This window comes from Peptoniphilus senegalensis JC140 (genome assembly GCF_000321025.1).
In the GTDB taxonomy this organism is placed as follows: Bacteria; Bacillota; Clostridia; order Tissierellales; family Peptoniphilaceae; genus Peptoniphilus_A; species Peptoniphilus_A senegalensis.
This window is the reverse complement of record NZ_HE610717.1, coordinates 618,368-668,125: the sequence shown is the minus strand read 5'-3', so window position 1 is coordinate 668,125 and position 49,758 is coordinate 618,368. Positions and strand designations below refer to the sequence as shown.

The window sequence follows — 49,758 nt, the reverse complement described above, 5'->3', positions numbered from 1 at the left end:
TTTTTATTGTAAAATTTTTTAAATAAAGTAAATATTTCACTATAAGTTCACAATTTAGGTTATAATAGATATAAACGAAAAGTTAAGAAATGTTTAATATTTTTATAATAAATATCAAACTTTATTTAAAAAATACTGAATTAAGGCATTGAAAGTGCAATAATTATTTTTCATTAAATTTTAGTGAATAAAAGATCAATAAAATTAAAATGAATTATTTTAAATGAAGTATTAGAAATTATACTCAATTTGCTTTTAATTTGAAAGGAGAAGTAGAAAATGCTAATTCATATGGGATTAGATGTTGGATCTACAACTGTAAAACTTGTAATATTAGATGAAAAATTAAATATTTTATATAAAACTTATAGAAGACATTTTTCTGATGTTAGAAAAACCGTGAAAGATGTAATTAATGAAGTATATAATGATTTTAAATATGATACAGTAACTGTTAATGTAACTGGAAGTGGTGGACTTTCTGTTCACGAATTTTTGGATATAGATTTTATTCAAGAAGTTGTAGCAGGAAGAGAAGCCATATCTTGTTTTATTCCAAAAACTGATGTTGCCATTGAACTTGGTGGAGAGGACTCTAAGATAACTTATTTGAGAGGCTCTGTTGAACAAAGAATGAACAGTATTTGTGCTGGAGGTACAGGTGCCTTCATTGATCAAATGGCATCTCTTCTTCAAACAGATGCATCTGGTTTAAATGAAATGGCAAAAGATTACAAAAAGTTGTATCCTATTGCATCTCGTTGCGGAGTTTTTGCTAAGACTGATGTGCAAGCTTTAATAAATCAAGGGGCAAGCAAGTCTGACATTGCTATATCTGTATTTCAATCAGTTGTAAATCAAACTATTTCAAACCTTGCCTGTGGCAGACCTATTAGAGGTAATGTCGCATTTTTAGGTGGACCTTTACACTTTTTGCCAATGCTAAAGGAAAGATTTGTGGAAACTTTAGATTTGAGTGAAGATGAAATAATTTCTCCAGAAAATTCACAAATATTCGTAGCACTTGGAGCAGCCCTTTCAAGCTTTGATTCTAAGCCTATTTCTTTTGTCGAACTTTTTAATAGGGTTAACAAGAATGCAGATATAAATATTAAAGAAAGCCAAGTAATGTCTCCACTTTTTGAAAGTGAAAAAGAAGTTACTGATTTTAGGGAGAGACACAAGACTAAATCACTAAAAAAAGTTGATTTGAAAAATTATGAAGGGCCAATTTATTTGGGCATAGACTCAGGTTCAACAACATCAAAACTTGTAGCAATATCTGATAAAAATGAACTTTTATATAGTTTTTACGGCTCAAATAATGGGAACCCACTTGACATAGCAATTGAAAATTTAAAAGAAATATATAAGAAAAAAAATGACAAGGCATATTTTGCTGGATGTGGTACAACTGGTTATGGGGAAGAATTTTTGAAGGCTGCACTTAACTTGGACTTTGGAGAAGTTGAGACAATAGCTCACTTTACAGCAGCTAAATATTTTGACCCTGAAGTTGACTTTATTTTAGACATTGGCGGACAAGACATGAAGTCAATGAAAATAAGAAATGGTGTAATAGAGTCAATTTTACTTAATGAAGCTTGTTCTGCAGGATGTGGATCCTTCCTTGAAACTTTTGCACATTCAGTAAATATGAGTGCAGAAGAATTCTCCAATGAAGCTCTAAAATCAAGAGAGCCTGTGGATTTAGGTTCACGCTGTACAGTTTTTATGAACTCAAATGTTAAGCAAGCACAAAAAGAAGGTGCATCAGTTCAAGATATTTCTGCTGGACTAGCCTATTCTGTAATTAGAAATGCAATTCAAAAAGTAATAAAAATTAGAGATCCAAAGGAATTGGGCGAACACATAGTTGTGCAAGGAGGGACATTTTTATCTGATGCAGTTTTAAGAGCTTTTGAAAACTTAACTGGAATTGATGTTACAAGACCTGATATTGCGGGGCTTATGGGTGCACTTGGAATGGCACTTATTTCAAAAGAAAAATCCACAGGAAAATCTAATTTAATTTCTAAAGATGAGTTGGAAAAGTTTGAATATAAATCCATGTCCACAAATTGCAGACAATGTACAAATAATTGTGCTCTTTCTGTAAATATATTTCCAAATGGAAAAAGATATATTACAGGAAATAGGTGTGAAAAGGGAGCTGGTCGCGTAAGAAATAAAGAAGACGAACTTCCAAATATGTACCGTTACAAATATGAGAGAGTTTTCGCTTATAAGTCTCTAACAGAAAATGAAGCAAAGCGTGGTCTAGTTGGTATTCCTAGAGTCTTAAATATGTACGAAAACTATCCTTTCTGGCATACATTTTTTACAGAACTTGGATATTCAGTTGTCCTTTCAAGCAAATCATCTAGAGAAATTTATGAAAAGGGAATAGAAACTATCACAAGTGAAACTGCTTGTTATCCTGCAAAGATTTCTCATGGTCATATTGAAGATTTAATAGAAAAGGGAATAGACTTCATATTTTATCCAGCAGTTTTTTATGAAGAAAAGCAGTTTGAAAATGCAGATAACACTTTAAATTGTCCTGTAGTTGCAGGATATTCTGAAGTTATAAAGAATAATGTAGATGCAATAGTTGATGGAAAAGTAAAATTTATGAATCCTTTTATTTCCTTTGATGACAGAAAGAAACTCGAAAAGAGACTTTCTGATGTATTCAACTTTATTCCTAAAGACGAAGTAAAAAAAGCTGTGCGTGCAGCTTATGAAGAGCAAGACAGGTATAGACTTGATGTTTTAAACGAAGGCAATAGAATCTTAGAAGAAGTGAATAAGAAAGACCAAAGAGCAATAGTTTTATCAGGGAGACCTTATCATATTGATCCAGAAATAAATCATGGAATACCAGAGCTTATTACCAGCCTTGGACTTGCAGTGATTTCTGAAGATGGAATAGCAAGAAATGTTGAAATTGATTCAAGAATTAGGGTTTTAGACCAATGGAATTATCACTCTAGACTATATAGAGCTGCAAAATTTGTTGGAGAACACGAAAACTTAGAGCTAGTTCAACTTAATTCCTTTGGATGTGGAATAGACGCAGTTACAACTGACCAAGTCCAACACATCTTGGAGTCTTACAACAAAATTTATACAGTCCTAAAAATTGACGAAGTTTCAAATTTAGGTGCAGTAAAAATTAGAATAAGGTCTTTAATTGAAGCAGCAGAAAAGAGAGAATTTGAAAAAATTGATGCAGAGCTTGAAGGTCTTCTTGATGACAATCCAGTAATGTTTACGAAAGAAATGAAGGAAAATTACACAATACTAATGCCACAAATGGCGCCACTTCATTTTAGTATCTTCGAACCAATCCTAAGACAAGAAGGCATTAACATAGAAGTCCTTCACGACTCAGGTCATAAGGTTGTAAACGAAGGTTTAAAATATGTAAATAATGATGCTTGTTATCCATCAATTTTTGTAGTTGGACAATTTATAGATGCAGTGAAATCTGGAAAGTATGACACAAATCGCTTGGCACTTCTCATGAGTCAAACTGGAGGAGCTTGCAGGGCATCAAACTATGTGGGCTTCATTAGAAAGGCACTAAAAGATGCAGGATATGGTCATGTGCCAGTCATTGGACTTTCTTTTCAAGGAATTGAAAAGCACACAGGCTTTGAATTTGATAAAAAACAGTTAGTTAGAATTGGAAGAAAATTAATTCAAGGAATGTTATATGCAGATCTCATCATGAGACTTACTCAAGCTACAAGGCCTTATGAAGTAATAAAGGGTTCAGCAAATATTTTGCGTGACAGATGGATTGACATTACGACATCAGAGAACTTAAATTACAGCAAGAAAACTTTTATATCCAATATCAATAGGATGATTGGAGAATTTAATAGACTTGAAATAAGGAATGAAAAGAAAGCAAAAGTTGGAATTGTTGGAGAAATCCTAGTCAAGTATGACCCTGCTGCTAATAATCATGTTGCAGAACTTCTTGAAAAGGAAGGTGCAGAAGTTGTTATACCAGATTTAACAGATTTTATGATGTATTCCTTTAAGAATGCAAGGGCAAAGGCTGATAAACTTTCTAAATCAAGGCTCACTGCCTTTATGTGTGAAATGGGAATTTCATATATTGAATCTTACAGAAAATACATTAGATTAGCTCTCGAGCCAACAAGGTTTATTGTTCCAGAAAAAATTGAAGAGATAATTGACTATGCAGAAAAATATGTTGACCTTGGTAATCAATATGGCGAAGGTTGGCTTCTAACTGGCGAAATGGTTGAACTCATTGAGTCAGGCGTGGAAAATATTGTCTGCGTCCAACCCTTCGGATGTCTTCCAAATCACATCACAGGCAAAGGCGTCATAAAAGCAATAAGAAATTCCTACGAAAAAGCAAATATTATTCCGATTGACTATGACGCGTCAGCATCAGAGGTAAATCAATTTAACAGGATTAAATTAATGCTTTCTCAAGCTAAGAGAAATATGGAGCAAGGCGAAAACAAGTACAACAGAGGTTATCTAAAAAAAGCTGCAAGTTTGAAAAACTAAAAATTTAATCTATGTATTTAAAACTTTTACAATAAAATTAAAAATAGACAAAAAATTTCCCCTCAATGATGAGGGGATTTTTGATTTGAAAATAAATATAATTTGTAGAAGAAATTAAATTTTCTTAAAAATATTTTTTAAAGTTTGATCTTGTAACAAGTTGTCTGTACTATCTTGTTTTTTCTTTTCGTCGTTGTAAACTTGAATGTCCTTTTGAGGCTTGTAAGTTTGACCCTTAAGAGCAGCCTCAAAGGCATCCTTAGCTTCTTGCATCTTAACTTGGAAATCATTTAATTCAATAATAAATTTTTTGGCAGAATCTTCATTTTTAGTAATAATAGATTCCTTAAGGCCAGGCAAAATTTCTAATGCCTTTTCGCTTGCCCTTACAGTGTAATCGTGAGAATTTTTAAATTTATCAGGCACGCTCATATTTTTAATTTTATCGACAATATTTCTAATTTCAGAATTTGCTTTTTCATAGGCAGAGTTTAATTCTGCATCAGAAAGGCTTGCTGCATTTTCGAAAAAACTTGATTTTAAATTTGCAATTGATTTATTTAGATCATTTTGCAAACTTTTAACTTCTTTAACATATAATTCTTCATCAGAAGATAAATTTAAGATTGAAGAATTCGAAGAATCATTTATTATTACTTTAAAATTATCATTGTCCCATTTTACTTCAGCTTTTAAGTTTTCTGCAACAAATCTAAGGGGAACAAAAGTGCGTTCGTTTTTGATTATAGAAGGAGCATCTAGCTCAACTTCTTTACCATTAACTTTTGATTTTTTTGAATCAATTTTTAATTCAAGAGAAGTATCTTTGCCAGTGATGCTGACAATCCTTTCTTCATTGTTCCAGTCAACTTTATAACCTAAAGTTTCAGAGATAAATCTAATTGGTACCATAGTCCTTTCATTTTGTATAAAAGGTTGGACATCTGATTTAATAATTTTTCCATTGTATTCGATTTGTGGAGTTTTTCCAGCAAATACATTTACACATAAAAAGACTAATAAAACTAATGAAAATATAATTGATTTACTTTTTTTCATAATAACCTCCATCTAATTATTTTTTGCTCTTAAGAGAACTTGTGTAAGAATTTGGGTCAAAAACTTTTTCAATGTAAATTAGGTTGCTGTCCTTGTCTCCTTGTATTTCTATAAAGGAGCCATCTCTTTCGGTAGGAGAAACTTCGCCATTCTCATCATCCTTGTAAAAAACAATGTACTCCTTATTTGGTGTAAGTGTCTTTGGCAATTCAATGACAATTTGTGAAAGGTCGCCCTTGTAGTCCTTTAAGAAAGCTGTGTTCATGCCTTCTGCAGTAGAAGTTGAAATTCTAACTCTTGCTATGTAGTCAGAATTTTTGATTAATTCAGTTAATGATTCTTTGTCAAAGTTTGATGTAGTTAACTCTTCTGTTGTAGCTTCTTTTTCCTTAGCCACAGAAGATACTTGTGCGTCTTTACTTACATTTGTAGAATTTTTTTTGCCACAAGCTGATAAACTAATGACAAATAGTAAAGATATTAAAATAATTGATAATTTTTTCATAGCTACCTCCAATTTTCTACATTATACCATAATAGGAACAAAGAAGAATTATATAATTTTAAATTACTTGCAAGAATGATATAATTAAAAGGGTGATACGATGCCAAAAGATGTGCTATTTATTTTAGAGAAACTAAATGAGGAAGGCTTTGACGCCTACATTGTAGGTGGATGTGTGAGAGATAAACTTTTGGGTTTTGAACCTCATGACTATGACATTACTACATCTGCAAAGCCAGATGAAATAAAAAAAGTTTTTAAAGATTTTAAGACAATACTAATTGGTGAAGAATTTGGCACAGTTGGCGTTCTAATAAACAAAATTCTTTACGAAGTTACAACTTTTAGGATTGATGGCAAGTATCTAAATTATAGAAAGCCAGAAAATGTAACCTTCTCAAAAAATCTCACAGAAGATTTAAAGAGACGCGACTTTACAATTAATGCTATGGCAATGGACTTTAAAGGAGAACTTTATGATCCCTTTGGAGGTAAAAAAGATTTAGATGATAAAATTTTGAGGGCAGTGGGAAATCCCGTTGAGAGAATTAGAGAAGACGCCATAAGAATTTTGAGGGCAATTAGGTTTGCCGGAAGATTAGATTTTTACATTGAAGATGAGCTTTTCGATGCTATTGCCTTTGAAAGAAAACTACTTAAAAAAATTTCTCCAGAGAGAATTTTTGATGAGTTTTCAAAAATGATTACTTCAGATAGACCTTCCTACTATCTTCTTTTAATGGAAGAGACGGGAATACTTGATGTGATTTTTCCTGAATTAAAGAGGACTGTTGGTTTTTCACAATTTTCGCCCTATCATGACAAGACTCTTTTTGACCACTTGATTTGTGTAATGGACGAGGTAAAGCCAGACTTAAGTCTTAGACTTGCTGGGCTTTTTCATGATGTATCAAAGGTGGACACACTTTCCATTGGCGAAGATGGCAGGGGACATTTTTACGGTCACGAAGTTTTGGGAGCGGATTTAGTTTCTGAAATTTTAAAGAGATATAGAGTTTCAAACAAGATTATTGATAAGGTAAAAATTCTAATTCTAGACCACATGAAAGTTCACAGCGAAATGAGCGACAAGGCACTCAGAAGGCAAATAAAAAGAGTTGGAAGAGAAAATGTTATGGATCTCTATGACCTCTTAATTGCAGATTGTAAGTGCACGAGAATGGACCGAGATGCAAGCTTTATTATAAATCGGAAAAATAGGGTAAAAGAATTATTAAAGGAAAAAGAAATGAAAACTGAAAAGTTTTTGGAAATAAATGGAAATGACATTAAGGCTTTGGGTTTTAATGAAAGCAAAATTATTGGAAGGGTTTTAAAAGAACTTGAAGATTTAGTATTAGATGACCCAGAAAAGAATAATAGAGATTTCTTAATTAAATATATAGATAAAAATTACAGGTGATAAAATGACAAGATTATTTGGAACTGATGGAGTTCGTGGCATTGCCAATCAAAAGCTAACTCCAAAGTTATGTTATGACATTGGAAGGGCAGCTGCCTTTGTACTTACTAAAAATAAAAAGGGAAAGGTTTTAGTTGGAAGAGATACAAGACTTTCAGGCGACTTAGTTGAGTCTGCACTTATAGCAGGCTTTATGAGTATCGGTCTTGACGTGGATGTAGCAGGTGTTATTCCAACTCCAGGTGTTGCCTATCTCACTAGGACAGGAGACTATCTTTGTGGGGTTTCAATTTCTGCATCACACAATCCCTTTGAATATAATGGTATAAAATTTTTCTCAAGTGATGGACTTAAACTAGATGACAGCGTGGAAGACGAAATAGAAGAAAAAGTTCTTTCGACTACAAAAATTTATAAAGATGTAACTGGAGAAAACATTGGAATTGTAAATAGGTCTTCTGATTTTACACAAAAGTATGTTGATTATTTAAAGGGACTTACGGATGAAAGATTTGATGGATTTGAAGTTGCAGTAGATGCAGGGAATGGAGCTCAATCCTTTATTGCAGAAGAAGTTTTAAAATCCTATGGAGCCAAAGTTAAAATCATAAATAAGGAGCCAAATGGTAAAAATATTAACGATAATTGTGGTTCTACAAATCCAAAGCTAATAGAAGAACTCGTAAAAAGTGAAAAATCTCATATTGGTATGAGTTTTGACGGAGATGCTGATAGGATTATTGCAGTGGATGAAAAGGGAAATGTTGTCGATGGAGATCACATTTTGGCAATCGCAGCAACTTATTTAAAAGAAAATAATAAACTTAATAATAACGCAGCTGTGGGAACTATAATGTCAAATATGGGACTCAAAAAATATCTTGAAAAAATTGGTGTTGATTTTATTGAGACAAAAGTTGGCGATAGATATATTTTGGAGAAGATGTTAAAGGATAATTATGTAATTGGTGCTGAACAATCTGGTCATGTAATATTCCTTCAATACAACACAACTGGCGATGGACTTGCAACGGGGATACATCTTTTGGAAATTATGAAAAAAACTGGAAAGAAATTGTCTGAACTTAACGGACTTATGAGAGACTATCCACAAGTTTTAAAAAATGCAAAAGTTCGCGATGAATTAAAAAATAAGTTTGATGAATTTCCTGAAATAACTAAGGCTATAAAAAAAGTAGAAGAAACTTATCACGGAAGTGGCAGAGTTGTCATTAGACCTTCTGGTACTGAAGCTCTTGTTAGAGTTATGATTGAAGGCGAGGATAAAGATAAGCTTTCACGAGATGCAGATAAATTAGTAAAAATTATTGAAGACAAACTGAATTAGGAGAATATAATGTACAAAATAATTTCAGATACAAGTTGTGACTTAACTAAAGAAGAGATAAAAGAATTGGGGATTGAGTATGTTCCCTTTAAAATTTCAATTGATGGAGTGGAATATGAAGACGATGATAATTTAAAACTTGAAGAATACCTAGATAAAATGGAAAAGACAGAAAATGCAATAAAGACTGCTTGTCCAGCGCCCTATGATTATTTAAAAATTATTGAAGAAAATTCTGACAAGGATATTTATATTCTTACAATTACATCAAAGTTGTCAGGATCTTACAATTCTGCCAAAATTGCAGAACAGGAAGCAAGGGAAAAGTTTAAGGACATAAAAATCCATGTAATTGACACAAAGGCTGCTTCAGCAGGTAATACAAGGATTGTTTTAAAGCTTTTAGATTTAGTAAAAGAAAAAAGCTTCGAAGAAGTTGTGCCTGCCATTGAAAGTGAAGTTAACAATTCTACAACTATGTTTGTTCTTGAAAGTATGAAGAACTTAATTAAAAATGGAAGAATAAAAAAATCAGCAGGATTAGTAGCTAATGTCTTAAATATAAGACCTATTATGATTGCAAAAGATGGAGAAATAGAACTTTATGAAATAAATCGTGGTATAAAAAAATCTCTTGATAAGATGATTAAGGCGATTGGAACAGAATGTAAAGTCGGAACACCAAATCTTATTACAATTTCCTATGTTAGAAATAAAGAACGTGCAGAAAAAATTAAGGAAAAAATCGAAGAATTATATGCAGATGTAAAAGTTCATGTTAGACACACAAATGGGCTTTCCTCTGGATATGCAGACATAGGAGGTATTGTTATAGCTTTTTGAGGTGACTTATGAATAGATTTGATAGAGAAGATAGATTTAAGGAAAAAATAAATAATGCCTTTAGGGAAGAAAATTTTAAGGAAATTGGGGACTTGATTGGCGAAAGTATTGATACAGCAATAGATATGACAAAGTCATCTATTAGTAAATTTGTAAATAAAAATAAGAGAAATTTGCCTTATAGCGTGCAAAATGATGATAGGATTATAAATCAAAATCCCAAAACAGTAAGTCGAGTCAAGACTTGGGGCTTTGTCGCAAAAGCCTCAATAGTGGGACATCTTTTTGCTTTATTTGGTTTTCTCATGGATATGTTTGATACTTACGGGTCTGTAAGAGAAGATCTCCCAGCTTTAATTTTTTGGGTTCTACCTGCCCTTGTAATTTCTTTCTATGTAAATTACAAAGTAAAAAAGGATAAGAATCAAATAATTAGGTTTAGAAAGTACAATCGTGAAATTGGAAATAACACAGTTATACCAACAGCTGACCTTGCTGCAATAACTGCAAAGCCTATAGATTTTACAATAAATGATATCTTAAACATGATTGAAAAGGACTATTACAGACAAGCTCGAATTGTGGAAAATGGCGAACTTTTTATACTAGATTCAAAAACTTATAAGCTCTACAAGGAAGAAATGCTTCGCGATCCCAAAGAAAGGTATGAGGAGCTTGAAGAAAAGGAAAATAATGCTCTTTTAGAAGATTATTTATCTAAGGCCAAAAAAGATGTCACAACTTTAACAGAAATGCTTCCAAAACTTAAAGAGCCAATGAAGGGAAAAATTACTGAATTTTTACAAATAGTTGGAAAAATTTTTGAACTTTTAAAAGAAAATCCAAATACAGCAAAGGATTTAGATAAGGTTATAAATTTTTACTTGCCAACTACAGTAAAGCTCATGGATAATTACATCCAGCTTAGTGAAAAACCAACAGATTCAGTAAAATCATCTTTAAAATCTATGGAGCAAACTATGGATTTAGTAAATGATGGATTTATGAAAATGTTAGATAATATTTACCAAGAAAAAATCATGGACCTTTCAAGTGACATGAGCGTTTTAAAATCAATGCTTAGACAAGAAGGACTTTTAGACCAAGATGACTTTAATTTAGGAGGAAAATAAAATGGATAAAGAAATAAAATTATCCCTAACAGACGATTTCGAGGATCTAAATAAAGATAATGAATTACATGAAATAAAATTAATTGACGAAAAAAATGAAGTGAAATTAAGTCCTGAAGAAGAAAAACAAGTTGAAGAATTTGCCAAGAATATTGATATAACAAATTCAAATATAGTATTACAATATGGTATTGGTGCACAAAGAAAGATTTCTAATTTTTCAGAAAAAACTCTTGAAAGTGTTAAGACTAAAGACCTTGGCGAAGTTGGAAATTTATTATCTGGAGTTGTAAATGAACTTAAAAGCTTTGATATAGATGAAGAGGACAACAAATTAGTTGGATTTTTCAAAAAACAATTAAATGGAATAACTTCTCTTAAAACAAAATACGATTCTGCAGAAAAAAATGTCAACAATATTATAAAAACTCTAGAAGATCATCAAGTAACTTTGATGAAAGACATCGCCATGCTTGACCAAATGTATGAGCTAAATGAAAATTATTACAAGGAACTTAGCATGTACATACTTGCGGGTAGAAAAAAATTGGAAGAAGCTACAAATATTGAACTTCCAAAACTTCAAGCAAAGGCACAAGAGACAAACCTACCTGTAGATGCACAAGTGGCAAATGATTATGTAAATATGATTAGTAGGTTTGAGAAAAAACTTCATGACTTAGATTTAACAAGAATGGTTTCAATTCAAATGGCGCCACAAATTAGAATGGTTCAATCATCAAATACAGTTATGGTTGAAAAAATCCAATCCACAATTGTAAATACCATTCCACTTTGGAAGTCTCAAATGGTAATTGCCCTAGGTGCAAATCACTCAAGGGAAGCAGCCAAGAGCACCAAGGAAGTAACTGATTTAACTAATAAACTTTTGAAGAAAAATGCAGAGACTCTAAAGCAAACTACAGTTGATACTGCAAGACTTTCTGAAAGGGGAATAGTTGATATCGACACAATTAAGCACACAAATGATCAACTTATATCAGCTCTAAATGAAGTTCGTCAAATTCAAATTGAAGGACACAAGAAGCGTGAAGAAGCATCACTTGAACTAAGAAGGATTGAAGAAAACTTAAAGTCTTCACTAATAGAAATTGCAAATAAATAATTTAAAATTTAAAAAACTTAATAAAATGACAAAAGCCGAGAAGATATCTTCTCGGCAATTTTTTTGTTATAAAATATTTTTTATATTCTAAAATTTATCTAAAGCTAATTTTTCCTTCTTCAATTGAATCAATAATGGCAAGGGAAAGTAAATCATAGCCCATATCCCTAATAATTTTTCCACCATCTTGGAAGCCCTTTTCAATGGCAACAGATACTCCGGATATAGTTGCTCCTGCTTGATTTGCAACATCAATTAGTCCCTTTAGGGCATTTCCTTCAGCCAAGAAATCGTCGATTATAAGCAAGTTGTCTTCAGGAGACAAAAATCTTTTGGAAACTGTAATTGTATAATTTTTCTTAGTGGTAAAGGATTCAACTTTTGATTCATAGACATCATCGCCTATGTTTAAGGTCTTTTGCTTTTTACAAAAGACTACCATGGCATCGTCAAAATGTTTTGATGCAACAGTGGCAAGGGCGATGCCGCTTGCTTCAATTGTTAGTATTTTATTTATTTTTTTATCTTTAAAATAGGATGCCATTTCTTCAGCAAGCTTATCTAAAAATTTTATATCTAATTGGTGATTTAAAAATGAATCTACCTTTACAATATTTCCATCTAAAATTCTTCCATCATTTATAATTCTATCTTCTAATAATTTCATTTTACACCTCTCGATTTATTTTAAGGCATTAGGATAAACTAATCAAGACCAGTAATTATTTATAAAAAAAATATTTACTGTGGTATAATAAAGACATGAAGTACATATTTTTATTATTAGTTTTATTGACGGCATGCGCAAAGGATACTCTCATTGATTCAGCTTCTGCAAATAATATAAGTGCAGAAATTATTTCACAGGACAAAAAATTTGGGTATGATTTAAAAATTAAATCTAAGGAGAAGGAATTTGATATTGATGTTGAGGACCTTAAAGCTTGGAAAGTTGATTTTTGTAATGTAGATGGAGGTGAAATTGAACTTGCTCTTGGAGTATATAAAAAGACGCCCTTTGATCCAAAATATGCCAAGAGATGTTTTTTATACAATATTGATTTTAAAAACAAGAAGTTAAAACCAAAGCTAAGAATTTCAAGATTATATAATCCTATTATGGATTTTAATTTGTGTGATATTGATGGAGACTCTTACGACGAAATTATTTCAATCGAAAAAAATATTGATGGCAATTTTTTATTTGGAGTCTATGACTGGACTAATTTTGCCTTTCAAAGAAACCACGGCAGCATAATTTTAAAGGATGAGCCAAAGTTTTTAGATAAGGAGAAAAAAGTTGAAATAGCTGGTAGCGAGAGAGAATTATATTTAGAAGGAGATGAAATAAAATGGAAGTAAGGAAAAAAATACTTATTGCTTCACTTATAGGGCTTTCACTTCTAACTGCTTGTAAAAAAGATAAAGTAGAAGAAAGTCCAAAGGAAGAAGCAAAAATTGAAATGCAGGACACAAAATTTTTAGATGAAATGGAAAATAAAACTACCTATATTGACTACAAGCTTTCTCAGTTTACACCAAGTGTGAAAGATTATAAAGTAGCTGAAGATTTTTCCAATGTAGTAAATTTTTCTGAATTTGGAAATTTTACGCCTAAGCAAAAAGAAATGCTTCTAAAAAATGGTTTTGTAATCACTAAGCCAAAAAATTTAAAAGATAATGCCTATAGTGAAGAACCATGGAATTACGAATTTGACCAAATTCATCAAATTTATGAAGATAACGAGTATAAAAACTTAGCAAGTTTTGTGACAACTGATTCAGTAACTCACATCTTCCACATTTTTTATGATGGATTTTTGAGAAATTTGGAAAAAGATGAGCTTTATCCAAAATCTATTGACTTAAATAAAAGATTGTTAGCAGAAAATATAAATCTTTTTAATGAAATAAAAAATGAAAGGTTAAGGGACATACAAATAAAAAATATTGCCTTTATTGCTACAGGACTTAAGCTTTTGGGAAGCGAGCCAGAAAATTTGCCAGAAGAAGCAAAGAATCTTGTTGATGAAGAAATGAAAAATGTATCACAAGAAGGAGTTTTAAGATCTCCAATAAGTGGAAGGGACATTGACTATTCACAACTTAAACCAAGAGGACACTACACAAGAAGCGAAGAATTAAAAAAATATTTTTCAGGCACAATGTATTTTGGCCAAGTTGGACTATTTATTGATAAGGATGATAAGCCTGATGAAGACAGTATTTTGCAAGGACTACTTTTAACTCACTCAATTTATAAAAATCCTGAAATTCTAAAGACTTGGGAAGATTTAGTTGAGCCAATTGACTTCTTAGTTGAATCTGCTGACGATCTTTCTATTAGAGAGTATGCAAGGACGCTTTATGGAATTTATGGAAAAGATTTTGACATTAATAAGTTAGATGATGATAAAAATTTAAAAAATGTCTATACAGTTTTGAAAAAATATCCAGACCCACAAGTTGCTGGTTTTATGGGCAAGTCTTTTAGATTTATGCCACAAAGAGCTGTTATGGATAGCGTCCTTATGCAAAATGTAGTTGACATAGCAAGGGATGACAAGCCATCTGATAGACCAATTTATTCTGGTCTTGACCTTATGACTTCCTTTGGTAATGAAAAGGCATTGGAAATTCAAAAGGAAGATCCTTATAATTCTCACTGGGATAAGTACCAAGAGAAGACTGATGAAAATATAGCCACTGTGAAAAAAATGGATGATTTAGATTGGCAAAAGAATATGTATCGCGGCTGGCTATGGATGTTAAAGTCCTATGACCAAAAATTTGGCGAAGGCTATCCAATGTTTATGAGAAATGATGCCTGGGAAAGAAAGGACCTAGTATCAGCTCTCGGTTCCTTTGCAGAATTAAAACACGACACAGTCCTTTATGGAAAAGCAGTCATGGCAGAAATGGGTGGCGGAGGAGATATAGAAATTCCAAAATCCTATGTTGAACCAAATGTTGAGCTTTACGAAAAATTAAATTGGCTACTTGAATTTACTAAGGTCAATTTAAAAAATCGTGACATGCTAAATTCTAAGTATGAAGAAAAAATAAACAACTTCCAAGCTATGGTAGTGAAGTTTAGAGACCTTTCTATAAAGGAACTTCAAAATGAGCCACTTACAAAAGATGAAATATTCGACTTGTTATGTATTGGTGGAGAAATGGAAAGAATAATGGTTGACTTCGTTGAGTCATCTGATGAAAATAATATTTCTTATTGGTATGAAATCCAAAATGCAACTGACAGGAGGATGCCAGTAGTTGTAGACTTAATGAGAGTTGTAGAAAATAGCGTAGGCCTTCCTAAGGATGAAATATTTAGTATTGGAACAGGTAAGCCTATGGAAATTTTTGTAATCTATCCTCATGAAGGAAAACTTTACATGGGTAGAGGAGCAACTTTCTCTTACTACGAATTTTTAAATAAAGAAAGATTAACTGACGAAGATTGGCAAAAAATGGTATATGACAATGCTACTGATTTTCCAACTTGGTACAAGGACCTTGTGACAGAAGAAAAGAAAGCAATAGAATATCATAGTTATGGACCAGATTATGAAGAAAGCATGTATAAAGAATAGTTAAAGAGGGCTAGTCCCTCTTTTTTTCTTGCAAAATTTTAAATTTGATTTTAACATGTGTTATAATGTTTTGAGGTGATAATATGCTTTTAGAATTAGTTGAAAAGAGAAGAAGTATAAGAAAATTTACTGATGAAAAAGTTTCTGATGAAGACTTAAAGGAAATTTTAACTATTGCACTTCATGCCCCAACGGCAAAAAATAGAAATCCAGTGAGATACATTGTAATTCGAGATAAAAAAAGGCTAGAAGAACTTTCTAACTTTAAGAAAAATTCGGCTAAGTTTCTTGCAAGTGCAGATCTTGCCATTGCTGTCGTAACAGACACAGAAATTGCACCAAATACCAACCACCAAGATGCATCTATAGCTGCAACTTTTATTTTACTTGCTGCAGCTGACTTAGACCTGGGTGCAACTTGGGCGAATGTAGTTGATGCAAGGCATGAATCTGGCATAACAGCTCAAGAATTTTTGCATAAATTTTTTGATTTAGAAGACAAGTTTGATGTGGAATGTATAATCGGCATAGGTCATCCTGCAGAAGAAAAATCAGAAAAAATTCCCTTTGAATATTCTGAAAATGTATTTGAGGATCTCAATGATAAAGTTAAATAATTTAGAAGAAACGGAAAAATTTGGAAGGTTTTTAGGAGAAAATTTAAGACCAGGAGATGTACTTTGCCTCAACGGAGACTTGGGAGCAGGCAAGACAACTTTAACAAAAAGCATTGCCCTTGGACTTGGCATTGAAGATTATGTTACAAGTCCAACTTTTACCATAGTTAATGAATATTACGGCAAGACAAATTTATATCACATTGACACCTATCGCCTTGACGACAAAGTTGATGTGGATTATCTTGGCTTTGATGAATATTTTTATTCTGATGGAGTGACAATTGTTGAATGGGCAGATAAAATTAAAGAGGCTCTTCCAGAAGAATACATTGAGATAAATATTTCATCAAGGGGAGATAATAGAGAGCTTGAAATTAATTTTATTGGCAATAGATTTGAAAAGCTGAAGGAGAAAATAAATGAAAGTTTTGGGAATTGACACTTCAACAATAACAACAGCTATAGGACTAATTGAAGACGATGAAGTCCTTTGCGATTATAATTTGACAGGACGTGTGGCTCATTCAGAATCTGTTACAGATATGATTCATGAAATTTTTGAAAAATTTGAATTTGGATTAGAAGACATAGATTTAATTGCAGTTGGCATAGGACCAGGCTCTTTTACAGGACTTCGTATTGGTATAACAATTGCAAAGGTTATGGCTTTTGCCCTCGATGTTGATGTTATTGGAGTTTCATCTCTTGTTGCAAATTCTATGTCTGATTATGGTCTTGTTTCTACAATAGTTGATGCAAGACGTGGCAATGTCTATGCTTCAATAATAAAAAATGAGGATGAGCCAGAAGTTTTATTTGAAGATGAAATTTTACCCTTTGAAAAATTCAAGGACGAAGTAAAAAAATATGATGTTATAACTATTGCAGGACTTGATGGCGAAAAATTTATTGGAGAAATTGAAAATGCAAAATTGTCAAAAAATAAAGCAATGATAGGCTCAAATATTGCAAGGCTTGGTCTAATAGATTACAAAAAAAATGGTCCTATGGACGTCTTTAATTTAGTGCCAAATTATTTAAAAATTTCTCAGGCAGAAGCACAATATGAAAAGAATAACGAGACTAGCAAATAAAAAGGATGTAGATGGAATTTATGAAATTGAAGCAGCAAACTTCGAATTTCCTTGGTCAAAAAAATCCATAGAAAATTCCATTGTTAATGATGACTTGCAAGACATAGTAATTACTGAAGTTGATGGAACTCTTGTGGGTTACATTTCTTATATGATAGTTTTTGATGAGATTCACATAGCAAATGTTGCAGTAAAAGGTGAATTTCGTGGACAAAAAATTTCTCTTGATCTTTTTGATTTTTTGACAAAAAAAGCAGATGAGGAAAAATTAAAAATAACTTTAGAAGTTGCTGAGAAAAATAAAATTGCAATTAATTTATATAGAAAATATAATTTTAAAATCTCAGGAAAAAGAAATAATTATTACGGCATTGACAGAGATGCCTATATAATGTGGAGGGAGTGAAAAGATGAAAGTTTTGGCAGTGGAATCATCCTGTGATGAAACTTCAGTTGCTGTTGTTGAAAATGGTCGAGAAGTTTATTCAAATGTAATTGCATCACAAATTGACACTCACAAAAAATTTGGAGGTGTTGTGCCTGAAATTGCATCGAGACAACACGTTGAGGCTATAAATACGGTTTTAAAGGAAGGCCTTGACCAGGCAGGCGTAAAATTAAGTGACATAGATATTATTGCAGCCACAAAGGGACCGGGACTTATTGGGGCACTTTTAGTTGGACTTAGTGCAGGAAAGGCTCTTGCACTTGCTACAGGCAAGCCCTTTGTTGGAGTAAATCACATAGTTGGTCATGTATGTGCAAATTATATTTCCTTTAAGGATTTAGAGCCACCCTTTATTGGACTAATTATTTCTGGTGGTCATACTTATTTAATTGAAGTAAAGGACTATGTCGACTTTACACTTCATGGAAGAACTGTTGACGATGCAGTTGGTGAAGCTTTTGATAAAGTAGCAAGATCACTTGGTCTATCCTATCCAGGTGGACCAGTAGTTGATGCTTTAGCAAAAAAAGGAAAGGAAAGCATAGAATTTCCAAGAGTAATGATAAAGGAAGATAATTATAATTTTTCTTTCAGCGGACTTAAAACTGCAGTTTTAAATTATTTAAATAGCACAAGACTTCGTGGAGAAGAAATTGTCGTTGAAGATGTGTGTAAGTCCTTCCAAGAGGCAGTAGTTGATGTCCTTCTTGAAAAATCCTTTAGACTTGCAAAAGAAAAGAATATGGATAAAATTGTTCTCTGTGGTGGAGTTTCTGCAAATTCAAGAATTAGAGAGGCCTTTGAAGAAAGGGGATCTAAAGAAAATATAAGAATTTTCTATCCTGAACTTAAACTTTGCACAGATAATGCAGCCATGATTGCATCAGCTGCCTATTACGAGTACAGGGCAGGAAAAGTTGACGAAGAAAATTTTGCAAATCCAAATTTAGGCTTAAAGTAAATTTCAAAAAAATAAAAAGTGCATCCCTGCACTCTTTATAAATTATTTATAAATTTTAAAATTTCCATCTTAGAAAGATTATTTTCAAAAACTTCTAAGTGGTCAATGCCCATGATGTCGTGGGCATTTTTTATGCCCTCTTGTACAAGTTTTTCAACAGAATAAAGTTCTCCAAAGTCTGAATTTTTTGAAGAGATGAAGAATAAATTGCAAATGTTATTTACGTTTCTCTTGTAACTTTCTCCAGGGATTTTTTTATAGTTTTCAAAAACTGAAATGCCTACATTTTTTAAATTAAATCTAAGATCTGCATACTTTTCCTCAAGATTAAATAATTTAATTAGCTCAAAGAAAAAGTCCTCGCCATTTAAGGCCTTAAATACATTTCCGACGAAAATAGAATTTTTATTAGGATTTAAAATTTTTAAAATTACTTTATTGTCAACAACTTTTGCAGAAATGCCAGACTTTACTTTAAAAATGAAAAAGTCCTTGTCTTGCAAATTTTCTTTTAGTTTCTTTATAAAGGAGTCATCAGAAAACTCTAAATTGACAAATAAAATTGAGGAGTCTCTAGTTTTTCCTTCAATTTCCTTGTAAATATTTTGAGAATGAAAAATTTTTTGTGAAGAATAAGTAGATAAAATTTTCTCTGGAATATTTGTAGTGTCGCCAAGTGCTAAGTTTGAAAAATATGTTGGAGACTCAATGGAAATAATGTCCTTTAAATCAGTTAAAATTTCTTCAACTTGTTCATTTTTTTCAAAAGTCAATTTATCTACATGATTATCTGTTGCACTGAAGTCAATAAACTTATAGTCGTCATAGAAGTTTACGCCAGCGTCTTTTAAATAATCCTTTAAAAATTTGTAAATTTTATTTGTATCGAGGTCAAAATAGTTTTCTGATCCTATAAAATCTACTAAAGCTTCCTTTAATTCAAGTACAGGAGAAGTAGATTTCAAGTTGTAAATACTAGACAAATAATAAAACAAATTTGAATTTAAAAAGTCAGTGAATAAAAAATATTTTTCAATAGAATTTTTATCATCTAAGTCCATAGGGTATAGCATTAATTTGTATAATTTCTTTTTACTATTTTCATCAACATCAAAAATATTAGAGAATTGATTTAGAGATAAATCCAAAAGGATTGGTCTTTCTTTTTTTGCTATTTTTTCAGAAATTTTATTTAATTCATCTTCATCTAAAATATTTTTTAACATTTCATAGGTATTTTTAAAATTAAATTCTGAAAATCTATTGTCAAAACTTTGGTAGTTGTTTTCGTCTTCCTTTATTTCTACAAATTCGTTAAAGTGTTTTGTGTAAATATTTATATTTAGAGGATCTAAATTTGCGTGGTTTATTAGAGCATAGGCAAGGGCTAAATTTCCAAAACCGTCGCCAAGTAAGTAAGCTTTTGAGTTTTCGTCACGATTTGGCATTAAGATTTTCACTTCATCATCGGAGACTTTTTTTGCAGCAAAAATGGCAGCTGAAATTGTTGCAGCTGCAATAGCTAATTTTTTAATGTCATCTTTTCTTGACATAATCTCACCTCAATTTAGTTTTACCCAATTTATATAAGAGTTAATTCAATTTGTTAAATTGTTTTATTACAAGTATAATAATGATTGGAGGGATTAACTTGAAAAATTATAAATTAATCGAAGAAAAATATATAGACGAAGTTGCATCAAATTGCAAAGTCTATTCTCATATAAAAACTGGAGCAAGAGTCTTAACTTTAGAAAATAATGATGACAACAAAGCCTTTGGCATTGGATTTAGGACGCCACCTGAAAAGGGGAATGGAGTTTGTCACATCGTTGAACACTGTGTACTTTCTGGCTCAAGAAAATTTAAAACTAAGGAGCCTTTTATGGATTTAATTAAGTCATCACTGCAAACTTTTTTAAATGCCATGACTTTTCCAGACAAGACAATTTATCCTGTATCAAGCAGAAATGAAAAAGATTTTTACAATTTAATGGATGTCTATTTAGATGCAGTTTTTTATCCAAGCATATATGAAGAAGAAAAAATATTTCTTCAAGAAGGATGGCATTACGATTTAAAAGATAAAAATGATGAATTAAAATACAATGGAGTTGTCTACAATGAAATGAAAGGAGTGTATTCTTCATCAGAAAATATTGTCTCCGATGCCATGATCTTCTCTCTTCACGAAAATTCATCCTATGGAGTGGACTCTGGCGGAGACCCAAAACTTATTCCAAGCCTATCTTATGAGGAATTTAAAAATTATCACAAAAAATACTATCATCCATCAAATTCTTATATCTACCTCTATGGAAACCAAAATATGGAAGAGGCACTTGATTTCATTGACAAAAATTATTTAGCTGACTTTGATAGGCAAGAAATTAATTCAGAAATAATTTTAAATGAAAAGTTAGAGGAGACTAAGAATGTCCAAATAACTTTTTCTGCTTCAAAGGAAGAGATGAAGGAAAAAATAGATTATCTTTCAAAGGGCTGGACTATTGGTTATGCTGATTCAAAGATGGATGTCTTTATGCGTGATTTATTGGCTGAACTTTTAATAGATGCTCAAGCTGGGCCACTTAAAAAGGCAATTCTTGATGCAGGATTAGCTGAAGACGTATATTCAGAAACTTCATCTTCACTTCCACTAGACCTTTCAATTGTCCTAAAAAATACTGATGCAGATAAAAAAGATGAATTCTTAAAAATTTTAGACGAAACTTTAAGAGACTTGGTAGAAAAAGGAATAGACAGAGATTTACTTGAAGCAACTTTAAATAAATTTGAATTTATTTTTAGAGAAGGCGGCGGCACACAAAAGGCTATAATTTATTATATAAGGGCATTAAATTCATGGTTATATGATGAGTCTCCTCTTGATGCCTTGTATTATAATGATGTGTTAAGTGAAGTTAAGGAAAAACTTGATGACAATTTTGTGGAAAATTATATTAAAGAAAAATTAATTGACAACAAATATTCTGTAAATTTATCTGCAAGACCTGAGCTAAATAAAAATGAGAGAGAAGAGAAAGAATTAAGAGAAACGTTAAAAGCCTTAAAGGAAAAAATGACTGAAGAAGAAAAAGAAGAAATCATTCAAAAGAGTCTTGAACTTGAAAAATATCAAAGTCAGGAAGACTCTCTTGAAGCAAAAAAAACTATACCATCTCTTGAGCTTTCTGACATTGACGAAAAAGTTACAGACTATGAATTGGAAAAAGATAAAATTAAAGATGTAATTTATCTAAAGTCAAATCAAGAGACAAATGGCATAGTCTACACGACAATTTCTCATGACATTTCCTTTATTAAAAAAGAAGAAATTGAGACAATGTCACTTCTCCTTTCTTTGATTGGTCTTCTTGATACAAAAAATTATTCCTACGAAGAATTAAATAACGAAATTTACAAGGCAACTGGTGGAATAACTTTTAATCCAACTGTTTATGTGGACTCAAAGGACAAGGAAAAATATTCACTTAGAATGAATATAAGAATGAAATCAACTGCAGATAATGTAAAAAGAGGACTGGAAATAGTTGATGAAATTATGAATAGGTCAATTCTCGATTCAAAGAAAAGAGTTAAAGAACTTTTAAATATGTTGAAGTCAAGAGTTGAATCAACAATGTTACAAAATGGACATCAATTTATCATTTCGATTTTAAAATCTTATTACTCAAGAGTTGCTGAAGTTCAATCTCACATTGGTGGACTAGATTATTATGATTTCATGAGAGATTTAGTGGAAAATTTCGAAGAGAAATGGGAAGAATTTGAAAAGAAATCAGAAGATATTTATAAAAAGTTATTTGTAAAGGACAATTTAATTATTTCAACTACTGGAAATATTTCTGACTTAAATAAAATTAAAGATGAATTAAATAATTATATTGAAAAATTAGAAGTTAAGGATATAAAGTCTTGTGATTATAAATTCGAAAGCGACAATAAAAACGAAGGCTTTTATACAACTTCAAATGTAGTCTATGTCTCAAAAGGATATGACCTCGAAAAGCTTGGCATAAAATATACTGGGGATCTGACAGTTCTTGCAAATATTTTAAATTCATCTTATCTTCACAATGAAATTAGGGCAAAGGGTGGAGCTTATGGTGCAGGAATTACCATTGGAAGAAATGGGGACATGGCAACATATTCTTACAGAGACCCAAATTTAAAAAATACAGTTAAAGTTTATGACAGCATAGGAAAATTTGTAGAAAATTTAAAAATTTCAGATGAGGATTTAAAGGATTTTATCATTGGCTCAATGAATGCCTTTGACCCACTTTTATCGCCAGAACAAATTGGAGATATAAATTTATCAAGATTTATAACTGGACTTACAGCAGAAGATGTGGAAAAGTCAAAAAAAGAAGCTTTAAATACTAAGGTGGAAAAATTAAATTCTTACGGCAAAATATTAGATGAAGCTATGAAGAAAAATTATCTAGCAGCTTTTGGTAGCGAAAGCATAATCAGGGAAGATGCAAATCTATTTAAGGAAATTAAATCAATTAAATAAGTGGAGGTTCTATGATTGACTACCATGAAATATTAAAAAAAGTTGAAAACTTAATGAGAGAAGCATCTAAAATTTTCTTTGAACTTGACCCAAAAAATAATTTTGAGATGAAGGGAAGAAATGATTTCGTCACAGAAGTTGATTTTGAAGTGCAAGAATTTTTAGAGGAGAATCTTTTAAATTTAATTCCTAATTCAAATCTTTTAGCTGAAGAAAAGGATAAGTCAAAAGAAGACTTAAAGGAATACACATGGGTTTTAGACCCAGTTGATGGCACGACAAACCTTGTCCATGGCTTTGACCATTCAGTGATAAGCCTTGCTCTTTTAGAAAAATCTGAAATTGTACTTGGAGCAATTTATGATCCATTTAGGGAAGAATTTTTCTCAGCGATAAAGGATGAAGGTGCAAAATTAAATGGTCAGGAAATAAAAGTTTCTTGCGACAAAAATTTTTGTGACACCTTGATTGGTGCTGGAACTGGTGGAGGAAGACTTAACCGAGACGATGAAACTTTTGATATTTTGCGATTTATTTTCGACAACACCAATGGCTTTAGGAGAATTGGTTCAGCTGCACTAGAGATGTGCTACGCTGCCTGTGGAAGATATGATGCCTTTATAGATGATGCACTTAATCTTTGGGACTATGCTGCAGGGTCTTTAATAGTTAGAGAAGCAGGCGGTATTGTCATAAATATGCATGGTCAAGAAATCAGTTGTGAAAGATTTAGTGGCATAATTTGTGGAAATAAAAGCGTTGTGGAAGAATTAAAAAGATTTGTATATTAAGAAAAGTGAAACGGAAGTTTTCTTAACATATAATCTTTTTATGAATTAACAAATGGAGAGTGCAGTATTAAAAATTTTTAAAAATGTGTAAAAAATTTTTTAATATACAATTTTTCATTGGATTTAAGGCTATGTTTTGTGAAAAAATACAAAAGTATAAGTTGATTTATAACTTTTGAAAAACTATTGACAATTAAAAATTAAATTGTTAATATCTAATTGTATGAGAGCTCATATTTTGAGTGAAAGTGTGCCTAGGGATCCGGGCTTTGCCAAGGACCGAGCGGTACGGATACTTTTTTTAAGTATCACACCTTAGGGAAAAAAGCCCAGAGGGGTAGGTTTTACAAAAATCTGCCTCTTTGGGCTTTATTTTATTTTACTGGAGGAAATTATGAAGACTATTTACCAAGGAAAAACTAAGAATGTTTTAGAAGAAGATGGAAGATGTTACCTTAAATTTAAGGATGATATGACAGGAACTGACGGAGTTTTTGATACTGGTGGAAACCAAGTAGCTGGTAGTGTTGAAGGTGCAGGAAAAGAGTGCTTAAAAGTTACAAAATACTTCTTCGAAAAAATTAACGAAGCTGGAATTAACACTCACTACATTTCTGCAGATGTTGACAATAATTTAATGGAAGTAAAAAGAGCAAAGGTTTTTGGCAAGGGTCTTGAAGTTATTACAAGATTCAAAGCAGTAGGTTCTTTCTACAGAAGATATGGTCTTTATGTTGAAGAAGGTCAAGAACTTCCTGAATATACTGAATTTACTTTAAAAGATGATGGAAGAGACGATCCTCTAATTACAAGAGAAGGTCTTGCTGTTCTAGGTATTCTAAAAACTGAAGAATATGATAAGATTGTTGAAATGAATAAAAAAATTGCTAATGTTGTTAAAGATATTTTAGCTGAAAGTGGACTTGACCTTTATGATATCAAATTTGAATATGGTAAACTTGAAGGTTCTGACGAAATCGTACTAATTGACGAAGTAAGTGGTGGAAACATGAGAGCTTATAAAGATGGCGAATATGTAAAACCACTTGATGTTTCAAAATATTTAAATATTTAAGGAGAAAAAATGAGAGTATCAATTATAATGGGTTCAATTTCTGACAGAGAAATTGCAGATAAAATTGTTGCAAAATTAATGGAATTTGGAATTGAGTATGACGCCAAAGTAATTTCTGCTCACAGAGCCTTAAATCAATTGCAAGATTATGTAAAAAATACAGAAGATGAAAGCCAAGTTTTCATCTCAATTGCAGGAAAAGCTGCTCACCTTGGTGGTGTAATTGCAGCTCTTACAACTAGACCAGTCATTGGAGTTCCTGTTAAGAGTTCAACTCTTGACGGACTTGATGCACTTCTTTCCACTGTTCAAATGCCAAGCGGAGTACCAGTTGCTACTGTTGCCATAAATGGTGGAGAAAATGCTGCAATTTTAGCAGCAGAAATTTTAGCTGTTTCTGATGATAATTTAAAGAAAAAGTTAAAGAAATTTAGATCTGACATGTCAGAAAAAATTGCAAACACCGATTATGTTTACGAAGGATAAAAGGAGCGGAGATGGCAATTAATTATAAAGACGCAGGCGTAGATGTTGATGCCGGTCAAAAAGAAGTTGAATTAATTAAAAGTATTGTTGCAAAAACTCAGTCAAAGGATGTATTATCATCCCTTGGCGGTTTTTCAGGTCTATTTAATTTAGATTTAAGTGAAATTAAAAATCCAGTTCTTGTTAGTGGAACTGACGGAGTTGGTACAAAAGTTATTTTGGCTCACAAGTTAAATAAACACGATACTATTGGTATCGACTGCGTTGCAATGTGTGTAAATGACATTTTGTGTCAAGGGGCAAAACCTCTTTTCTTCTTGGACTACATTGCTACTGGCAAATTAGTACCAGAAAAAATGGAAGAAATTGTTAAGGGAGTTGCTGAAGGATGTATTCAGTCTTCTGCATCACTTATTGGTGGAGAAACTGCAGAAATGCCAGGAATTTATCAAGAAGATCAATATGATCTTGCTGGTTTTGCTGTTGGTATTGTTGATAAAGATAAAATTATTGATGGTTCAGACATTAAAGAAGGAGACCTAATCTTTGGACTTTCTTCTAATGGAATTCACTCTAATGGTTATTCTCTAGTTAGAAAAATTGTCTTTGATCACTGCAACTTTGATTTAAGTCAAAAATTTGATGAACTAGGTTGCACTTTAGGTGAAGAACTTTTAAAACCAACAAGAATTTATGTAAAAGAAATTCTTGAACTACTAAAGCTTGTTGACATCAAGGGCATGAGCCATATTACTGGTGGTGGTTTTTACGAAAACATTCCAAGAATGATTCCAAATGGGCTTTGTGCAAAAGTTGACGCATCTGTTGTAGAAACTCCAGAAATTTTTAAACTTCTAAAGAAGTGGGCAGATCTTAAAGATAAAGATATGTATTCTACTTTTAATATGGGAGTTGGACTTACTTTTGTAGTTAAAGAAGAAGATAGAGATAAAGTTACTAATTTCTTTAAAAATAGCGACTTGAAGCTTTATGAGCTTGGAAAAGTTGTAACTGGAGAAGATAAAATTGAACTTAGCTTCTAAAAATATTGCAGTTTTAATTTCAGGTGGTGGCACAAATCTTCAAGCCATCATTGACAATACAAAAAATAATTATATCAATGGAAATATTAAAATTGTCATTTCTAATAGAGAAGATGCTTATGGGCTTACTCGTGCAAAAAATGCAGGCATAAAGGCTGTAGTAATAAAAGACGACGAAAAACTTATAAACACTTTATCTGAAAATAAAATAGATTTAATTGTTCTTGCGGGATATTTAAAAATCTTGCCAGAAAAAATTACCAAAATTTTTGAAAACAAAATAATAAATATACATCCATCTTTAATCCCTGCCTTTTGTGGCAGGGGTTATTATGGATTAAAAGTACATGAGGCCGTCATCAAAAAAGGTGTAAAATACACTGGTGCCACTACTCATTTTGTAAATGAGGGTGCAGATGAGGGTCCTATTATCATGCAAAAGATTACTGAAGTGGGAGATGAAACTCCTGAAGAACTTCAAAAAAAAGTTTTAAAGATTGAGCATGAAATTTTGCCTCTTTCTGTAAAATATTTTTGTGAAGATAAATTAAAAGTCCTTAATGGAAAAGTTGTGATCGGAGGTTAGTATGAGAGCACTTATTTCAGTTTTTGACAAAGAAGGAATTGTAGATTTTGCAAAGGAACTTGCAAATAGAAATTGGGAAATCATTTCTACTGGCGGAACTTTTAAAAAATTAAAAGATGCAGGAATTGATGTAATTTCTGTGGATTCTGTAACAGGTTTTCCAGAAATTTTAGATGGAAGAGTTAAAACACTAAATCCAAAAATTCACGGTGGCATTTTAGCCAGACGCGACATAAAAGAACACATGGAAACTTTAAAGGATGAGGGAATAGATGCAATTGATATGGTTGTAAATAATCTTTATCCCTTTGAAGAAAAATTACTTGATAAAGCAGATCACGAAACAATGATTGAAAACATTGATATTGGTGGTCCTTCTATGATTAGGGCTGCTGCTAAAAATTACAGAGATGTTTTTATTGTAACTGACCCAAGTGATTATGAAGAGGTACTTAATAATTTAGAAAAGGATAATTTAGAATTTAAAGAATATTTAGCAAAGAAGGCCTTTAGTTACACAGGTCACTATGATGCTGTCATTTCAAATTATTTTTTAAAGAGACTTCCTGAAGAGTTCCCAAGATATATTAACAAGAGCTTTAAACTTTCTGAAGAATTGAGATATGGAGAAAACCCACATCAAAAGGCAGCTTTTTACGAAGATTCTTATAGGCCAGATAAGGTTGAATATAAGGTTCTTCACGGCAAACAAATTTCCTACAACAACTTAAATGATATGTATTCTGCTCTTAATGCAGTAATAAATTTTGACAAGCCAGCTGCAGTTGCAATTAAACACACTGACCCATGTGGAATTGGTATAGGCGAAAATCTTGAAGAAGCCTTCCTTAAAGCCTATGAATGTGATGACGAATCAATTTTTGGTGGAATCATTGCCTTAAATAGAGAAGTTGATGTAAAAACAGCAGAACACCTTTCAAAGATTTTCTTAGAAATAGTTGTTGCGCCAAGTTTTTCTAAGGAAGCTTATGATCTTCTAGCTCAAAAGAAGAACATTAGACTTGTAGAAATTCCAGAGTTTGAAAGACTTTATGAAGCTGGAAAGAGATTTAAACAAGTTTTAAATGGAATTATAATTCAAGATTCTGATGACCTAGTTTGGGAAGAGGAAAAACTCTCCTTTGTCTCAAATAGAAAACCAAGTGAAAAAGAATTAGAGGAATTAAAATTTGCTTTCACTTGCTGTAAGACAACTTTCTCAAATTCAGTAGTTATTGCAAAAAATGGTGGAACTCTCGCTCTTGGTCAAGGAGAAACAAAGAGAGCTTGGGCTGTTGAAGAAGCAATTCAAAGGGCTGGAGAAAAGGCAAAGGGAGCAGTTCTTGCATCTGATGGATTTTTCTTTAGAGATACTATTGAACTTCTTTATAAGGCTGGAATTGATGTAATAGTTCAACCAGGCGGATCTGTTAAAGACCAAGAAGTAATTGATTATGCAAATGAGCATGATATCTGTCTTGTCTTTACTAATATAAGACATTTCAGACACTAGGAGGACAAATGAAGGTACTTGTAATTGGAAATGGCGGAAGAGAACACGCTCTTGCATGGAAACTTAAAGAAAGCAAAAATGTTGATAAAATATTTATGGCAAAGGGAAATGGTGGCACAGAAGACTTTTGCGAAAATCTCGACATTGATCCAAAAGATATTGAGGGACTTTTAAGATTTGCCCTTGAAGAAAAAATTGATTTAACAGTAGTTGGTCCAGAAGACCCGCTTTGCATGGGGATAGTAGATGCTTTCAACGAAAATGGCTTAAAGGTTTTTGGACCTAACAAAGAATGTGCTAGATTTGAAAAATCCAAAGAATTTACCAAGAAGTTTTTGGAAAAGTATTCTATTCCAACTGCAAAATATGAAAGCTTTGTAAATTATGATGATGCAGAAAAGGGGCTATCCGAATTTTCTTATCCACTTGTTGTAAAAGCTGACGGACTTTGTTTAGGCAAGGGTGTAATAATTTGTCAAAATTTAGATGAAGCAAAGGATGCCCTCAAAAAGATTTTCAAGGACAAAATTTTTGGAGACGAAGGAAAAACAGTTGTAATAGAAGAATTTTTGACTGGAGAAGAAGCCTCTGTACTTTGTCTTGTATCAAAAAACAAATTATTCCCCCTTGAAAGAGCAAAGGATCACAAACAAATTTTTGACGGAGATAAGGGTCCAAACACTGGTGGAGTAGGGACTTATTCACCAGTATCTGCGAGTCCTGAACTAGAAAAAAATCTTCAAATAATTTATAGGCAAGTAGAAGAAGGACTTAATAGAGAAAAGTTATCTTATTCAGGAATTTTATTCATAGGCTTTATGATTGAAGATGACAAGCCAAAAGTTTTGGAATTTAATGTGCGTTTTGGAGACCCAGAGACAGAAGTTTTAATGCCAAGACTTGACTGTGACTTATTTGAGCTTTTAAACAAAACAATTGATGGAGACTTGAAAAAAGAGGACATCAAGTGGAAGGATGAAACTTGTTTAACAGTTATTATGTGTTCAGGTGGTTACCCAGCTTCTTATGAAAAGGAAAAAGAAATCTCAGGAATAGAGAATGTAGATAGGGACATAATAGTTTTCCACAATGGAACAAAAAAATTTGATGCCCTCTACACTAATGGCGGCAGAGTTTTATCAGTTACAGCTCTTGGAAAAAATTTACAAGAAACTCGTAAGAAGGCTTACGCAAATGTAGCAAAAATAAATTTTGATGGAGCTTATTACAGAAAAGATATTGGAACAAAATAAATTTAATAGAGCAGGTCTTAATTATCAAATAATAGGCAATTAGGACCTGTTTTTCTTGCCAAAAAATATTTTTGTATTAAACTATAAGAGGTGATTAATTTGAAAATAAAATCTTATGAAAATTTACACGAGAAATTTTTAGTTTTAATTTTTATAACTTTGGCAGGAGGTTTTCAAGATGCCTACTCATATCTAATGAGAGGAAAGGTCTTTGCCAATGCACAGACAGGAAATATTGTGCTTTTATTTAAAAATATAGTGGACTTAAATTTTAAAGGAGTTTTAGCTTATTTAATTCCAGTTCTGTCCTTCGCTTTTGGAGTTTATGTGGCTGTTCGCTTTGAAAACGCAATCGAAAAGAGAATTCTTCATTGGCGTCAATACATAATTGGTTTTGAGATCATAATTATGATTTTCGTTTCCTTTATACCAGAAAATATGAACAACCTTGCCAATGCGCTTTTATCTTTTTCATGTGCAATGCAAGTTTATGCCTTTAAAAAAATTTACGGACTTAGCTTTGCAACGACAATGTGTATAGGAAATCTTAGGAGTGCAACGGAAAATTTATCAAAATATCACATAACAAAAGACAGAACTTATCTTGAAAACTCAAAAAAATATTACACTGTTATATTTATCTTTGGCATGGGTGCAGCTCTTGGATATATAAGCTCTGACTTTTTTGGATTAAAATCAATACTTCTTGCTGCAAGTTTACTAACTATTTCTTTTATTATTTTATTTTTTGAAGATAGAGATAGGGAGTCTTAAAAATTTATATGCTTATTCAAAACTTTGATTTGTGTTCAATATTAAATAGGTATTTACACTGTATGTAAGTGGAAATTGTTTTGTACACAAGATTGATAACTTTATAAGAATTAAAAGTCTAAGTCTAAAGATTTGGACTTTTTTTATATAATCATTTATTTCACTAAAGGGAAAAATAAAAAAAGTTTTATACTTTATTTTTCATTATCTACTTTATTCATATTTTTTATTGGACTATAATCTCTGTTATTTTCAGAAAAAATAATATCCAAAAGTTCTATTATTAAAAGGAAATTGAAATCTATAAATATTTCGATTATAAATTTTACTTTGTGTAAATATTTAGCCAAAATTTTGTATTTAAAAAAGTCGGATATATGCTCATATATTGAGATTTTTATTGACCTTTGCCATTTAATGTGATAAAATCTATACAATTTATAAACCAATATTAAATAAATTAGAAGAGGTGTAAAAAATGAAATTAAAATTTAAGAGGTTTATGGGTATTTTGATAGTCTTATTAGCAGTTTTAGCTTTTACTAGTTGTCAAAAAGTAGACAATGGTGCTAAAAAAGAAGAAGGCGGCGAAGCTGCTACAACAGCGAATGCTGGTCAAAAAGCAAAATTTGAAACGCTTAAAGACGGCGAAGAATATCATATCGGTATTATAACTGGTACAGTATCTCAAGGTGAAGATGAGTTCCGTGCTGCACAAAAGGCAATTGAACTTTATGGTTCTGCTGATGAAGGTGGAGTTATTAGACATGATACTTATCCTGACAGATTTGAAGCTGAACAAGAAACTACAATTTCAAAGATTGTAGCTATGGCAGATGACCCTCTAATGAAGGCTGTTATTGTAAATCAATCAGTTCCAGGAACTGTTGCAGCATTTAATCAAATTAGAGAAAAGAGACCTGATATACTTCTTGTAAACTTAGTTGCTCAAGAAGATACAGTAATGGTTGAAAATGCAGCTGACCTTGTTATGGATGCTGATAATGTTTCTAGAGGTTACAGAATTATAGCTGCTGCAAAAGAAATGGGAGCTACAAAATTTGCTCACATTACTTTCCCAAGACATATGTCTATTGAACTTCTTGCTCTTAGAAGAGCAATAATGGAAGAAGCTTGTAAGGATTTAGGGCTTGAATTTATTTCATTAAACGCACCAGATCCTACTACTGATATTGGTATTCCAGGAGCACAACAATATGTTGCTGAAAACATTCAACCTTGGATTGATAAGTATGGTAAGGATACTGCTTTCTTCTGTACAAATGATGCACATACTGAACCACTTCTTAGAGGTGTTGCAGCTGGTGGAGCTATATTTGTAGAACAAGATTTACCATCTCCAATCATGGGCTACCCTAAGGCTTTCTCTGTTGACATTCAAAAAATGGCAGGAGACTGGCAAGCAATTAATGCTGCAGTTGAAAAAGTTGTTATTGAAAAAGGTGGCGACAAGAGAATGGGTACTTGGGCATATTCTTTAGGTTATTCACTAACTCTTGGTTCACTTGACCATGTAATGGATGTTCTAAAGGGACAAAGCGAACTTCTTAACCAAGACCAAATAGTAGCTTCTATAGAAAAATATACTGAAGGTGCTAAATGGATGGTTGAAAACTATATAGATAGATCTTCTGGAGAAAAGAAAGAAAATCACTTCTTACTTTCTCAAGACACTTATGTATATGGTAGAGGTTATCTAGGAATGGATAAAGTTGAAGTTCCTGAAAAGTATATGAATCTTAATGTTGATTTAGATGCTATTGAAGCTGCTCAAGAACAAGCTGAAGGACAAGCTAAATAATTTAATTATTTTATAAAAGAAATTAAAGTCAACGGGTTACCGTTGATTTTAATTTTATTATTATGAAGATGGAGGGATTTTGTTGACAAACAGTTTACTTGAAGTCAAGAATGTCAGCAAGAGTTTTGGCGAAAATGCCGTCTTAAAGGATGTAAATTTTTCCATTAATAAAGGAGAAATTTTAGGACTTGTTGGTGAAAATGGTGCCGGCAAGTCAACTCTTATGAACATAATTTTCGGAATGGAAGTTATTAGAGATACAGGCGGTTATAACGGTGAAATTTATTTTGACGGAAAATTAATTGACTTTAAAAACCCAATTGACGCCTTAAATGCGGGCATAGGAATGGTACATCAAGAATTTAGTTTAATCCCTGGATTTACAGTTGCAGAAAATATTACTCTAGATATGGAGAAGACTAATCCTTCTGTAGTATCTAAAATTTTTGGAAAAAAATTAGAGAGTATAGATGCAAAGGAAAATATGAAGATTGCAGGCAAGTCGCTAGACACTTTGGAAGTTAGCATTGACACAAATGCTCCTGTTTCTGAAATGCCTGTTGGTCACAAGCAATTTATTGAAATTGCAAGGGAAATGACGAGAAAAGATGTTAAGTTAATAATCATGGATGAGCCAACGGCGGTACTAACTGAAAGTGAAGCTAATAACCTCACTAATTCACTTAGAACTCTTGCAAATCTTGGAATATCCATAATTTTCATCACTCATAGACTTAGAGAGATCACAAATGTATGTGATCAAGTTGTTGTACTTAGAGATGGTGAAATAATAGAAAATGTGAAGAATGAAAATTTATCTATTGAGCAAATTGCTAAATGGATGGTTGGTAGAGACGAAAATGATAATAAAATTGATGTTGGAAGAGTGAAAAAGAATTTAGATGAAGATGACCACATTCTAGAAATCAAAAATCTTTGGGTGGATATGCCTGGGGAAGCTGTCTACGATGTAAGTCTTGATGTAATAAGAGGAGAAATTCTGGGGATTGCTGGACTTGCTGGTCAAGGTAAGCTAGGTATTCCAAATGGAATTTTGGGCACTTATCCAGTTGGTGGAAAGATAATTTACAATGGCAAGGAATTAAAACTTGGAAATACTTTAGAAATTCTAAAAAATAAGATTGCCTTTGTTTCTGAAGATAGAAGAGGTGTTGGTCTTTTATTGGAAGAGCCAATTTTCTGGAATATTTCCTTTAATGCTATGCAAGTTCAAGAAAAATTCATCAAAAAAGTTCTTGGATTTAAGTTTAGAGATGAAGCAAAGATGAGAGAAATGTCTAATAAATATATTGATTCTCTTCATATAAAAACTACAGGACCTGACCAAAAGGCAGGAAATTTATCTGGTGGAAATCAACAAAAGATTTGTCTAGCTAAAGCTTTTGCAATGGATCCAGAATTATTATTTGTATCTGAGCCAACTAGAGGTATAGATATTGGTGCAAAGGAACTTGTTCTTGATGCTTTGACAGAAAGCAATGAAAAGGACAATACCACTATTGTTATGGTTTCATCAGAACTTGAAGAACTTAGAAGTATATGTGACAGGATTGCTGTTATTTGTGAAGGAAAAATCGCAGGTATTTTGCCAGCTAATTCTGACCCTTCAAAATTTGGACTTTTAATGAGTGGAGAAGTGGAGGCAGTAAATGACTAAAAAGAAAAGTTTAATTCATAAAATAGGAGTGCCACGTCTTATCATTGGAGTTTTCTTATTAATATTATTCATGGCTGCTCCAATGGCTGGAGTTTCACTTGTTGACTCAATAGAAAATGTTCTTTCAAGATTTGGTATGTTTTCAGTTTTAGTTTTATCACTTGTTCCTATGGTGCAATCTGGTTGTGGACTTAACTTTGGGATCCCAATTGGTGTTGTAGCAGGAATTCTTGGTGGTGTAACTTCTATTGAATTTGGTTTTAAAGGTTTCCAAGGAATTTTTATTGCAATGATTTTTGCTGCAATAATAGCAGTTGTTTTTGGATTTTTCTATGGTCTACTTTTAAATAGAATTAAGGGCGATGAAATGCTTATCGCAACTTATGTAGGATATTCTTTTACAGCTTTTATGTGTATTGCATATCTAGTTTTACCTTATAAAAATCCAGTTTCTGTACTTTCTTATGGTGGAAAGGGACTATCTCAACAAGTTCCAGTTGCTGATTATTGGATGAAATCAAAAATTCTTGAAGATGGAACAAAGGTAACTGATGGTATTTTAAATGACTTTTTAAGTATTAATTTGTTTGGAGTTAGCATACCAGTTGGAATGTTTCTAATCTTTGCCATTATAGCTTTTATAGTTTGGGCATTTTTTAAGACTAAAACAGGTACTGCTATGACAGCTGTTGGTTCTAACTCAGAATATGCTAAGGCTGCTGGTATTCACATTAACAAGGTTAGACTTGTATCAGTAATTCTATCTACAGTAATTGCTGCAGTTGGTATTGTTATTTACCAACAATCTTATGGTTTTATACAACTTTACCAGGCACCACTTTCTTTTACATTCCAAACAGTAGCTGCGCTACTAATTGGTGGTGCTAGTATTAACAAGGCATCAATTCCAAATGTAATAATTGGTACATTTTTATTCCAAGGCGTAATTACACTTACTCCTACAGTAATAAATGGTGCATTAAATATAGATATTTCAGAAATACTAAGAATGATAATCACAAATGGAATGATAATTTACGCACTAACAAGGAGGAGTAAAGATGAATAAGAAATTTAATTTTAAAGAATTTTTATACAGATTTATGGTTCCTATTTTGTTTATAATCATAGTTGTTGTAGGCCTTATTATTGCTAAGCCACCACTATCTTATATAACAAATGAACTTTCCAAGAGAATGATAAGGAATACTTTCCTTGTACTATCTCTTATCATACCAATCATTGCAGGTATGGGTATCAACTTTGGTATTCCACTAGGAGCAATGGCTGGACAAATTGGAATAATTTTTGCTCAAGACTGGGGCTTTACTGGAGCAACTGGACTTCTTATAGCAGCTCTTATTGGTACACCAATAGCAGTTTTACTTGGACAATTTTCTGGAAGAGTTTTAAACAGAGCTAGAGGAAGAGAAATGATAACATCAATGATGCTTGCCTTCTTTATACTAGGTTGGTATATGCTTTTCTTATTGTACTTCTGTGGAACTTTAATTCCTATGAGAACAAAATCCATGGTGCTTTCAGCAGGTTATGGTATCAAAAACTCAATTACACTTGCATCAGCTCAAGGATTTGACAATATTTTAAAATTCAGAATAAATATTCCTATTACTGCAAAACATCAAGTTTTATTTGATGTGCCAGTAGTTACAATTGCAATAATTGCACTACTTTGCTTATTCATCGTGTGGTTTAGAAATACTAAACTTGGTCACGATATGAAGGCAGTAGGTCAAGATCAATTTGTTGCATCAAATGCAGGAATGAATTCTGATAAAATTAGAATTGCTTCTATAGTAATGTCAACTGTACTTGCTTGCTATGGACAAATAATTTATCTTCAAAACATTGGAACACTTGCAACTTATGCAGGTCAAGACCAAGCAGCACTTTACGCTGCGGCATCAATCCTTGTAGGTGGTGCATCTGTATCTAAGGCATCAATTCCAAATGTAATTCTAGGTACTGCATTATTCCACTTGATGTTTATAGTTCTTCCACAAGCAGGAAGAGTGCTAACAGGAGATGCCATGATGGGTGAATATTTCAGAACATTTATCTCTTATGGTGTAGTAACTCTTGCACTTATTCTTCACGCTTTTGAAAGAAAGAGAGAACTTGAAGCAAATAGATTAAAGATGCGAGAAGATAGAATTAATGGAAATAAAAAAGAAGAAGTTGCAGAAAATTAATTTTAATGCGATTTCATAAACTTTATAAAATAAAAAAAATTGCTCAGTTAATGGGCAATTTTTTGTGCTATTTTTAATATTATTAAAATACTTTTTGGAAAATTCTTTAACTCTAGTGTCCAAATAAATTTACAATTTTTACTAAAATTCATAATTAAATTTCTACATATTTATTATTTTCCATTATAAATGGTGGTGCTACATTAGGATCTTTGTAGTCCTTATATTTTTCCTTTAAATACTTGTAGCAGGACTCTTTGTTAGCAAATTTAACAGCTTGATAGGGTTCTTCAAAGGAAATTTTTTCTAAAAATAAGCAGCCTTTTTCAATTGGAATAAGAACTCCAACGTGACCAATAAAAAGATAGTCTCCATCTAAATTGTCATGAAGTATAACAGAAAGCATCTTAACTTTTTTAGGGAAGGTAAAATTTGATAAGTAAGAAGACATAACTTCTCCTTGAATTTTTGAATCTTTGCTTGTGTTTGTAGCTACTCTTGAAAATAATTTTTTAAAACTATTAAATTCATCATCACTAAATAAATTTGAATTTTTTATTGATTCTTCATCCATAAAAAGTAGCTCATCATCAATTTTTGTGTCTGGATTAAAATTCATTTCATCTTTTAATAGAAGAAAAGAATTTATTCTGCAATTAGTGTCGGGAAATTTATGATTTATATTATTTCTGATATCAATAATTTTCCCAGCGTCATAATTCGTGTATGATTTATTTTTAAAATCACCAAAGAGCAAGTCTTTAGGTATATCTTTATTGTAATCTCTCACAAGAGAGATATATTTTTCAAAATTATTTTTATTTATCTTGTTTTGAACTACATTTTTGACAAACTCAAGGCTCTTTTCGTCATTTAGATTAGAAAAAAGAATATTATTTATTTCTTCTTCAACATTTTTACTTAGGGTAGTTTCATTAATATTTTTGTTTTCTAAGTTATTTTTTTTACATCCTGATGTTATAAGGACAAGGCAAGCTAAAAGAATTGAAAATTTTTTATTCATGTTTTCTCCTATTTTAAAATTATCAAAGTAGATTATACAATAAAAAATATTTTTTCTAAATAAAATTAATTTCAAAATAGCAAGGATTAAAATAGAAAATTCATATCTTTTACATAAAATAATGTTAAACTAATAATAAGAATTGAGGGAGTGCGATATGGATAAATTTAATTTAACTTATATAAAAAATAAAAATTTTAATGCAGATATTTCCGATTTTGATTATGAGTCTGCAAAATTTGTAAATAATTTTCACAAGTCTTTTGATAGTTATGAGATAACCCCCCTTGTTGATTTAAAAAATTTGTCAAAAGGAATTGGAATTAAAGGATTTTTTGTAAAAGATGAGTCTTATAGATTTGGATTAAATGCCTTCAAGGTTCTTGGAGCGAGTTATGCCATTGCAAATTATATAAAAGATAAAATTGGCTTAGATGAAAATAATCTAAGTTTTGATGAGATAACTTCAAGTGAGACAAAGGAGAAACTTGGCAAAATAACTTTTGCTACTGCAACAGACGGTAATCATGGAAGAGCTGTTGCTTGGACAGCCAATAAACTTGGTCAAATCTCAAAGGTTTTTATGCCTAAAGGGACCTCTCTTGAGAGGCTTGAAAATATAAGAAGAGAAAATTCTGATGCAAATATTATGGAGGAAAATTATGATGATTGTGTTAGACTTGCTGCAAAATTTGCTGAGGAAAACAAGGGCGTTTTGATTCAAGATACTTCATGGGAAGGTTATATTGATGTACCAAAAAACATTATGAAGGGTTATTTGACTATGGCATTTGAAGTCTACAATGAGTTGAAAGAGAAAGATATTATGCCGACACATATTTTCTTGCAAGCAGGTGTTGGCTCAATGGCAGCATCTATTACTGCATTTTTTAGAAATGTATTGAAGGACAATCCTCCAAAGATTATTATTGTTGAACCAAATAAGGCAAACTGTCTTTATAGAACAGCAGATGCAAATGACGGAAAGCTTCACTTTGTCAAAGGGGATTTAAACTCTATAATGGCGGGGTTAAATTGTGGCGAACCTGTAACAATTGGCTGGCCTATATTAGAAAATTATGCTGATTATTTTTTGTCAGTTGATGATAATTACACTAAAATTGGAATGAGACTTTTGGCGAGTCCAATTAAAAATGATAGAAAAATTATTTCTTGAGAATCTGGTGCTGTAACAAGTGGTATTGTTTACGAACTTATGACTGATGATGATTTAAAAGATTATAGAGAGGAAATTGGATTAAATAAAGATTCAGTAGTCCTTTGTTTTTCAACGGAAGGCGATACTGATAAAAAATCCTATAGGGAAATTGTATTGGAAGGAAAATAAGTTAAAATTTTTAACTAACTTGTGTATATAAATTATTTTTCAATTAAATAAAATAAAAAATTTAGGACTTTGCGTAAAGTAAAGTCTTTTTTAGTGTAAAAAATTTTTAAAATAAAAATAAAAAAACTATTGAACTTTGTTCACAAAAGGTTTGTTATATTTTCTACAAAGATGAACGACGTTCAGAACTAAAAGGAGGATACATGTTGAAGTCTGAGGAAAGAAAAAAAGAAAACGAAAATAAAATTACAGAAGCAGCTCTTTCATCCTTTAGGGAAAAGGGTATAGATGCAACTTCTATTAGAGACATAATGAATAGGACTGACTTGGGGCTTGGAACTTTTTATCTATATTTCAGAGACAAGAAAGACCTAGAGGAAAAAATTGTTTTAGATATTATGACAGAATTAACTTATTGTGCAGAATCGAAGTGTAAAGGTAAAGATTCAAAGGAGAGGTTGATTTCCTTTTTTGACTATATAATTGAGCATTTAATAAGGGATCAACTTGAGTTAAAACTTATTTCAAATAATTTAAACTGGGCTCTTTATGCAAAAGTTGAAAATGATGACAGATTTAAGGAAGTAGAAACTACTCTTGATTTTATCTTAAATAAGTTTTCAAATTTATTTCCAGTAATTTTATCAGAGCAAGAGAGACTTTTTATTTTGGCCTTAACTATTAGAATTGTGCTATCAACTTGTGAATCTGCTTTAATGGAAGATTCAGTTATTGGAATAGATGAAATGAAACCAGTGCTATATAAAATCGTTGATAGAATATTTAGGTAGAGTGATCAAATGAAAAAATTTACTAAATTTATTTCTCACAAGCCAAAGTTTGTACTTTTAGTCATGACCTTGCTTTTAATTCCATCATTTTTGGGTTATAAGCTTACAAAAGTAAACTACGATATTTTGTCTTATTTGCCTAAAGATTTAAAGTCAACCCAAGGTCAAGAGATTTTGGATAAAGATTTTAAAAATGCTGCAACAGGAATGTTAATCCTTGAGGGAACTGACCATGAAGCAGAAGTTTTGAGAGAGAATATTCTAGAAATTGATGGAGTAGAAGATGTAATTTCTAAATCATCAACTGTTGGAGATATGATTCCTAGCGAATTTTTGCCTGATGAGATAAAAGATGTTTTCTATGCAGAAGACTCTACTTTAATGATTGTAAAGTTTAGCGATTCATCGTCTTCTTTAAAGACAATGAATGCTATAGATGAAATTAGAAAAATAGAATCAAATCAAAAATATTTAAGTGGAATTTCATCTCTTGTAAAGGATACGAAGGATTTAATCGACAAAGAAACACCAATCTATGTTGCTCTTGCCGTAGCTTTGGGATTAATTATTTTATCTCTAACAAATGAATCTACTATTGTACCCTTTGTCTTTATGCTAACTATTGGTTATGCAGTTTTGTATAATTTTGGATCCAATGTATTTTTAGGTGAGATATCCTATATAACAAAAGCTATAGCGGCTGTTTTACAACTTGCTGTTACTATGGACTATTCAATATTTTTGTATCACAGATATGTTGAAGAAAAGAAAAACTTTGACAATAAAAATGATGCTATGGATAAGGCAGTTCAAGAAACTATTTCTTCCTTATTTGCATCATCGCTTACAACTTTTGCTGGTTTTATAGTTTTAATTTTTATGAGACTTGGTCTAGGAAAAGATATTGGTCTTGTAATGAGTAAGGGAGTTTTAATAGGTTTAATAGCAACAGTTACAGTTCTTCCAGCAATGTTACTTGTTGTGGAAAAGTTTGTAAATAAATACAATCACAAAGTTATGCTTCCTGAATTTAATAAGTTGTAAGAATTTACAATAAAGCATAAGAAAACACTCTTTATAGCTTTTATTCTACTTTTTATTCCTGCAGTTTATGGTTCAGTTAATACAAAACTTTATTACAACCTTGATAGGTCACTTCCGCAGGATTTAGATTCTATAATTGCTTTAAATAAAATGAAAAAAGACTATGATATGGCTAGTACCCATTTTATTGTCGTAAAAGATGATTTATCGAATTCTGATTTGGAAGGGCTTATAAGTGACTTAAAGGGAATTGATGGAATAAATTCAGTTTTAAGTGCAAGTTCTGTTACTGGATTTACTATTCCCAGTGAATTTTTGCCTGAAAAACTTCAAGATAACTTTTCAAAAAATGGTTATCAGATGATCATGGCAAATTCTAAGTATCAAACTGCATCGCCTGAAGTTAAAAAACAGGTTAGTGAAATGAAAAGTCTTATAAATAAATATGACGATGAGGGATATTTAACTGGAGAAGCAGTTTTGACAGATGATTTAACAGTTATTTCAGATAGAGACTTTCAAATTGTAAATATTATTTCTATTGCAGTTGTATTTTTAATAATTGCAATAGTATTTAAGTCTATTGGTATTCCCCTAGTTTTAATTGCCGCAATTGAACTTGCAATTCAAATAAATATGGGTATTCCATTTTATTTAAATCACACAATACCATTTATCACGTCAATAATAATTGGGGTAATCCAACTTGGTTCCACAATTGACTACTCAATTTTAATGACAGATAGATTTTTGGCAGAATATAAAAAGTCAAAGGATGTAGATGGTTCTCTTAAAGTGTCTATAAAAGAAACTTCTAAATCAATTGTTACATCTGCACTTTCCTTTATGGCAGCCACAATTGGTGTAGGTATTTATTCAAAAATGGAAATTGTATCGACAATTTGTACATTTTTAGCTAGGGGTGCAATTATAAGTATGTGCGTAATCATACTATTATTGCCAGCAATTATTTCTGTAAGTTTTCCACTGATAAAGAAAACTACTAAGGGTTTAGATTAATATTATTTTAAGGAGAAGAATATGAATAAAAAAGTTCAAAAAGGTGTAATAACAGTTGTATTATCTTCCATGATTTTGACAAATACAGCTTTTGCTGCATCAAATGTAATAAATAAAAGTGAAACTGTATATGTATTAAAAAAGGATGACGACATTAAGGACAAAACTGTTTCAGTTTGGTTAAATTCAGAAGAAAACATCAAGGGTAAGGACAAGTCAAATTTAAAAAATATTAAAAATTTAAAGACTGATGAAAAAGTTGAAAGTAAAAATGGTTATATTTATTGGGATGAAAATGTAAAGGACATTTACTACCAAGGCAAGAGCGAAGAAAATATTCCAATTGATGTAAAAATTGATTATTATCTTGACGGCGAAAAAATGGAAAATAGCGAATTAAAGGGCAAGTCTGGTCATTTAAAGTTAGTTATTTCTACTGAAAATAATAAATATGTTATAAAAAAGATTAATGGCAAAAAGACTAAAGTTTATGCACCATACACTGTTATTGCGGCAATGGCATTTCCACAAGAAATTGCATCAAATATTGAATCAGATGATGCAAAAATTGCAAAGGATGGAAAAAATGAAGTTGTAACTTCAATTTTAACTCCTGGCTTAACGGAAAATTTTGAGACTATTCTAGAAGATAGACAAATGGAAGAGTTTAAAAGCGAAGCTGTTGTTGAAATGGATGTAAAGGATTATAAGCCAGTGGAAGCTTATGTTGTAATTTCTAATGAATTATTCCAAAATAAAGCAGACTTAGAAACTATTGACAAACTTCGTGATGGTGTAAGAGAACTTGAAGATAATTCACAAAAGTTAGTAGATGCTTCTACAAAATTATCTGATGCACAAGGTAAATTAAATAAAGGAATTAATGAATTAGGGGATGGGACTCTTACGCTTAAAGATGGCTCCAAGAAACTTTATGAAAAGTCAGGAGAATTTCAAGACAAACTAGATGAAGTTATTGAAAAAGTTGAACCAGTTCCAGGTGCAGCACAAAAAATGTATGAAGGTGGCAGTAAATTAACTTCAGGAATTAGTGATTACACTTCTGCTGTTGGAAAAATGAATGATAAAACTGGCGAAATGAAAGATGGAGCCAAAAAACTTCACGACGGTTCAGTTGAACTAGACAATGGACTTGGAAAGTTAAAGGATGCCACAGTACAATTAAGAGAAGGTTCAAGCAAGTTAAGTAAAATTGACGAAATGAAGGAAGAAGCTTTAAAGAAACTTGCAGAATTAAAATCTGGCATAGAAAAGCTTTCTGCTGGATCTAATAAGATTGATGCAGGAGCAGCAAAGGCAGTTGAAAGTACAAATAAACTTGCAGCAGGAGAAAGTGAATTTAATTCTAATTTCCAAATGTTAAATGGAAAAGTTCAAGGCATGGATGTACCTAACCTATCAGGACTTGGAAATATTAATGTTGAAGGAGATTTACAAAATATTGGTGCAAAAGCACAAGAAATTGGTGGAAGTGCACAGTCAATTGGAACTTCAGCTGCAGAAATTGGAAGAGCTATAGCAGTGTTAAGTCAAACTGATGATCCTGCAGCTCAACAAGCTATTGGAATATTACAAGGAGCAGCAGCAAACTTAGGTCAAAGTGCAGCTGGCATTGGACAAAATGCACAAAGTATTGGCGCATCAACACAAAAAGTTGGAAATGACCTTCAAGCACTAAAAGGTTTAAGCAATATGGCTGGAAAATTAGAAGGGTTAAATGAATTAAAGGGCGGAATGAATCAACTTGCACAAGCGTCAGAACAAATAAATGCAGGAGCAAGTCAACTTCCTGCAGGGCTTGAACAATTACAAGCAGGAACAAGAGAACTTTCTAATGGAGCAAATCAAATTAATTCTGCTCTTGAAAAAGCTATGTCAGATGCAGCATCAAAACTTGATACATCTCAACTTATGAAACTTTCTGATTCTCTTGTTAAGCTTGATGAAGCAGCAGGAAAATTAAAGGATGGCTCATCAAAATTAAGAGAAGGCACAGAACAAAGTGAAGATGCTGTAAATAAATTTACAGATGCAATTTCTGAACTTGACTCAAATTCACCAAAATTAAATTCTGGAGCTAATGAACTAACTAATGGGCTATTAGAATTCCGTGACAAATCTCAATTATTTAAAGATTTCCCAAGATTAAAGACAGAAGGAATAGTTCCAATGAGAGATGGAATTAAAAAGCTAGATAATGGAATCATTGACTTAAACTCTGGTGCAATTAAATTGAAAGATGGCGGAGATTTAATAGACGGAAACATGAAAATTTTTGCAGAAAAATTAGCTGAATTTAAACAAAGAGGAATTGATGAATTAGATAAGAAAACACAAGAATTACCAGAATTTAAAGAAATTGTGGATACAATGTTTGAACTTTCAAAAGAAGATTCATCCTTTACAGGAACTTCTGAAGGCTTCGATACTAAATATAGAATAATAGAAAAAATAAAGTAATGTGACAAATCCAAAAAGTTGGGTATTAAAAAGTAAGAACAATTTTAGGAGGTCATTATGGAAATTAAAAAAGGAAACAATTGTTATTATATAGGCGAAGACGAAAATAATTATAAGGGAATTTTGACTTATGAAGAAAAGGGCGACATAATAGATGCCACTCACACTATTGTAAAGCCTGAGTTTGGAGGTCAAGGACTCGCAGGAGAGCTTGTGGAAAAACTTGTAGAAGACGCAAGAAATGAAAATAAAAAAATAAAGGGAACTTGCTCTTATGTTCACAAAAAACTAGAATCTAGGGAATATGATGATGTAAGAGCATAAAAAAAGATGGACTTTGTGGTAACTTCATAAAGTCCATTTTTTATTAGTATAAATAAAATTATTTAAAATATAATTTCATATCGCCATCTTGAATTAAGCCCTTGCGATAAAAAATTTCATAAATTGCAAAGGTTAAAGCTGCAGGCAAAATTATGTGCATAAGTAAAACTATGCCAAGAAGTTTCATAAAAGGAAGGTCAGGCATTGCTGTGAAAGTAGAAATTTGTCCCACAAGTCCACTTGTTCCCATACCAGAACCAAGAGGTGTATTTTCAAGTTTGAAAACCATAGTTGAAACTGGTCCCAATATTGCAGATGAAATAATAGGTGGAATAATGATTATTGGTTTTCTTACAATATTTGGCATTTGTAGCATTGAAGTACCCAGACCTTGTGCTACGAGTCCTTCCATTTTGTTGTCACGATAAGAAATAACTGCGAAGCCAACCATTTGACAACAACAACCAATAGTTGCAGCACCACCAGCAAGAGATGAGAGGGAAAGCATCATACAAAGTGCCGCTGAGGAAATTGGAAGAGTTAAAACTATACCAACTATAACTGATACAATTATTCCCATAAAGAAAGGAGCTTTATCAGTGGCATTTATAATAATTGCACCAAGAAGATTCATAAAAGCACTTATGTATGGACCAACAAAGTTTGCTATAAATACTCCAACTAAAACTGTTACAGCAGGAGTTACTATAATGTCAATTTTTGTTTTTTTGCTGACAAGTTTTCCAAATTCAACAGCGATGATTGTTGCTATGTAAACGCCCATAGGACCACCAAGTTCGTTACCAGCAATGCCAACTACAGTGGCAGCATAGACAACAAGGCTTGGGGCAGACATTGCCGTTGCAATAGCTACAGCTATGGCAGGCCCAGTTGCCTTTTGTGCCAAGGGCCAAAGCACATCTGTCAAAAATGAAATGTTAAAACTTTTTCCAATAGTATTTAATATTGTACCAACAAGTAGTGTTGCAAAAAGGCCAAAGGCCATGGCTCCAAGGGCATCAATAAAATATAATTTTGCCTTTCTTTTTATTGTTTCATTAAAATTTTCTTTTACCATTATATTCTCCTGACTAGGTCTTTTATTTTATATTTTGGCACAATGTAATTGCCATCTTCATCTAAGTAATAAGCTTGATCTTCGCCTGCATTAATTTCTTTTATAGTTGACTTAACTTTTGGATAGCCAAAGGCCACAACAAGATCGCAGGAATAATTATTTTCATAATTTAAAATCTCACGCATTTTTTTGTCATTAACACTTCCAATAATGCAAGAGCCAATTCCTTTTTCTGCAGCAAGAAGAGTCAAGTTAGAGATAACCAAGCCTTCATCAATGCCATTAAATCTTAATTTTTTTTCTTCATCACTTAAAATTGCAATAAAATAAACAGGCCTTTCTCCTTCTTTAGGTCTTCCAATGTTATTTGGTAAAGATGCTGCCCATTTTGTGTTTTCAAAAATTTCTAAGACCTTAGCCTTATTTTCGACAGAAATAAATCTAAGGTATTGTCTGTTGTTGGCGCAAGAGGCAAATTTTATAGAATTTAAAATATCCTCAATATCCTCTTTTGAAATTAACTTGTTTTCGTCAAACTTTCTATAAGTGCGTCTCCATTCCAATAAATTTTCTAAAGTCATTTCTTCCTCCAATCTTATTATTTTTATTCTTGTTAACTTTATATTTTATTACAAAATAATTATTTTTCAATAAATTAATAAAAATAATAAAATCATGTTTTAAATTAAAAAAAGGGTATAAATGCTTTAGTCAAAGAATATAATAATGCGATTAAAAATTTTTAAAATTTTTATATCAAATTTAATGAAAATGTTTTGACACTTTATATAAGTTGTTGTATACTTTAATTAATGTATACCGCTTTGGTGTATCTTTTGTTTTTCACAATTAGTATTGAAAAACATTTCAACTATTCTTTAATTTAAAAAGGAGGAAAATATGTCAAATTTGTATAAGACTACTGCAGAACATGAAGCTCTTCGTAAAGCTATTAGAGAGTTTGCAGAAGCAGAGATTAAGCCATTATCTTTTGGACTTGATCAAAACAATGAATTTCCAGAAGAAATTGTTAAGAAAATTGGCGAAAACGGTTGGATGGGTCTACCTTATTCTGTAGAAGAAGGTGGAGCAGGTAAGGATGTTATTTCTTATGCCATCGCCGTAGAAGAATTATCAAGAGTAGATGCTGGTGTTGGTGTTGTTTTATCAGCTCATACATCACTAGGCTCTTATCCAATTCAAGCTTTTGGTACTAAAGAACAAAAGGAAAAATACTTAAAACCTCTTGCTCAAGGTAAAAAACTTGGCGCTTTTGGACTTACTGAACCAAATGCTGGTTCTGATGCCGGCGGTACAGAAACAACTGCAGTACTTGATGGAGATTATTATATCTTAAATGGTAATAAAATATTTATAACAAATGCTCCTGCTGCTGACACTTATGTTGTTTACGCAGTTACTACACCAGGTATTGGAACTCACGGAATTTCTGCTTTCATAGTAGAAAAAGGTTGGGATGGATTTACTTTTGGAGATCACTACGACAAACTAGGTATTAGATCTTCAACTACTGCTGAACTTCAATTTAACAATGTTAAGGTTCCAAAGGAAAACTTACTTGGTAAAGAAGGTCAAGGTTTTAGAATTGCAATGCAAACACTTGATGGTGGTAGAATTGGTATCGCATCACAAGCACTAGGTATTGCTCAAGGTGCTTTTGAAGCTGCACTTGCTTATGCAAAAGAAAGAATCCAATTTGGTAGACCAATTGCACAACAACAAGCTGTTGGATTTAAACTTGCAGATATGGCTACAAAGATTAGAGCTGCAAGACTTATGGTATATTCAGCTGCTGAAATGAAACAAAATCATGAAAATTATTCAATGGAAGCTGCAATGGCAAAAACTGTTGCATCTGAAGTTGCTATGTGGGTTGTAAATGAAGCTCTTCAAATCCATGGTGGAAATGGATATTTAAAGGGAATGGAAGTAGAAAGATTCTTCAGAGATGCTAAGATTACTACTATCTATGAAGGTACTTCTGAAATCCAAAGAGTTGTAGTTGCAAGTCACCTTGTTGGTAAAGCACCAAAGAAAAAAGGTAGAGCTGCTGTAATAGATAAAAAAGCAGGCCCTATCACTGGAGATAGAAAGAGAGAAATAATTAAAGCTGATACAGCAGAAGAAGCTGTTGAAATTTTAGTTAAGAACTTAAAGAAAGATGGATATGATTTCTCTGTAGGAATTGACATTGACACACCTGTTTATGATGCTGAAAGAGTTGTTTCAGTTGGTAAAGGAATTGGCGGAGCAGAAAACATGGATATGGCAAGAGAACTTGCTCACGCTGCTGGTGCTGCACTAGGCTCTTCAAGACCAGTTGCAGAAACATTAAAACTTCTACCACTTGAAAGATATGTTGGTATGTCAGGACAAAAATTCAACGGAAATCTATACATTGCATGTGGTATTTCTGGAGCAAGCCAACACTTAAAGGGTATTAAAAACGCTTCAACAATTGTTGCAATCAACAAAAATGCAGGTGCTCCAATATTCAAAAACTGTGACTATGGTATAGTTGGAGATATGTTCGAAATTATGCCACTTCTTGCAGAAGCTCTTGGAACTGGTAAGAAAGACCCAGCACCTGAAATGGTTAAAGTTAGAAGATCTAAGCCTAGAAAGTTAGCTCCAAATTATAAAGTAATGGTATGTCCAGGTTGTGGATATGAATATGATCCAAACTACGGAGATCCAGAAGGAGAAATCGATCCAGGTACAGATTTCGAAAAATTACCAGAAGATTGGACTTGTCCAGAGTGTCAAGAAGAAAAGCAAAACTTCATTGAAGAAGATTTTACTGCTGATAGAAAGTAAGGAGGCTCTTTAAATGTTAAATAATAGAAAAATAACAGATGATTTATATTTTGTAGGGGGAAATGATAAAAGACTTGAACTTTTTGAAAATATGTTCCCTATTCCAGATGGAGTTTCTTACAATTCATACCTTTTGATGGACGAAAAGACAGTTCTTGTAGATTCAGTTGATTGGTCAATTGCAAGAGAGTATATACAAAGCATTGAAAATATATTAGATGGACGTAGTCTTGATTATATGCTAATTCACCACATGGAACCAGACCACTGTGGAGCTATTGAAGAAATATGTATAAGATGGCCTGATATTAGAATTATATCAAGTGAACAAGGTTTTCAATTTATGAGACAAATGGGATATCATATTCCAGAAAATCAACTAATAATAGTTGAAGAAGGAGATACAATTTCCTTCGGTAAGCATACACTTGCTTTCATTGAAGCTCCAATGGTTCACTGGCCAGAAGTTATTATGTCTCTTGACGTAACAGATGGAGTATTGTTCTCAGCAGACGGATTTGGTTCCTTTAAGTCTATGGATGGTAAATTATTTGCAGATGAAGTTGATTGGGAAAGAGATTGGCTTGATGAAGCTAGAAGATACCTTACTAACATCGTTGGAAAATATGGTCCATTTGTACAAGATGTTCTTAAAAAAGCTGCACCACTTCTTCCACAAGTTAAATATATTTGCCCACTTCACGGACTTGTTTGGAGAGATAACTTTGGATTTATCCTAGACAAGTATGACAAATGGTCAAGATATGAACCAGAAGAAGAAGGCGTGCTAATAGTTTATGCATCAATGTATGGAAATACAGAAAGAGCTGCACAAGATTTTGCAAACAGCCTAGTTGAAAGAGGAGTTAAAAAAGTAGAAGTATATGATGTTTCTAAGACAGATATATCCTATCTAATAGCAAAAACATTCCAATACTCTCACCTTGTTATAGCATCTGTAACTTACAATCTAGGAATCTATCCTAAGATGAAAAACTTCCTACACGATCTAGAAGCACTAAACGTTCAAAACAGAACAGTTGGTATCATTGAAAATGGTACTTGGGCTTGTACAGTTGGCGATAAGATTGAAAACTATATAGATGAAAATCTAAAACTATTTGATGTTCTTCCAGAAAGAGTTACAATTAATACATCTCTAAATGAAGCTAACGAAAATGACATGGAAGCTCTTGCAGATTCTATTATTGAATCTATGGCAAAAATTAGAGAAGTTAAAGAAAAATCCGCTAACTAATAATACCAAAGCGGTTCGGATATTAAATTCGGTTATATCATTTGATATAGCCGAATTTTTTT

General features: G+C 32.0%; 40 protein-coding genes and 1 pseudogene. 34 read left to right on the top strand and 7 right to left on the bottom strand.

Going from position 1 to position 49,758, the window contains the following annotated elements; all coding sequences use genetic code 11:
- Positions 1-279: 279 nt before the first annotated feature.
- Entirely contained in the window at positions 280-4,557 is a 4,278-nt protein-coding gene (locus PTSHG_RS03200) for a 2-hydroxyacyl-CoA dehydratase (RefSeq protein ID WP_019107454.1), read from the top strand.
- A gap of 114 nt (positions 4,558-4,671) precedes the next feature.
- On the opposite strand, the gene PTSHG_RS03195 is transcribed toward PTSHG_RS03200, so the two are convergent.
- Complete coding sequence (locus tag PTSHG_RS03195) at positions 4,672-5,616, bottom strand: copper amine oxidase N-terminal domain-containing protein (protein ID WP_019107453.1); 945 nt, start codon at positions 5,614-5,616, stop codon at positions 4,672-4,674.
- A gap of 16 nt (positions 5,617-5,632) precedes the next feature.
- Positions 5,633-6,121 (bottom strand): hypothetical protein, encoded by a 489-nt coding sequence (locus tag PTSHG_RS03190; RefSeq protein ID WP_019107452.1) that lies wholly within the window; start codon positions 6,119-6,121, stop codon positions 5,633-5,635.
- Between the two features lie 100 nt (positions 6,122-6,221).
- Here PTSHG_RS03190 and PTSHG_RS03185 point away from each other — a divergent pair, with 100 nt between their 5' ends.
- From PTSHG_RS03185 to PTSHG_RS03165, 5 genes are read left to right on the top strand one after another with little or no spacing between them, the layout of a single operon-like run.
- Entirely contained in the window at positions 6,222-7,544 is a 1,323-nt protein-coding gene (locus PTSHG_RS03185) for a CCA tRNA nucleotidyltransferase (protein ID WP_019107451.1), read from the top strand.
- 4 nt (positions 7,545-7,548) lie between these two features.
- On the top strand, positions 7,549-8,892 hold the full coding sequence (gene glmM, locus PTSHG_RS03180; protein WP_019107450.1) for a phosphoglucosamine mutase: 1,344 nt from the start codon (positions 7,549-7,551) through the stop codon (positions 8,890-8,892).
- 9 nt (positions 8,893-8,901) lie between these two features.
- Positions 8,902-9,735 (top strand): DegV family protein, encoded by an 834-nt coding sequence (locus PTSHG_RS03175; RefSeq protein WP_019107449.1) that lies wholly within the window; start codon positions 8,902-8,904, stop codon positions 9,733-9,735.
- An 8-nt stretch (positions 9,736-9,743) separates the two neighbouring features.
- Entirely contained in the window at positions 9,744-10,868 is a 1,125-nt protein-coding gene (locus PTSHG_RS03170) for a 5-bromo-4-chloroindolyl phosphate hydrolysis family protein (RefSeq protein ID WP_019107448.1), read from the top strand.
- Position 10,869: 1 nt separating this feature from the next.
- Positions 10,870-11,994, top strand: a complete 1,125-nt coding sequence (locus PTSHG_RS03165) for a toxic anion resistance protein (RefSeq protein ID WP_019107447.1) — start codon at positions 10,870-10,872, stop codon at positions 11,992-11,994.
- Between the two features lie 94 nt (positions 11,995-12,088).
- On the opposite strand, the gene PTSHG_RS03160 is transcribed toward PTSHG_RS03165, so the two are convergent.
- Positions 12,089-12,661 (bottom strand): xanthine phosphoribosyltransferase, encoded by a 573-nt coding sequence (locus tag PTSHG_RS03160; protein WP_019107446.1) that lies wholly within the window; start codon positions 12,659-12,661, stop codon positions 12,089-12,091.
- A gap of 95 nt (positions 12,662-12,756) precedes the next feature.
- Between PTSHG_RS03160 and PTSHG_RS03155 the strand changes: the two genes are divergently transcribed.
- The 7 genes from PTSHG_RS03155 (at position 12,757) to tsaD (ending at position 18,713) form a co-directional block, all read left to right on the top strand.
- The gene (locus PTSHG_RS03155; RefSeq protein ID WP_019107445.1) at positions 12,757-13,356 is read left to right on the top strand and encodes a hypothetical protein; all 600 of its coding nucleotides are present in this window, start codon (positions 12,757-12,759) and stop codon (positions 13,354-13,356) included.
- On the top strand, positions 13,347-15,590 hold the full coding sequence (locus PTSHG_RS03150) for a DUF3160 domain-containing protein (protein ID WP_019107444.1): 2,244 nt from the start codon (positions 13,347-13,349) through the stop codon (positions 15,588-15,590). Before PTSHG_RS03155 ends, PTSHG_RS03150 begins: the two co-directional genes overlap by 10 nt.
- 83 nt (positions 15,591-15,673) lie before the next feature.
- Positions 15,674-16,207, top strand: a complete 534-nt coding sequence (locus PTSHG_RS03145) for a nitroreductase family protein (protein ID WP_019107443.1) — start codon at positions 15,674-15,676, stop codon at positions 16,205-16,207.
- A complete protein-coding gene (gene tsaE, locus PTSHG_RS03140; protein ID WP_019107442.1) occupies positions 16,191-16,649 on the top strand; it encodes a tRNA (adenosine(37)-N6)-threonylcarbamoyltransferase complex ATPase subunit type 1 TsaE in 459 nt (152 codons plus the stop codon). The genes PTSHG_RS03145 and tsaE overlap by 17 nt, the downstream gene beginning before the upstream one ends.
- Positions 16,630-17,304, top strand: a complete 675-nt coding sequence (gene tsaB / locus PTSHG_RS03135; RefSeq protein ID WP_019107441.1) for a tRNA (adenosine(37)-N6)-threonylcarbamoyltransferase complex dimerization subunit type 1 TsaB — start codon at positions 16,630-16,632, stop codon at positions 17,302-17,304. The genes tsaE and tsaB overlap by 20 nt, the downstream gene beginning before the upstream one ends.
- Complete coding sequence (gene rimI, locus PTSHG_RS03130) at positions 17,276-17,710, top strand: ribosomal protein S18-alanine N-acetyltransferase (RefSeq protein WP_019107440.1); 435 nt, start codon at positions 17,276-17,278, stop codon at positions 17,708-17,710. The genes tsaB and rimI overlap by 29 nt, the downstream gene beginning before the upstream one ends.
- 4 nt (positions 17,711-17,714) lie before the next feature.
- On the top strand, positions 17,715-18,713 hold the full coding sequence (tsaD, locus tag PTSHG_RS03125; RefSeq protein WP_019107439.1) for a tRNA (adenosine(37)-N6)-threonylcarbamoyltransferase complex transferase subunit TsaD: 999 nt from the start codon (positions 17,715-17,717) through the stop codon (positions 18,711-18,713).
- Between the two features lie 35 nt (positions 18,714-18,748).
- Here the strand turns inward: tsaD and PTSHG_RS03120 are convergent, their stop codons facing one another.
- Positions 18,749-20,266, bottom strand: a complete 1,518-nt coding sequence (locus PTSHG_RS03120) for an oleate hydratase (RefSeq protein ID WP_019107438.1) — start codon at positions 20,264-20,266, stop codon at positions 18,749-18,751.
- A 98-nt stretch (positions 20,267-20,364) separates the two neighbouring features.
- Here PTSHG_RS03120 and PTSHG_RS03115 point away from each other — a divergent pair, with 98 nt between their 5' ends.
- The 13 genes from PTSHG_RS03115 to PTSHG_RS03050 all read left to right on the top strand — a co-directional run bounded on the left by PTSHG_RS03115 (position 20,365) and on the right by PTSHG_RS03050 (position 36,490).
- Complete coding sequence (locus PTSHG_RS03115; protein WP_019107437.1) at positions 20,365-23,256, top strand: insulinase family protein; 2,892 nt, start codon at positions 20,365-20,367, stop codon at positions 23,254-23,256.
- Positions 23,257-23,267: 11 nt separating this feature from the next.
- A complete protein-coding gene (locus tag PTSHG_RS03110) occupies positions 23,268-24,047 on the top strand; it encodes an inositol monophosphatase family protein (RefSeq protein WP_019107436.1) in 780 nt (259 codons plus the stop codon).
- A 394-nt stretch (positions 24,048-24,441) separates the two neighbouring features.
- A complete protein-coding gene (locus PTSHG_RS03105; RefSeq protein WP_019107435.1) occupies positions 24,442-25,122 on the top strand; it encodes a phosphoribosylaminoimidazolesuccinocarboxamide synthase in 681 nt (226 codons plus the stop codon).
- 9 nt (positions 25,123-25,131) lie between these two features.
- Entirely contained in the window at positions 25,132-25,608 is a 477-nt protein-coding gene (gene purE, locus PTSHG_RS03100) for a 5-(carboxyamino)imidazole ribonucleotide mutase (RefSeq protein ID WP_019107434.1), read from the top strand.
- An 11-nt stretch (positions 25,609-25,619) separates the two neighbouring features.
- Complete coding sequence (gene purM, locus PTSHG_RS03095) at positions 25,620-26,651, top strand: phosphoribosylformylglycinamidine cyclo-ligase (protein WP_019107433.1); 1,032 nt, start codon at positions 25,620-25,622, stop codon at positions 26,649-26,651.
- Positions 26,635-27,237 carry a phosphoribosylglycinamide formyltransferase gene (purN, locus tag PTSHG_RS03090; protein WP_019107432.1) on the top strand — a complete coding sequence of 201 codons (603 nt, stop codon included), beginning with the start codon at positions 26,635-26,637 and terminating at the stop codon, positions 27,235-27,237. Before purM ends, purN begins: the two co-directional genes overlap by 17 nt.
- Before the next feature lies 1 nt (position 27,238).
- The gene (gene purH, locus PTSHG_RS03085; protein ID WP_019107431.1) at positions 27,239-28,750 is read left to right on the top strand and encodes a bifunctional phosphoribosylaminoimidazolecarboxamide formyltransferase/IMP cyclohydrolase; all 1,512 of its coding nucleotides are present in this window, start codon (positions 27,239-27,241) and stop codon (positions 28,748-28,750) included.
- A gap of 8 nt (positions 28,751-28,758) precedes the next feature.
- The gene (gene purD / locus PTSHG_RS03080) at positions 28,759-30,003 is read left to right on the top strand and encodes a phosphoribosylamine--glycine ligase (RefSeq protein ID WP_019107430.1); all 1,245 of its coding nucleotides are present in this window, start codon (positions 28,759-28,761) and stop codon (positions 30,001-30,003) included.
- A 99-nt stretch (positions 30,004-30,102) separates the two neighbouring features.
- Positions 30,103-30,777 carry a YoaK family protein gene (locus tag PTSHG_RS03075; protein ID WP_019107429.1) on the top strand — a complete coding sequence of 225 codons (675 nt, stop codon included), beginning with the start codon at positions 30,103-30,105 and terminating at the stop codon, positions 30,775-30,777.
- 478 nt (positions 30,778-31,255) lie between these two features.
- Entirely contained in the window at positions 31,256-32,599 is a 1,344-nt protein-coding gene (locus tag PTSHG_RS03065; RefSeq protein ID WP_019107427.1) for a DUF3798 domain-containing protein, read from the top strand.
- A gap of 82 nt (positions 32,600-32,681) precedes the next feature.
- Entirely contained in the window at positions 32,682-34,277 is a 1,596-nt protein-coding gene (locus tag PTSHG_RS03060; RefSeq protein ID WP_019107426.1) for a sugar ABC transporter ATP-binding protein, read from the top strand.
- A complete protein-coding gene (locus PTSHG_RS03055) occupies positions 34,270-35,346 on the top strand; it encodes an ABC transporter permease subunit (protein WP_019107425.1) in 1,077 nt (358 codons plus the stop codon). Before PTSHG_RS03060 ends, PTSHG_RS03055 begins: the two co-directional genes overlap by 8 nt.
- Positions 35,339-36,490 (top strand): ABC transporter permease subunit, encoded by a 1,152-nt coding sequence (locus tag PTSHG_RS03050; RefSeq protein ID WP_019107424.1) that lies wholly within the window; start codon positions 35,339-35,341, stop codon positions 36,488-36,490. The genes PTSHG_RS03055 and PTSHG_RS03050 overlap by 8 nt, the downstream gene beginning before the upstream one ends.
- Before the next feature lie 154 nt (positions 36,491-36,644).
- On the opposite strand, the gene PTSHG_RS03045 is transcribed toward PTSHG_RS03050, so the two are convergent.
- The gene (locus PTSHG_RS03045) at positions 36,645-37,514 is read right to left on the bottom strand and encodes a DUF4300 family protein (protein ID WP_019107423.1); all 870 of its coding nucleotides are present in this window, start codon (positions 37,512-37,514) and stop codon (positions 36,645-36,647) included.
- Between the two features lie 157 nt (positions 37,515-37,671).
- Here PTSHG_RS03045 and PTSHG_RS09150 point away from each other — a divergent pair, with 157 nt between their 5' ends.
- The 6 genes and pseudogenes from PTSHG_RS09150 to PTSHG_RS03020 all read left to right on the top strand — a co-directional run bounded on the left by PTSHG_RS09150 (position 37,672) and on the right by PTSHG_RS03020 (position 44,522).
- On the top strand, positions 37,672-38,691 hold the full coding sequence (locus tag PTSHG_RS09150) for a diaminopropionate ammonia-lyase (RefSeq protein WP_019107422.1): 1,020 nt from the start codon (positions 37,672-37,674) through the stop codon (positions 38,689-38,691).
- Between the two features lie 39 nt (positions 38,692-38,730).
- Entirely contained in the window at positions 38,731-38,862 is a 132-nt protein-coding gene (locus tag PTSHG_RS10195; RefSeq protein ID WP_019107421.1) for a hypothetical protein, read from the top strand.
- Positions 38,863-39,065: 203 nt separating this feature from the next.
- Positions 39,066-39,653 (top strand): TetR/AcrR family transcriptional regulator, encoded by a 588-nt coding sequence (locus PTSHG_RS03035; RefSeq protein ID WP_019107420.1) that lies wholly within the window; start codon positions 39,066-39,068, stop codon positions 39,651-39,653.
- 9 nt (positions 39,654-39,662) lie between these two features.
- Positions 39,663-41,717, top strand: a pseudogene (locus tag PTSHG_RS09145) (efflux RND transporter permease subunit).
- Positions 41,718-41,738: 21 nt separating this feature from the next.
- On the top strand, positions 41,739-44,198 hold the full coding sequence (locus tag PTSHG_RS03025; protein WP_019107417.1) for a methyl-accepting chemotaxis protein: 2,460 nt from the start codon (positions 41,739-41,741) through the stop codon (positions 44,196-44,198).
- Between the two features lie 57 nt (positions 44,199-44,255).
- Positions 44,256-44,522 carry a GNAT family N-acetyltransferase gene (locus PTSHG_RS03020; protein ID WP_019107416.1) on the top strand — a complete coding sequence of 89 codons (267 nt, stop codon included), beginning with the start codon at positions 44,256-44,258 and terminating at the stop codon, positions 44,520-44,522.
- Between the two features lie 58 nt (positions 44,523-44,580).
- On the opposite strand, the gene PTSHG_RS03015 is transcribed toward PTSHG_RS03020, so the two are convergent.
- On the bottom strand, positions 44,581-45,600 hold the full coding sequence (locus tag PTSHG_RS03015; RefSeq protein ID WP_019107415.1) for a PTS sugar transporter subunit IIC: 1,020 nt from the start codon (positions 45,598-45,600) through the stop codon (positions 44,581-44,583).
- On the bottom strand, positions 45,600-46,181 hold the full coding sequence (locus tag PTSHG_RS03010) for a nitroreductase family protein (protein ID WP_019107414.1): 582 nt from the start codon (positions 46,179-46,181) through the stop codon (positions 45,600-45,602). Before PTSHG_RS03010 ends, PTSHG_RS03015 begins: the two co-directional genes overlap by 1 nt.
- Positions 46,182-46,500: 319 nt before the next feature.
- Here PTSHG_RS03010 and PTSHG_RS09620 point away from each other — a divergent pair, with 319 nt between their 5' ends.
- Both PTSHG_RS09620 and PTSHG_RS03000 read left to right on the top strand, forming a co-directional pair.
- A complete protein-coding gene (locus PTSHG_RS09620) occupies positions 46,501-48,438 on the top strand; it encodes an acyl-CoA dehydrogenase family protein (protein WP_019107413.1) in 1,938 nt (645 codons plus the stop codon).
- A gap of 13 nt (positions 48,439-48,451) precedes the next feature.
- Positions 48,452-49,696, top strand: coding sequence for an FprA family A-type flavoprotein (locus PTSHG_RS03000; RefSeq protein ID WP_019107412.1), 1,245 nt, complete (start codon positions 48,452-48,454; stop codon positions 49,694-49,696).
- The last annotated feature ends 62 nt before the right edge of the window (positions 49,697-49,758 follow it).

What these genes read in the sequence shown, in the direction of transcription:
- PTSHG_RS03065 (WP_019107427.1), top strand. Translation starts at nt 31,256, where the DNA reads ATGAAATTAAAATTTAAGAGGTTTATGGGTATTTTGATAGTCTTATTA.
- PTSHG_RS03175 (WP_019107449.1), top strand. Translation starts at nt 8,902, where the DNA reads ATGTACAAAATAATTTCAGATACAAGTTGTGACTTAACTAAAGAAGAG.
- PTSHG_RS03145 (WP_019107443.1), top strand. Translation starts at nt 15,674, where the DNA reads ATGCTTTTAGAATTAGTTGAAAAGAGAAGAAGTATAAGAAAATTTACT.
- purE (WP_019107434.1), top strand. Translation starts at nt 25,132, where the DNA reads ATGAGAGTATCAATTATAATGGGTTCAATTTCTGACAGAGAAATTGCA.
- PTSHG_RS03150 (WP_019107444.1), top strand. Translation starts at nt 13,347, where the DNA reads ATGGAAGTAAGGAAAAAAATACTTATTGCTTCACTTATAGGGCTTTCA.
- PTSHG_RS03045 (WP_019107423.1), bottom strand. Translation starts at nt 37,514, where the DNA reads ATGAATAAAAAATTTTCAATTCTTTTAGCTTGCCTTGTCCTTATAACA.
- purM (WP_019107433.1), top strand. Translation starts at nt 25,620, where the DNA reads ATGGCAATTAATTATAAAGACGCAGGCGTAGATGTTGATGCCGGTCAA.
- PTSHG_RS03000 (WP_019107412.1), top strand. Translation starts at nt 48,452, where the DNA reads ATGTTAAATAATAGAAAAATAACAGATGATTTATATTTTGTAGGGGGA.
- PTSHG_RS03015 (WP_019107415.1), bottom strand. Translation starts at nt 45,600, where the DNA reads ATGGTAAAAGAAAATTTTAATGAAACAATAAAAAGAAAGGCAAAATTA.
- rimI (WP_019107440.1), top strand. Translation starts at nt 17,276, where the DNA reads ATGAAAAGAATAACGAGACTAGCAAATAAAAAGGATGTAGATGGAATT.
- PTSHG_RS03200 (WP_019107454.1), top strand. Translation starts at nt 280, where the DNA reads ATGCTAATTCATATGGGATTAGATGTTGGATCTACAACTGTAAAACTT.
- PTSHG_RS03195 (WP_019107453.1), bottom strand. Translation starts at nt 5,616, where the DNA reads ATGAAAAAAAGTAAATCAATTATATTTTCATTAGTTTTATTAGTCTTT.
- PTSHG_RS03055 (WP_019107425.1), top strand. Translation starts at nt 34,270, where the DNA reads ATGACTAAAAAGAAAAGTTTAATTCATAAAATAGGAGTGCCACGTCTT.
- PTSHG_RS09150 (WP_019107422.1), top strand. Translation starts at nt 37,672, where the DNA reads ATGGATAAATTTAATTTAACTTATATAAAAAATAAAAATTTTAATGCA.
- purD (WP_019107430.1), top strand. Translation starts at nt 28,759, where the DNA reads ATGAAGGTACTTGTAATTGGAAATGGCGGAAGAGAACACGCTCTTGCA.
- PTSHG_RS03050 (WP_019107424.1), top strand. Translation starts at nt 35,339, where the DNA reads ATGAATAAGAAATTTAATTTTAAAGAATTTTTATACAGATTTATGGTT.
- purH (WP_019107431.1), top strand. Translation starts at nt 27,239, where the DNA reads ATGAGAGCACTTATTTCAGTTTTTGACAAAGAAGGAATTGTAGATTTT.
- PTSHG_RS10195 (WP_019107421.1), top strand. Translation starts at nt 38,731, where the DNA reads ATGACTGATGATGATTTAAAAGATTATAGAGAGGAAATTGGATTAAAT.
- glmM (WP_019107450.1), top strand. Translation starts at nt 7,549, where the DNA reads ATGACAAGATTATTTGGAACTGATGGAGTTCGTGGCATTGCCAATCAA.
- PTSHG_RS03160 (WP_019107446.1), bottom strand. Translation starts at nt 12,661, where the DNA reads ATGAAATTATTAGAAGATAGAATTATAAATGATGGAAGAATTTTAGAT.
- PTSHG_RS03120 (WP_019107438.1), bottom strand. Translation starts at nt 20,266, where the DNA reads ATGTCAAGAAAAGATGACATTAAAAAATTAGCTATTGCAGCTGCAACA.
- PTSHG_RS03035 (WP_019107420.1), top strand. Translation starts at nt 39,066, where the DNA reads ATGTTGAAGTCTGAGGAAAGAAAAAAAGAAAACGAAAATAAAATTACA.
- PTSHG_RS03010 (WP_019107414.1), bottom strand. Translation starts at nt 46,181, where the DNA reads ATGACTTTAGAAAATTTATTGGAATGGAGACGCACTTATAGAAAGTTT.
- tsaD (WP_019107439.1), top strand. Translation starts at nt 17,715, where the DNA reads ATGAAAGTTTTGGCAGTGGAATCATCCTGTGATGAAACTTCAGTTGCT.
- PTSHG_RS03155 (WP_019107445.1), top strand. Translation starts at nt 12,757, where the DNA reads ATGAAGTACATATTTTTATTATTAGTTTTATTGACGGCATGCGCAAAG.
- PTSHG_RS03105 (WP_019107435.1), top strand. Translation starts at nt 24,442, where the DNA reads ATGAAGACTATTTACCAAGGAAAAACTAAGAATGTTTTAGAAGAAGAT.
- PTSHG_RS03170 (WP_019107448.1), top strand. Translation starts at nt 9,744, where the DNA reads ATGAATAGATTTGATAGAGAAGATAGATTTAAGGAAAAAATAAATAAT.
- PTSHG_RS03165 (WP_019107447.1), top strand. Translation starts at nt 10,870, where the DNA reads ATGGATAAAGAAATAAAATTATCCCTAACAGACGATTTCGAGGATCTA.
- tsaE (WP_019107442.1), top strand. Translation starts at nt 16,191, where the DNA reads ATGATAAAGTTAAATAATTTAGAAGAAACGGAAAAATTTGGAAGGTTT.
- PTSHG_RS03020 (WP_019107416.1), top strand. Translation starts at nt 44,256, where the DNA reads ATGGAAATTAAAAAAGGAAACAATTGTTATTATATAGGCGAAGACGAA.
- PTSHG_RS03025 (WP_019107417.1), top strand. Translation starts at nt 41,739, where the DNA reads ATGAATAAAAAAGTTCAAAAAGGTGTAATAACAGTTGTATTATCTTCC.
- PTSHG_RS09620 (WP_019107413.1), top strand. Translation starts at nt 46,501, where the DNA reads ATGTCAAATTTGTATAAGACTACTGCAGAACATGAAGCTCTTCGTAAA.
- PTSHG_RS03190 (WP_019107452.1), bottom strand. Translation starts at nt 6,121, where the DNA reads ATGAAAAAATTATCAATTATTTTAATATCTTTACTATTTGTCATTAGT.
- PTSHG_RS03110 (WP_019107436.1), top strand. Translation starts at nt 23,268, where the DNA reads ATGATTGACTACCATGAAATATTAAAAAAAGTTGAAAACTTAATGAGA.
- tsaB (WP_019107441.1), top strand. Translation starts at nt 16,630, where the DNA reads ATGAAAGTTTTGGGAATTGACACTTCAACAATAACAACAGCTATAGGA.
- PTSHG_RS03185 (WP_019107451.1), top strand. Translation starts at nt 6,222, where the DNA reads ATGCCAAAAGATGTGCTATTTATTTTAGAGAAACTAAATGAGGAAGGC.